Source organism: Actinokineospora sp. PR83 (assembly GCF_021056305.1).
Classification (GTDB): Bacteria; Actinomycetota; Actinomycetes; order Mycobacteriales; family Pseudonocardiaceae; genus Actinokineospora; species Actinokineospora spheciospongiae.
Genome location: NZ_JAJCXD010000028.1, coordinates 1 through 57,671 on the forward strand (window position 1 = coordinate 1; position 57,671 = coordinate 57,671).

Annotated in this window: 39 protein-coding genes (1 of these 39 running past the window's edge); 14 read left to right on the forward strand and 25 right to left on the reverse strand. The window is 72.9% G+C overall.

The features are described 5' to 3' along the window. Positions 1 to 1,406 (forward strand): helix-turn-helix transcriptional regulator (locus L6E12_RS10155; RefSeq protein ID WP_236227652.1); only part of this gene is annotated, 1,406 nt, incomplete at its 5' end. Positions 1,407 to 1,553: 147 nt separating this feature from the next. Here the strand turns inward: L6E12_RS10155 and L6E12_RS10160 are convergent. The 6 genes from L6E12_RS10160 to L6E12_RS10185 form a co-directional block, all read right to left on the reverse strand. Next, positions 1,554 to 1,991, reverse strand: coding sequence for a hypothetical protein (locus L6E12_RS10160; protein ID WP_236227653.1), 438 nt, complete (start codon positions 1,989 to 1,991; stop codon positions 1,554 to 1,556). Positions 1,992 to 2,268: 277 nt separating this feature from the next. Continuing rightward, positions 2,269 to 3,435, reverse strand: coding sequence for an acyl-CoA dehydrogenase family protein (locus L6E12_RS10165; RefSeq protein WP_236227654.1), 1,167 nt, complete (start codon positions 3,433 to 3,435; stop codon positions 2,269 to 2,271). After that, a complete protein-coding gene (locus tag L6E12_RS10170; RefSeq protein ID WP_236227655.1) occupies positions 3,435 to 4,256 on the reverse strand; it encodes a MaoC/PaaZ C-terminal domain-containing protein in 822 nt (273 codons plus the stop codon). The genes L6E12_RS10165 and L6E12_RS10170 overlap by 1 nt, the downstream gene beginning before the upstream one ends. A gap of 62 nt (positions 4,257 to 4,318) precedes the next feature. After that, the gene (locus L6E12_RS10175) at positions 4,319 to 5,011 is read right to left on the reverse strand and encodes a histidine phosphatase family protein (protein ID WP_236227656.1); all 693 of its coding nucleotides are present in this window, start codon (positions 5,009 to 5,011) and stop codon (positions 4,319 to 4,321) included. 41 nt (positions 5,012 to 5,052) lie between these two features. Next, positions 5,053 to 6,471 carry a hypothetical protein gene (locus L6E12_RS10180; RefSeq protein ID WP_236227657.1) on the reverse strand — a complete coding sequence of 473 codons (1,419 nt, stop codon included), beginning with the start codon at positions 6,469 to 6,471 and terminating at the stop codon, positions 5,053 to 5,055. Between the two features lie 69 nt (positions 6,472 to 6,540). Further along, entirely contained in the window at positions 6,541 to 7,065 is a 525-nt protein-coding gene (locus L6E12_RS10185) for a GNAT family N-acetyltransferase (RefSeq protein WP_236227658.1), read from the reverse strand. Between the two features lie 40 nt (positions 7,066 to 7,105). Between L6E12_RS10185 and L6E12_RS10190 the strand changes: the two genes are divergently transcribed. Then, the gene (locus L6E12_RS10190; protein WP_236227659.1) at positions 7,106 to 8,116 is read left to right on the forward strand and encodes a hypothetical protein; all 1,011 of its coding nucleotides are present in this window, start codon (positions 7,106 to 7,108) and stop codon (positions 8,114 to 8,116) included. A gap of 55 nt (positions 8,117 to 8,171) precedes the next feature. After that, on the forward strand, positions 8,172 to 8,876 hold the full coding sequence (locus tag L6E12_RS10195; RefSeq protein WP_236227660.1) for a cytidylate kinase family protein: 705 nt from the start codon (positions 8,172 to 8,174) through the stop codon (positions 8,874 to 8,876). Between the two features lie 39 nt (positions 8,877 to 8,915). On the opposite strand, the gene L6E12_RS10200 is transcribed toward L6E12_RS10195, so the two are convergent. Both L6E12_RS10200 and L6E12_RS10205 read right to left on the reverse strand, forming a co-directional pair. Next, positions 8,916 to 10,124, reverse strand: a complete 1,209-nt coding sequence (locus L6E12_RS10200) for an MBL fold metallo-hydrolase (protein ID WP_236227661.1) — start codon at positions 10,122 to 10,124, stop codon at positions 8,916 to 8,918. 67 nt (positions 10,125 to 10,191) lie between these two features. Beyond that, entirely contained in the window at positions 10,192 to 10,386 is a 195-nt protein-coding gene (locus tag L6E12_RS10205) for a hypothetical protein (RefSeq protein ID WP_035278232.1), read from the reverse strand. Between the two features lie 555 nt (positions 10,387 to 10,941). Here L6E12_RS10205 and L6E12_RS10210 point away from each other — a divergent pair. After that, positions 10,942 to 11,583, forward strand: a complete 642-nt coding sequence (locus L6E12_RS10210; protein WP_236227662.1) for an LPXTG cell wall anchor domain-containing protein — start codon at positions 10,942 to 10,944, stop codon at positions 11,581 to 11,583. Positions 11,584 to 11,639: 56 nt separating this feature from the next. Here L6E12_RS10210 and L6E12_RS10215 read toward each other — a convergent pair whose 3' ends face one another. Beyond that, on the reverse strand, positions 11,640 to 12,113 hold the full coding sequence (locus L6E12_RS10215) for an Lrp/AsnC family transcriptional regulator (RefSeq protein WP_236227663.1): 474 nt from the start codon (positions 12,111 to 12,113) through the stop codon (positions 11,640 to 11,642). Between the two features lie 338 nt (positions 12,114 to 12,451). Beyond that, a complete protein-coding gene (locus L6E12_RS10220) occupies positions 12,452 to 13,075 on the reverse strand; it encodes a TetR/AcrR family transcriptional regulator (protein WP_236227664.1) in 624 nt (207 codons plus the stop codon). Between the two features lie 31 nt (positions 13,076 to 13,106). On the opposite strand from L6E12_RS10220, the gene L6E12_RS10225 reads away from it, so the two are divergent. Both L6E12_RS10225 and L6E12_RS10230 read left to right on the forward strand, forming a co-directional pair. Beyond that, positions 13,107 to 13,556: an HIT family protein gene (locus tag L6E12_RS10225; protein ID WP_236227665.1), complete on the forward strand. Its 450-nt coding sequence runs from the start codon at positions 13,107 to 13,109 to the stop codon at positions 13,554 to 13,556. A 794-nt stretch (positions 13,557 to 14,350) separates the two neighbouring features. Next, the gene (locus L6E12_RS10230) at positions 14,351 to 15,334 is read left to right on the forward strand and encodes a hypothetical protein (RefSeq protein ID WP_236227666.1); all 984 of its coding nucleotides are present in this window, start codon (positions 14,351 to 14,353) and stop codon (positions 15,332 to 15,334) included. Between the two features lie 766 nt (positions 15,335 to 16,100). Here L6E12_RS10230 and L6E12_RS10235 read toward each other — a convergent pair. Next, a complete protein-coding gene (locus L6E12_RS10235; protein ID WP_236227667.1) occupies positions 16,101 to 16,697 on the reverse strand; it encodes a TetR/AcrR family transcriptional regulator in 597 nt (198 codons plus the stop codon). 82 nt (positions 16,698 to 16,779) lie between these two features. On the opposite strand from L6E12_RS10235, the gene L6E12_RS10240 reads away from it, so the two are divergent. Beyond that, positions 16,780 to 17,703 (forward strand): sterol desaturase family protein, encoded by a 924-nt coding sequence (locus L6E12_RS10240; protein ID WP_236227668.1) that lies wholly within the window; start codon positions 16,780 to 16,782, stop codon positions 17,701 to 17,703. A gap of 400 nt (positions 17,704 to 18,103) precedes the next feature. Here L6E12_RS10240 and L6E12_RS10245 read toward each other — a convergent pair whose 3' ends face one another. Then, the gene (locus L6E12_RS10245; RefSeq protein ID WP_236227669.1) at positions 18,104 to 18,787 is read right to left on the reverse strand and encodes a Crp/Fnr family transcriptional regulator; all 684 of its coding nucleotides are present in this window, start codon (positions 18,785 to 18,787) and stop codon (positions 18,104 to 18,106) included. A gap of 278 nt (positions 18,788 to 19,065) precedes the next feature. Then, positions 19,066 to 19,260: a hypothetical protein gene (locus L6E12_RS10250; RefSeq protein WP_236227670.1), complete on the reverse strand. Its 195-nt coding sequence runs from the start codon at positions 19,258 to 19,260 to the stop codon at positions 19,066 to 19,068. A 47-nt stretch (positions 19,261 to 19,307) separates the two neighbouring features. On the opposite strand from L6E12_RS10250, the gene L6E12_RS10255 reads away from it, so the two are divergent. Beyond that, on the forward strand, positions 19,308 to 20,624 hold the full coding sequence (locus tag L6E12_RS10255; RefSeq protein WP_255683126.1) for a helix-turn-helix domain-containing protein: 1,317 nt from the start codon (positions 19,308 to 19,310) through the stop codon (positions 20,622 to 20,624). Positions 20,625 to 20,707: 83 nt separating this feature from the next. Here L6E12_RS10255 and L6E12_RS10260 read toward each other — a convergent pair whose 3' ends face one another. Both L6E12_RS10260 and L6E12_RS10265 read right to left on the reverse strand, forming a co-directional pair. After that, entirely contained in the window at positions 20,708 to 21,106 is a 399-nt protein-coding gene (locus tag L6E12_RS10260; RefSeq protein WP_035279049.1) for a DUF3224 domain-containing protein, read from the reverse strand. Continuing rightward, positions 21,103 to 22,566: an MFS transporter gene (locus L6E12_RS10265; RefSeq protein ID WP_236227672.1), complete on the reverse strand. Its 1,464-nt coding sequence runs from the start codon at positions 22,564 to 22,566 to the stop codon at positions 21,103 to 21,105. The genes L6E12_RS10260 and L6E12_RS10265 overlap by 4 nt, the downstream gene beginning before the upstream one ends. 255 nt (positions 22,567 to 22,821) lie before the next feature. Between L6E12_RS10265 and L6E12_RS10270 the strand changes: the two genes are divergently transcribed. From L6E12_RS10270 to L6E12_RS10295, 6 genes are all read left to right on the forward strand, one after another. Beyond that, positions 22,822 to 24,345, forward strand: a complete 1,524-nt coding sequence (locus tag L6E12_RS10270; RefSeq protein WP_236227673.1) for an ABC transporter substrate-binding protein — start codon at positions 22,822 to 22,824, stop codon at positions 24,343 to 24,345. A 10-nt stretch (positions 24,346 to 24,355) separates the two neighbouring features. Then, a complete protein-coding gene (locus L6E12_RS10275; protein ID WP_236227674.1) occupies positions 24,356 to 25,306 on the forward strand; it encodes an ABC transporter permease in 951 nt (316 codons plus the stop codon). Beyond that, positions 25,303 to 26,145, forward strand: a complete 843-nt coding sequence (locus L6E12_RS10280) for an ABC transporter permease (RefSeq protein WP_236227675.1) — start codon at positions 25,303 to 25,305, stop codon at positions 26,143 to 26,145. The genes L6E12_RS10275 and L6E12_RS10280 overlap by 4 nt, the downstream gene beginning before the upstream one ends. After that, entirely contained in the window at positions 26,142 to 27,719 is a 1,578-nt protein-coding gene (locus L6E12_RS10285) for an ABC transporter ATP-binding protein (RefSeq protein WP_236227676.1), read from the forward strand. Before L6E12_RS10280 ends, L6E12_RS10285 begins: the two co-directional genes overlap by 4 nt. Further along, entirely contained in the window at positions 27,716 to 28,810 is a 1,095-nt protein-coding gene (locus tag L6E12_RS10290) for an acyltransferase (RefSeq protein ID WP_236227677.1), read from the forward strand. The genes L6E12_RS10285 and L6E12_RS10290 overlap by 4 nt, the downstream gene beginning before the upstream one ends. A 96-nt stretch (positions 28,811 to 28,906) precedes the next feature. Further along, entirely contained in the window at positions 28,907 to 30,601 is a 1,695-nt protein-coding gene (locus L6E12_RS10295; protein ID WP_236227678.1) for a lipase family protein, read from the forward strand. Between the two features lie 60 nt (positions 30,602 to 30,661). Here the strand turns inward: L6E12_RS10295 and L6E12_RS10300 are convergent, their stop codons facing one another. The 10 genes from L6E12_RS10300 to L6E12_RS35060 all read right to left on the reverse strand — a co-directional run. Next, positions 30,662 to 31,030 (reverse strand): nuclear transport factor 2 family protein, encoded by a 369-nt coding sequence (locus L6E12_RS10300; RefSeq protein WP_255683127.1) that lies wholly within the window; start codon positions 31,028 to 31,030, stop codon positions 30,662 to 30,664. Positions 31,031 to 31,064: 34 nt separating this feature from the next. Continuing rightward, entirely contained in the window at positions 31,065 to 32,186 is a 1,122-nt protein-coding gene (locus L6E12_RS10305; protein ID WP_236227679.1) for a nucleotide disphospho-sugar-binding domain-containing protein, read from the reverse strand. A 15-nt stretch (positions 32,187 to 32,201) separates the two neighbouring features. Further along, positions 32,202 to 33,776 carry an AMP-binding protein gene (locus tag L6E12_RS10310; protein WP_236227680.1) on the reverse strand — a complete coding sequence of 525 codons (1,575 nt, stop codon included), beginning with the start codon at positions 33,774 to 33,776 and terminating at the stop codon, positions 32,202 to 32,204. Between the two features lie 3 nt (positions 33,777 to 33,779). Further along, the gene (locus tag L6E12_RS10315; protein WP_219994354.1) at positions 33,780 to 34,049 is read right to left on the reverse strand and encodes an acyl carrier protein; all 270 of its coding nucleotides are present in this window, start codon (positions 34,047 to 34,049) and stop codon (positions 33,780 to 33,782) included. A gap of 28 nt (positions 34,050 to 34,077) precedes the next feature. Further along, positions 34,078 to 35,205 carry a nucleotide disphospho-sugar-binding domain-containing protein gene (locus L6E12_RS10320; RefSeq protein WP_236227681.1) on the reverse strand — a complete coding sequence of 376 codons (1,128 nt, stop codon included), beginning with the start codon at positions 35,203 to 35,205 and terminating at the stop codon, positions 34,078 to 34,080. 70 nt (positions 35,206 to 35,275) lie between these two features. Beyond that, positions 35,276 to 36,043 (reverse strand): thioesterase II family protein, encoded by a 768-nt coding sequence (locus L6E12_RS10325; protein ID WP_236227682.1) that lies wholly within the window; start codon positions 36,041 to 36,043, stop codon positions 35,276 to 35,278. Then, positions 36,034 to 37,263: a hydroxymethylglutaryl-CoA synthase gene (locus L6E12_RS10330; protein WP_236227683.1), complete on the reverse strand. Its 1,230-nt coding sequence runs from the start codon at positions 37,261 to 37,263 to the stop codon at positions 36,034 to 36,036. Before L6E12_RS10330 ends, L6E12_RS10325 begins: the two co-directional genes overlap by 10 nt. Next, on the reverse strand, positions 37,260 to 37,529 hold the full coding sequence (locus tag L6E12_RS34355) for an acyl carrier protein (RefSeq protein WP_236227684.1): 270 nt from the start codon (positions 37,527 to 37,529) through the stop codon (positions 37,260 to 37,262). Before L6E12_RS34355 ends, L6E12_RS10330 begins: the two co-directional genes overlap by 4 nt. Next, positions 37,526 to 38,551: an LnmK family bifunctional acyltransferase/decarboxylase gene (locus tag L6E12_RS10340; protein ID WP_236227685.1), complete on the reverse strand. Its 1,026-nt coding sequence runs from the start codon at positions 38,549 to 38,551 to the stop codon at positions 37,526 to 37,528. The genes L6E12_RS34355 and L6E12_RS10340 overlap by 4 nt, the downstream gene beginning before the upstream one ends. Further along, positions 38,548 to 57,671 carry the 3' portion of an SDR family NAD(P)-dependent oxidoreductase gene (locus tag L6E12_RS35060; RefSeq protein WP_304523867.1) on the reverse strand. Its footprint extends 2,296 nt past the window's final position, so 19,124 of the gene's 21,420 nt are visible here — the last part of the coding sequence; its start codon lies off the right edge, out of view; the stop codon is at positions 38,548 to 38,550. The genes L6E12_RS10340 and L6E12_RS35060 overlap by 4 nt, the downstream gene beginning before the upstream one ends.

Below are 57,671 nucleotides of genomic sequence, written 5' to 3' on the forward strand. Positions count from 1 at the left end.
CCCTGTCCGGGGCCCTGGACAGCGCACTGCGCCGCGCCGACGCGCTGCTGGCGACGGCGGGCGGCGAACGCCGGGCCGCCGCCGCGGGGGTCGCCGCCGCCGCGCTGGCCCACCGCGGCCAACTGGCCCGCAGCGCCGAGCTGTACCAGTGGTCCGGCCAGGGGGCGTTCGCTGCGATCGGCCTGGTCGGCGTCGGCAGGCTCACCGACGCCCGCGCGGCCCTCGACCGCGCCGCGACCGACGGCCCACCCACCCTGCTCGCGGGCGCGGTCAGCTCCGCGGCGCGCGGCATCCTGGCCTCGGTGGACGGCTCCGGCCCCGCCGCACTGTCCACAGTGGTCCGGGCGGCGGAGATGCTGGAACCGGTCGGCCACGACGTGCTGCTGCCGGACAGCCCCGCCGCGCTGGGCGCCCTGCTGGCCCTGCACACCGGGGCGGGCGCACTCGCCGAACCACTGCTGGAACGCGCAACCGCGGCCCGCGTCGGCGGCGCCCTGCTGACCACCCGCCACCGCCTCCTGGGCGCCTGGTCAGCCATGGTCCGCGGCGACGGCACCGAGGCCACGGCAGCACTGGCACAGGCAGGCACCCCCCTGTCCCCGCGCGACTGGCTGTTCGCCGTGGGGCTGGCCGTCGGCACCGCCCGCCGCGGCAGCGACCTGGCGGCACTGCGCCGCACCTGGGAGCAGGCGTACGAGGCGGTGGTCCGCCACCCGGTCGACCTGTTCACCCTGCTGCCCCTGGGCGAGTTCGCCGTCGCCGCGGCCAGGGTCGGCGACCGGGAGCGGTTCGCCCCGCACCTGGACCAGGCCTGGGACCTGCTGCACCAACTGGGCGACCCACCAGCGTGGACCACCATGCTGCACTGGTCCTGCCTGCACGCGGAGATCATCGCCGAACACCCCGCCGCCGCCGACAAGCACGCCGAGGCCCTGACCGCCAACGCCACAGCGGGCCCCTTCCACGCCGCGGTGGCATCGGCGGCGACCTGCTGGCGCCACGTCCTCGACGGCGAGGTCGACCCGGTCACCGTCGAGGCGGCGGCCCGCGGCCTGCACGCGGTCGGCCTGTGCTGGGACGCGGCAAGGCTGGCGGGCCAAGCCGCCATCCGCACCTCCGACCGCAAGGCCATGCTGTCCCTCCTGGACTGCGCCCGGATGCTCCAGGGCCAGGGCACCGCGGGCCAACCCCAGGAGGAAACCGACCGCGTCGGCGCGCGCCTCAGCGAACGAGAACTCCAGGTCGCCACCCTGGTCGTGGAAGGACTGACCTACAAGCAGATCGGCGACCGCCTGTTCATCTCCGCGAAGACGGTCGAGCACCACATGGCCCGCATGCGCGCCCGCCTGGGCGCCACCAGCCGCTCGGACCTGCTGTCCCGGCTGCGCACCGCCCTGGACCGCTGACCCCTGCCCGCCATCCCGGACCACAAGGCAGGCCACCAGTCCCACCGGCGCAGCCGCCCTGCGAATCGGCGGCCCGGCCACGGGGATGTGCCCGGGGGGTGGACGTGCTCGGTCGGGGGTGGCGATCGTGTTGCCGAGGCGTGGTCGTCAGCAGATGTAGACCCAGCCGGTGTTGTGGTCGACCCCGTTGACCACCACCCGGCCCCACACCCAGGCGCAGCGGGTGTTCATGCCCGAGACGTAGATCCCCCCGGCGTAGGTCGTGTAGTCGCCGGAGTCGTACCAGGGGGTGTCCCAGTCCTCGTGGCGCAGGATCACCTCCGTGTGGTGGGAGCCCGCGAGGTTGTCGAAGGTCATCGCGCAGAACGTGCCGCTGCCCGCGGACGAGTACCAGACGTTGACATACCCGGTGGTCCCCGCCAGGGGGATGTGGTGGAGGAGTTGGCCCGAGCAGGAGGAAAAAGGACCGGCGTAACCCGCAGGCGCCTTGCTCGGATCGGTCGCGGAGGCAGTGGGCGCTGCGCCGACCGCGGTGATCACCGCGATCACCCCCGCTGCGGCAGCGGATGCGATCCTGTTCCGCATTCTTCCCATGGCAACCTCCCGGTTTTCCGCACGAGAGGATCGACGAACCCGGACCGCGAAAAGGTGGAGCCACAGATGACGCGCACCCATCACCCGGCCGAGAACCCCGATCCCGTGACTCCTTTCCACCACCCTAACGGGTATTTCACCCCCCGATACTCCGCCAAAAGCATGACGGGCGACGGGCATCGACACGCCTCTCCCGCGATGCGGTTCGCACAGTCGCGCAGGCACGCGCTGGTGCCAGGTCCAGAGCGGATGCCTGCAGTTCCCGGAGTCACAGCCCGAGCTGGTCCAAGCCACCCCGCTCCACCAGCCGCCGAACGATGACATCCCGCTGGATCTCGTTCGTCCCCTCCCCCACGATCATCAACGGCGCGTCCCGGAAGTACCGCTCCACATCGAACTCCGTCGAATACCCATACCCCCCGTGCACCCGGATCGCGTCGATGGTGATCTGCATGGCCGCCTCGGAGGCGAACAACTTCGCCATCCCAGCCTCCAGATCAGCCCGAACCCCCCGATCGATCAGCGCCGCCGCGTGCAGGACGAGCCGCCGCGCAGCCGTCAACCTGGTCGCCATGTCGGCGAGGAGGTTGCCCACAGACTGGTGCTGCCAGATCGGTTTGCCGAAGCTCTCCCGTTCCTGCGCGTACCGCAAGGCATCGTCAAACGCCGCCCGCCCCACACCGGTGGCCCGAGCAGCCACTTGAACCCGCCCGATCTCCAACCCGGCCATCATCTGCCCGAACCCCTTGCCCTCCACCCCACCGAGCACGGCGCCAACCGGAACCCGAGCGTCGTCGAAGGACAGTTCGCAGCTCTCCACCCCCTTGTACCCCAGCTTCGGCAGGTCCCGGGAGACGGTGAACCCGGGGACCTTCTCCACCAGCAGCACGCTCACCCCCCGGTGCGCGGGCTCGGCCCGGGGGTCCGTCTTGCACAGCAACGCCACCAGCCCCGCCCGCCGCGCGTTCGTGATCCAGGTCTTGGAGCCGTTGACCACGTACTCGTCCCCGTCCCGGCGGGCGGTGGTGCGGATCGCCTGGAGGTCGGAGCCGCCGCCGGGTTCGGTCAGCGCCATCGTGGCCCGCAGTTCCCCGGTCGCCAGCCGGGGCAGGTAGCGCTCCTTCTGCTCGTCGGTGCCGAAGCGGCGCAGGAGGTCGCAGACGACGGTGTGCCCGCCCATGGCGCCCGCCAGGCTCATCCACCCGCGGGCCAGTTCCTCGGTGACCAGGGCGTAGCACGGGGTGGACACCCGGACCTGCCCGTAGGGCTCGGGCACGGCGAGCCCGAACACCCCCATCCGCTTCATCCGCTCGATCAGTTCTCCCGGGTACGCGTCGGCGTGCTCCAGCTCCCGGGCGACCGGGCGGACGTCCTTGTCCACGAACGCCCGCACGGCGGCGACGATGTCGCGCTCCACCGGGTCCAGGTCGCCCATCACAGCCCGAACCGCGCTTCCGCCTCGGCGTGGATACCCGCCCCGACGACCGCGAACCCGCCGTCCGGTCCACCGGTGACCAGCACCTCGTCCCCGGCGAACACGGGCTTCTTGAAGCGGTAGCGCAGGGACGCCAGCTTCTCCCCCGCGCGCCGGGGCAGCTCGGCCATGAGCAACGCCAGCAGCGGCCCGTGCACCACGACGCCCGGGTAGCCCTCGACGTCGCGCGCGTAGGACTCGTCGTAGTGGATGCGGTGGGAGTTGGCCGTCAGGGCGCTCATCCGGAAGAGCAGCACGGAGTCGGCGTGCAACCGGAGCTGCCAGGGCGAATCGGATTCCACCCTGCGGTCCGGGCGCTCGAACGCCCGGTGCCGGGCGTCCCCGCTGCGGTAGACCACGTCGTGCTCCTCGACCAGGCACAGCACACCGCCCTGCACCACCTCGTGCCGCACGGTCACGAACACCATCTCCCCGGTGCGCCCCCGCTTGACCTCGACCCCTTGCAAGGCCGACACCCGGGTGGCCCGCCGCCCGAGCTGCAACGGCGCGCGCCAACTGACCCGGCCCCCGGCGATCATCCGCCGCCGGTCGGGGACGGGTGGGAGGAAGTGCCCGGCCAGCGGGTGCCCGTCGGCCCCCAGGGCCCCGCCCGGCGGCCACTCCAGGAAGTGGAACCAGTGCCACAACGGCGGCAGCGCCCCGCCCCTCACCTCGGGTTGGTCCAGCGCGGCGGCGAAGGCGGCCGAGGGAGCCCCGCTGAGCCCGTCCTCGACCTGCACCACCCCCGGCCGCCACCCGTCCAGGTACTGATCAAGACCCATGCCCCAGACCCAACCACCAGCCCACCCCGAGCGCACCCCAACCCGCGACAGGTGAACGCAGCTCAGGTTTGCGCCTCGCCCGCGACGGACAGATCACCCGCCAGGTGCGCCGTGTCGTTGAACCGCCGAACCCGCCACGAGTCCCCGTCGACGACCACGTGCGACAGGGAACCGTTGTCCGCGCCCAGGAACGCGAACGGCTCGGCGCCGGTGGCCACGGCGAGCACCTGGGCGATCACCCCGCCGTGGGTGAACACCGCGACCCGCCGCCCCGGCTGCGCCGCGTGGATCCGCCGCACCGCCGCGCCGATCCGCTCCCGCAGCGCGTCGAGCCCCTCGGCCCCCGGGATCACGTCCCACCGCTGCTCCGCCCGCATCCGCGCCACCAGCGGGTCGCCCTCGGCGACCTTCCACCGCAGCGCCCCGCCCTCCCACTCCCCCAGGTGGACCTCCCGCAGGTCCCGCTCGACGACCGCCGCGAGCCCGGTGGCCTCGACCAGCGGCGCCGCGGTCTGCGCGGTCCGGCGCAGGTTCGTCACGTAGATCGCATCGACCCCGGCGCCTGCCAGCCGCGCACCCACCCGCCGCGCCTGCACCACCCCGTCCGGCGCCAGCTCGGGGTCACCCTGGCCGTCAACCAGCGGGAACAGCCGGTCCGGCCGGGCGGCCGCGGATTCGCCGTGGCGCACCAGGAGCAGTTCGGTGGCACCGGGCGGCGGGACGAAGCGGCTCTGGCGGTACTCGGTGGTCGACACGGTCACAGCAGACCCGCCGGACCGGGGGTTCGTCAACACGGTCAGCCGGTGAGGAGCTGGGCCATGCTCTCCCGCAGCGCGGGGTCCGGTTCGGCGGCGATCGCCCGGCGCAGGGCGGACTGGATGGCCTCCGCCCACGCCGCGGGCCCCCAGCCCACCAGCGTCCGCACGGCCATCGCCCGGTTGCGCCCGACCGGGGACGCCAGCGACGCCAGCACCAGGTCGACGCCGTGGCCCGGGTGCGCCCGCAGCGCGGTGACCACCGTGTCCAGGTCCGCGGGCGCCAGCCGGGTCGCCGCGGCGAGGGCGAGGACAGCGGGCAACCGGTCCGCGGTCGTCTCGGCCATCAGCAGCGGCCAGTCGCCCGCCCCCGCCCGGACGTGGTCGAGCAGGGCCGGGAAGGTGTCGACGTCCAGCGCGCGGGCGGCCTGGCGGGCGTCGTGGAAGGTGATGGGGCGGGTGAGGCCGCCCGCGACCAGGGCGGGCCAGTGCGGGCGGGCCAGCAGGTCGCGGACCCGGCGGACCAGGGCCTCGTGCCGGGCGATGGTCCACTGCCGCCGGTAGCGGGCGGGCCAGCCGCCGTCGGCCAGGTAGTCGTCCAGGCGGGCCAGGGCCACCAGGTGCCGCAGCTCACCGGGGTGGGCCTCCAGGTGGGTGAGCAGCGCGGCGAGGGCGCGCGGCGCGTCGGCGTAGTCGTCGAGGGTGGCCGCGGGGCCGCCGTCGAGGAGGGCGCAGACGATGTCGCAGGCGGCGGTCAGCAGCTCGCCGTCGACGGTGGGCACCGACAGGGCGGCGGCCAGGTCGCCCACGGTGGCGGCGCGGTGGGCCAGGTAGGCGTCGAGCACGGCGTTGCGGAAACCACCGCGCAGCAACCAGTCCCGCACCCCCGGCCCCGCGCCGGGGCCGAACCGCTCGACGACGCCGATGCGCCCCCACCCGGTCACCGCGTCGGCCAGCCGCAGCAGCGCGGGCTCGGCGTCGGCGTGGGTGGCCTCGATGGTCGCCGCGGCGGCGCCGGTGAACTCCTCGTGCCTGCCGATGAGCAGCAGCAGCTCGGTGTCGTCGGCGCCGAGCAGGCCCAGGCCGAAGCGGACCGGTTCGCGGTGCCGCGCCCCGGTGACCAGCCGCACCCCCAGGTCGTGCAGCGGGCCCGAGGGCAGGTGCGCGACCCCGGCGGGTTCGGCCGCGCCCGCGGTCAGCGCCTCGTACAGCGCGGCGTACCCGGGGGCGCCGGGGTCGTCGGGATCGCCGCCCAGCGCGTCGGCCACCAGCCCGGCCAGCTCGCCCGCGTCCGGGCCCGCCCCGAACCGGCCGAGCACCGGCCGGGCGTCGCGGGCGCCGGAGGCCCAGCGGATCCCGCCGGTCGGCTCGTCCGGCAGCTCGGCGCCACCGGGGAGCAGGCCGTGGCCGCTGGGGTCGAGGTGGGCGCGGATGTGGTCGTGGATCGTGGGTCCGGACACCACCGCATTGTCGCGCGCGCACGGGGCGCGGCGGCGCCCGGGGCCGCCGACCCCGCCCGCACTGTCTGATCAGGACGGAAGCGGCTTGACCAGCGTCTCGAAGGCGAGGTCGGTGCGGCGGGGCACGCCGAAACGCACGTCGCCGTAGGGGAAGGGGGAGAGTTCCCCGGTCCGGGCGTAACCGCGGCGGACGTACCAGGCGATCAGTTCCTCGCGGGCGGTGAGGACCTTCATCCGCATCTCCGACACCCCCCACTCCCGCGCCGCGACCCGCTCCGCCTCGGCCAGCGCGAGCCTGCCGACGCCCCCTGCCTGGTGCTCCGGCGACACGGCGAACAACCCGAAGTAGCCCGCGCCGTCGACCACCGCCACCTGGCAGCACACCACGACCTGCCCGCCCCGCTCCCCGACCAGCACCGCACCATCCGGGTCGGTGATCGCCTCCAGGACCCCGCCGGGGTCGGTGCGCTGCCCGTCGAGCAGGTCCGCCTCGGTGGTCCAGCCCGCCCGGCTGGCGTCGCCGCGGTAGGCGGATTCCACCAGGGGAACCAGGAACCGTACGTCATCGGGGGTGGCGCGGCGGAACGTGAGCACGACCCGAGCCTAACCCGCGCGGGTGGATACCCTCGGGGGCATGGGACTGTTCGGCCGCAAGAAGGCGCGGGAAGCGGTGTCGGCGATCGCCGACACCCTGGTGCTCGACCGCTGCTGGGACGACATGGCCCTGGACGCGGGCGTGGACGCCGTGCGCGACGGGCACCGCAAGGCGGGGCAGGCGCTGCTGCGCGAGTGCCGCGACTACCACGAACTGCGCACCCAGCGGGTGCGCGCCCTCGCCGAGGCCGCCATCGGCCAGTCCACCGAGATCCGCGCCATGATCGCCGAGGGCCTGCCCCCCGGCGAGGCCGCCGACGCCCTCCTCTGGCTGGGCGCCACCCTCATCACCGAAGCCTGGGAAATCCGCGGCGACGGCTGGGCCCACACCATCCGCGACGACCGCCTCCGCCTGTTCACCGCCCGCCTCCGCGAAGCCCGCGACCCCCTGATGGCCGCGGCGAAGCTCGCCCCCGCCGACGCCACCCCCTGGGTCGAACTCCAGCGCTACGCCCGCGGGATGCAACTCGACCCCGCCCAGCGCGACCTGGTCTGGCTCGAGGCCACCAAGCGCTGCCCCACCTCCTACCCCGCCCACTGCGCCCGGCTCCAGACCCTCACCCTCAAGTGGGGCGGCTCCCACGAGGAGATGTTCGAGTTCGCCAGGGACACCGTCGCCAAGGCCCCACCCGGCAGCCCGCTGGCCGCCATGCTCCCCCTCGCCCACGCCGAGTACCTGCTCAAGGAGGGCGACCGCTTCATCGAGGAGGGCAGCACCTGGGCCTACGTCCGCCTGCACGCCCGCCACTTCCGCGGCCCGTTCCGCGACGAGGTCCTGGCCGCGGAGAGCAAGTGGGGCCAGTCCAACCGGGTCCGCGCCTACGACAAGGAAGCCCACAACCTGTTCGGCTGGGCGATGCTGGAGGCGGGCGAGCACGAACGCGCCCGCAAGCACCTGGCCTTCGTCGGCAACCGGCCGTCGGCGCTGCCGTGGAGCTACGGCGGGGAGAACGCCTTCGCCCGGGCGCTGGTGCGGTTGGGGCTGGACTGACCCCCTCACAGGACGACACCCCCCAGGCCGTGTATGGACACCGTGAGAGGCAGCAATGGACCAAGGCACTCGCGGCGAGCTGATCAGCAGGCTGGCCGAGGCGATCAGCTCTGCCACGACCGCGCATCCGCTGCGGGTCGCCATCGACGGGCCGCCTGCCGCAGGCAAGACCACGCTGGCCGACGAGCTCGCCGACGTCCTGCGCGTGCAGGACCGCGACGTCATCCGCGCGACCGTCGACGACTTCCTTTTCCCCCGTGCGCAGCGCTACCGACGCGGCCGGTACTCGGCCGAGGGCTGCTATTTCGACGCCCACGACCACGCCGCGCTGCGCCGGGTCCTGCTCGACCCGCTCGGCCCGGGCGGAGACCGGAGGTTCCGACACGCGGTCTACGACAAGGACGCCGACGCCCCGTCGTCCCCGCCCACCACGACCGCCTCCGCAGACGCCGTACTGCTCTTCGACGGCGTCTTCCTCCTGCGCCCGGAACTCGTCGACCGTTGGGACCTGCGCATCTTCGTGTCCACCCCATTCGAGCAGACGGTGGATCGCGCCCGGGACCGAGGCACAGCGCCTACCGGATCCACTGCCGACACCGCTGAGATCGAACGGTCTTGGCGCAACCGCTACATCCCCGCCCAACAGCTCTACTTCGCCACAGCCCGCCCAACCGACTACGCCGACGTCATCGTGCACAACAACCAGCTCCAACGGCCGACCTGGGAATTCCGACCACACCCATCGGCGCACAGGGCTTGACGAGCGCTCTCCCCGGGGATTGGCGCCCTTGCGGCCATTCTAGCTCGGGCTGCGGGTCGGAGAGGAGGTGTTGATCTTGGCTGTGGACAACTCGGGGGTTGGCGTGTCGCTCGATCGGGTGGGAGTTTCGGACGGGGCGCCCAGGCGTTGCCACCACGGGTCGACCGGGGCGGGGTCGTGGACGTCGACGCGTTCGCCGGGGCGGGGGATGGCCACGGGGACGCCGTGGGCGCGGGCTGCGCGCCAGAGGCGGTCGGCGGGGTCGGTCCAGGGGTGGGTGGCGAGGTTGAAGGTGGCCCAGTGGACCGGGACCAGCAGGCCGCCGTCGACGTCGAGGTGGGTGGCGAGGCCCTCCTCGGGGGTCATGTGGATGTCGGCCCAGTTGTTGTTGTAGGCGCCGATCTGGACCAGGGTGGCGTCGAACGGGCCGTGCTCGGCGCCGATCTCGGCGTAGCCGGGGAAGTAGCCGGAATCGCCGGTGTAGAACACGCGGTGGACCGGGCCCGCGGCGACCCAGGAGGTCCACAGGGTGCGGTCGCGGGCGAAGAGGCGGCCGGAGAAGTGCTGGGCGGGGGTGGCGGTGAGGGTGATGCCCGCGACCTCCGCGCTCTCCGACCAGTCGAGTTCGACGATGCGGTCGGCGGGGACCTTCCAGCGCTCCAGGTGGGCGCCGATGCCCAGGGGGACGACGATCGGCGCGGTCTGGGTGCGCAGGAGGGTGCGGATGGTGGGCAGGTCGAGGTGGTCGTAGTGGTCGTGGGAGATGACCACGGCGTCGACGGCCGGGAGTTCCGACAGCGGTTGCGGCGGGCGGTGGAGCCTGCGGGGGCCCGCGAGCCTCGACGGGGAGACGCGGTCGCTCCAGACCGGGTCGAAGAGGATGCGGGCGCCGTCGATCTCCACCAGGACCGTGGCGTGGCCGTACCAGGTCAGGTGCAGGCCCTGGGCGCGTTCGGCGGGGATGGTGGGGGTGACCAGGGGGATGTCACCGAGGGGCGTGCGCTGTTCCTTGCCCAGGGCCATCTCGCGCAGGGTGCTGCCGAGGGTGGCGGGGGCCATGGTGGCACTCGGGGTGCGGTCGGCGGTCGGGGTGGGCCGGTTGCGGAACCGGCCGTCGCGGAACTGCGGGGAGCGGGCGACCCGGGTGGCGCGGTCGCCGCGGGCGCGACCGCCCACGGCGACCGGGATGTCGCGCAGCGCCCACGCCGCGGCGCCGAGCAGACCGAGGGCGACCAGGGAACGTCTCATGCACAGATGATCCCACCGACAGCACTGAGGGCACTCTCAGCGACTGAAAAGACTCTCAGGAACACCCTCAGCGACGGCGCGCGCGCAGGGTCTCCACCAGCAGCCACACCCCCGCCAGCACGAGGACCAGGCCGATCGCCAGCCACACCGGCGAGCCGGTCATGAAGCTGCCGCCGATCACGCCGAGGCCCTGGAAGGTCCACACGCCGCCGACGAGGAAGCAGACCACCACGAGCACGAACTTCCACCAAGGAGTCTTCATCCCGACAGCCTATTGATCGCGGGCAACCTCCACCCGACACAGACGTCCCCGCGCAAAACCGCGGCTCGGGCCGCCCCCACCCGAGGTCGCGAACCCGGTTGTTGAACCGCCGTGAGCAATTCGCCACCAATGGATCGCCGCCCGTTCAGGAACCCATTGATCGACTCCGCCGCTTTCGCATCCGGGGAATGGGGACGTCGCCGGAAAACCGACCCGGCGGGAGCGGAACTCACCGGAACGGCGCAGCGACACCACCCGTTCGGCCGCACCGGATCCGCGCGGGTGCCGACCCCGGTAACGGGAGGTACCCGACGCGGTACCGCACTGCCACCTGGATGCCGACCCCTTGCGTGACGCTCAGCCAGCATCAATAGCCCATATCACTCGTACGAGCGATAGGTGCGACCCCCTGTTCTTGATAACGAATACACCATCAGTGCCTACCCGGCTGCCGCGTCACCCATGTAGGTGGCTAGTCTCCCCGCCATAACGTCGCGCGGCTTACGGGAGTCGGGGCTGCGGCGACTTTTCCAGCACGAACCGAGGAGAGTTTCCGTGAGCACGTCCCGTTCCCGTGTCCTGGCCCGCACCGCGGTCATCGGCATCTTCGCTTCCACCGCCGTCTTCGGCATGACCGGCGTCGCCTCCGCCCACGCGGGCAAGGTCACCGCGTCGTGCGCCGACGAGAAGTCCACCGTGACGGTCACCCTGCACGACTACACCCAGGGTTCGACCAACACCTGGACCCTCACCGACAACGGCGAGGAATTGGGCAAGGGCAGCTTCGGCAAGGGCCACCAGCAGACCTGGGACAAGCAGGACGCCACGATCGAGCACGACTACGTGCTGACCGTGAAGACCAGCGACGACCCCACCGGCGAGAAGAAGTGGAGCTTCACCGACAAGGTCCACGCGGACGCCTGCAAGAAGGCGGCCCCCACGACCACCCCGCCCGCGGAGACCACCACCACGCCGCCCGCGTCGACGACCACCCCGCCCGCGGAGACCACCGCCCCGCCGGTGACCACGACCACCGCGTCCGTGGCGCCGACCACCACCGCCGCCCCGGTCCCGGCCGACGACGACCTCGCCGACACCGGCGCCAGCATCGCCCTGCCGCTGGCCATCGGTGGCGTCCTGGTCCTGGGTGGCGCAGGCGCGCTCATCGCCGTGCGCCGCCGCGCGAGCAACAACTGACCTGAGCCGAGGAAGGCCCGGATCCCCGCTGCGGGGTCCGGGCCTTTCCGCGTCCGCTAGGCGATCGGCGCCTGCACGACCCGGTCGACGGCCTCGAAGACCAGCACCGTGCTCACCGACATGACCTCGGGCCGGGTCTCCAGCCGCTCCACCAGCAGCTTGCGCAGGTGGTCGGTGTCGGGCACCGCGACCTGCACCAAGTAGTCGTCCGGGCCCGCGACGTGCATCATCGACACCGTCTCCGGCTGCCCGAGCACGTACTCGGTGAACGCCTCGGCCACCTGGGTCCGGTGCGGGCGGACCCGCACCGACAGCAGCGCGCTGATCGGCCTGCCGAGCGCGGACAGGCTGACCGTGGCGTGGAACCCGGTCAGCACGCCGCGCCTGCGCAGCGAGCGCACGCGCTCCAGCGCGGTCGACGGGGCAACCCCCACGATCGCGGCCAACTCCTTGTTCTGCAACCGCGCGTCGCGTTGCAGCTCGCGCAGGATGGCCACATCTATCGGGTCGAGTTCAGCTGTGTGCGCCATCGGCGTCGCACCCCTCTCCGGCGGTGGGAGGTCCCGTCGGGGCCTGTCCCCGGCGGGAGGCCGCCGTGCGCACCGAACACAGCGGGTCCCACCAGTGATTCGGGGCGGCGGCGCGCTCGGTTTGGTGGAACCGCGATCCGGGCGAATCCGGTTCAACGGTGACCGGGCGGATCACACAATGCGCTGAACGGCGGTATGCCGGGCGGGTTCGGATCGCCACCCTGAGGGGGCAGGGTTTGTTGCCCAGCCATACAAACCTCCCCGGGCCGGTCACCCCGGGGGATCGGACCGCGGCGCGGCGGTGCAAGTCCCAGCACCGCCGCGCCGCACCCACACCGTCAGGGCGCGTAGGGCGCCAACAGGTCCACGATGATGCGCTTGGTCTGCGCCAGGGTCTCCGGGTGTCCACCCGGGACGAGCCGGAACGCCAACCTGGTCAGCACGTCGCCGATGGTCACCGCCTGGAGCATGGTGGTGCGCAGCTCCGGCGAGGCCGGGAAGTCGAAGCGCGCGGTCAGCATCTGGGCGAACGCGGGCGAGAGCGGGTCCTCCACCCCCGCCGCGGTCGACTCCAGCTCGCCGGAGGCGATCCCGGCCCCGCTGAGCGCGCGGAAGCCGTCGTCGCCGCGGCACATGTCCACGTAGATGTCGTAGGCGTGCTCCACCGCCTCCCGCCACCGGTGCGACGGCATGGCGGTGGTCTCCTCGTCCACCCGGCGCTGGTACCGCGCCGAGTTCCGCTCCACCACCGCCTTCATCACGGCGACCTTGTCCGGGAAGTAGCGGTAGACCGAGCCGATGGACACCTTGGCCGACTTGGCGATGTCGGCGGTGGTGGTACCCGCGAAACCCTTCTCGGTGACCACACGCGAGGCGGCGTCCAGGATCCGTTCGATCTGTCGGCTCGCCCGGTACTGCGTCGGAGCTCTGCGCACTTGGTACGGCGTGTCTGGAACGGTCACCGCACCATTGTGCCCAGAGTGTGATGAACCCGTGGGCAGCCTGGAGGACCTGATGTCGCAAACGTGCTCGTTCTGTCGGATACTCGCTGGTGAGCTCCCCGCCGACGTGGTCCACGAGGACGACCGGACCCTCGCCTTCCTGGACCACCGCCCCCTCTTCCGCGGCCACGTCCTGCTGATCCCCAAGACCCACCACACCATCCTGAGCGACCTGCCCGCCACCGAGGTCCCCACCTTCTTCACCCTCGCCCAGCGGCTGGAGCGCGCCGTGGAGGACGGCCTCGGCGCGGACGGCTCGCTGGTGATGGTGAACAACGTCGTCAGCCAGTCCGTGCCGCACCTGCACCTGCACGTGATCCCCCGGCACAAGAAGGACGGCCTCCGCTTCTGGCTCGGCCCCCGCCACCCGTACGACGAGGAGAACCCGGCGGCGGCGTACGCGGAGAAGATCCGCGCCGCGCTGGCGGCGCAGGACCGGTAGCCGCGCAACGGGGAGTTGCAGACGGCAAGTCGACCCGGGGTGTCCCGGTTGGACACAGCGGCGGGTGGCCGGTGGCGCCGAGGGGATCGCGGGTGGGTCCTGCACGCGTTCCGGCTGGGCGTCGACCGCGACGGGCGCGGCGGATCCGGGCGGACATCGAGGGGCCGCGGCGCGGTGGGCGGTGGTAGCCGACGTGCGGGGTGCGCGTCGGTGCCTGGCCGCGCGGGCGGATGGTGGCCACAGGTCGAGGTGCGGAGGCGCGCGCCGATGTGCGCGGGTGGGGGGCGAACGCGGTCGCAGGTCGACCTGCGCGGGTGCGCGCCCATGTCGGCGGGTGGCTGCACGAGCGGCAGGCGAGTGTGGTTGTGGGTCGGCGTGCGGGGGTGCGCGTCGATGTCGGCAAGCGGTTGCGGGGCGGACGCGGTCGGAGGTCGACGCGCGGGAGATGTGTGCCGCGGCGCGAGGGCCAGGGTGGCGGCGGGTTCCTGCCGATCACGTGCGGTGACGGGGTTTTGCCTCGGCCACCGGTGTCGTCGGGGGTGCGGGTGGCGGGGGTGTCCGATGGGATTGCCCGGCGGTGCGGGGCGGATTGAGCGGATGTGAGTGTGCGGTGTTGTCACCGGGCGCCAACGGCTCTGCGTGATCACCCGGTGCCGGAGCGTGGAACCGGCGGTCTGTCCATCCCCCGTCCGGCCCAGCCTGCCGACCGGGAACGGGACCGGCGTTCGTATGTTCGAGCGAATGTCGGAGGTTGTGTCTACTCCTCGGGGGCCGCACCGGGTACCCACCTAGGTGTGGATTTCACCTCGCGCTGGCGCGCGCCCGCACTGGTGGTGGTCGTGGGGCTGGCCCTGCCGTGGGCCCTGGGGCTCGCACTGGGCTGGGGTCGATGGCTGATCATGCTGGCGCTGCTGGTGTCGCTGGGGCTCAGCGGGCTGGTCGTCAAGCAGATCCTCTTCCAGCGCGACCAGCGCGCGCTGCGCGACGAGGCCGCCCGGCGCCGCGCCGCCGCCGCGAAGCCGCCGACGCCGCCGCACTCCGAGCACCACGTGCCGTCGATCCCGGTGGACAGCGCGGAGCCGTACTACCGGTTCCTGCTCTCGTGCACGGTGTGCTGGGTCCCGCAGGAGCAGGGCCAGCAACAGCACGGCAACCTGCGCGGCCTGGCGGTGCACGCGATCCTGGAGCGCGCCAGGGTCGTCACGATCACCGGCGCCCCCACCGACGTCGACACGGTGCAGACCCGCCTGGCCGCCGAACTGGGCGCGATGCTCCCGGACCGCTCCGGCCAGGTCATCTCCTGGGCCGAGTCCATCGGCCTCACCGTCCCCGACGACGACGCCCGCAGGCTGGCGCGGCTCACCGAGCTGCGCAAGGAGAAGCAGGTCCGCCACCAGGAACGCGAACTGGAACAGCACGCCCGCGCCTACCTCGCCGAAGAGGTCCTCACCGACCCCGGCACGGCCGTCGTCTGGTGGCTGTCCCGGCACCCGGAACAGGTCCGCGAGGCAGCGGAACTCCTCCCCACCTTCGCCCAGCTCACGGCGGCGGTCACCAAGACCGACCCCGACCCCCACTACCAGGCCGAGCGCCTCGACACCCCGGCCCCCGACCGCCCCGCCCTGAGCGCCGTCGCCAACCCCGGCTGGCCCCGCATCACCGCCCACCAGGAAGAAGAACGCCGCCACCTCCGCCGCACCGACGACGACACCCCCGCCTGGCCCCGCGCCAAGGACCACGACGACCGGCCGGACGAGGACACCTCCTCCGCCCGCTGAACCCCACGCACCCCCGAGGCCCGCCGCCCACGGACGGCGGGCCTCGTCGTCTGTCGCGTTCGGACAGGACGATCAAAGTCCTACTGCGACACCCGGCCTGCGACCCGGCCGACCACGGCGTGACCAGTTGGAACAGCCGAGTCGAACTTGCCAAGACTCAAGTGGACAGTGCCCGACACGACAAGGCGCAGCTCGACAAGGCGTGACGCAGAGCGGCAAGGTGCCGCAAGGCGCACGGCGAGGCGCCGCCCCAGCACAGCACAGCGCGGTGCGAGGCAGGGCGGCGCAGCGGGGAGGCTTGGCTCGACTCGGCAAAACGCAGCGCGGCGCCGCAAGGTGCGGTGCGGGACAGGAGGGGCATCCGACCACGCCGAACCTCCACCAGACGCAGCGACAACCAGTCACCCCACAGACCGCAGGTCCAGCTATGGCCATGCCCGGGTGGGTGGATGTGCTCGACGGGCGACCACCCTCGCAACCGGCGGCCCGGCTATGCCCCTGCCCGGGTGGGTGGATGTGTTTGGCCGGGGGTGGCGATCATGTGCAAGCCTGCCCCGGCGGTGGGGCATCCCTTCAGCCCCACCCTGTCACGCTGGGCCACATGATCGCCGTAGGGGCCCCGGCCAAGCACATCCACCCAGCCGGGCACCCACGACAAAACCCCGGCTCGCAGAGCACGGCCCGGCAAGGCGTCGCGGCACAAGGCAGCGGGGCCGGTGCAGAGGCGGGTGGCGGTAGGAGCAAAGCGCCAGCGGATCGGGCGGGGTCAGGCGGCGAACAAGGCAGCGATGAGGCGTTCGCAGCGGTCGGTCATGTCCTGGGCGGATTCGGTGGGGTGGTCCTGCCACCAGCGGACCAGGGCCGTGACCGTGCTGAGCCAGACCGCGACCAGGGCCGAGGCGTCGGTGGGGTCGGTGTTGCCGCGTTCGGCCAGGAGGGAGCGGACGCCGTCGACGGCCATCTCGCTGAGGGTGTGGCGGTAGGCCCGGGCCGCCGCCGCTGCCGCGCTGTCCACCGGTGGGGTGAGGTCGTGGATGAGGGTCCAGTCGTGGGGGCGGGGGCCGAGGGCGGTGAAGACGGCGCGGAGGGTTTCGGCGGGCAGGCGCATGCCGGTGTGGGACCTGGCGGCTTCGATGGAGGTGATGACGTTGTCGGCGCCTCGGCGGAGGCAGGCGATGAACAGGTCCTCCTTGGAGCCGAAGTAGCTGTACACCAGGGGTTTGGAGATGCCCGCGACGGTGGCGACGGTGGCGACCGAGGCGTTGGCGTAGCCGTGGCGGCCGAATTCCGCCACGGCGGCGTCCAGGATCTGGGGTTCCCGTTCCGCCCGGGGGACGCCCTTGGTGCCGGTGTGCGCGGTCATGCGACCGATCCTATCCAGCGGCCTGGGCAGGGAAGTGACTTCGCGGTAATTTACCCGGAGGTCAATTGCCTGGAGGTGGGACGTGCTCGACGCGCTGCGGCACCAGTTCGGCGATCCGATCGGCTACGCGCTGCCGGTGTTCCTCCTGTTCATCGGGGTTGAGCTGGTGGCCCTGCGGTTCCTCGACGACGAGCAGGCGAAGGGGTACCACGGGCGGGACACCGCGGCGAGCCTGTCGATGGGGGCGGTGAGCGTCGGGGTGGGGCTGGTGTTCCGGGCGGGGGCGTTGCTGCTCTACGTCGTGCTGTGGGAGCACGTGGCGCCGTGGCACGTGCCCACCACGTGGTGGTCGTGGGTGGCGCTGCTCGTCGGCGTGGACTTCCTCTTCTACTGGTACCACCGGTTCGCGCACCGGGTTCGGCTGGCCTGGGCCGCCCACCAGGCGCACCACTCCAGTGAGTACTTCAACCTCGGCACCGCGCTGCGGCAGAAGTGGAACCAGTGGTTCGAGGTGCTGGCCTGGGTGCCGCTGCCGCTACTGGGCTTCTCCCCCTGGACCGTCTACACGGCGTTCTCCGCCAACCTGATCTACCAGTTCTTCGTGCACACCGAGAAGGTCGACCGGCTGCCGCGGTGGGTCGAGGCCGTGTTCAACACCCCCTCGCACCACCGGGTGCACCACGGCAGCGACCCCGAGTACCTCGACCGCAACTACGCAGGCGTGCTCATCGTCTGGGACCGCCTCTTCGGGACCTTCCGCGCCGAGCGGCACCGGCCCACCTACGGCCTGACCACCCCGGTCGGGACCTACAACGTCATCAGCCTCCAGTTCCACGAGTACGGGGCGATCCTGCGCGACGTCCGGGCGGCGGGCCGCTGGCGGGACCGGCTCGGGTACGTGCTGGGTCCGCCCGGGTGGCGTCCTGAGCACAGTAGGGAGGACGGCGGGATCCCGCATCCGGTTGTCCACAGGCCCCGGGGCGACGGGGTGGACGGGCCCGCGTGAGGTGGGGCGAACGGCAAGGGCCCCGGCAGCTCGCGCCGCCGGGGCCCCGCGGCCCTCATCGCACGAGGGCGCGACGCCCGGTGTCCCGGCCGGTTGTCGCATGGCGATGAGGGCGTGGCGGCGGCCCCCGGGAATCGACCCTGCACGACACCGGGAGCACCGACCGGTGTCCATGGTCCTCGCCCCGGACCCCGGGCGGCAAACCCGGTCCCCTTTTCGGTGAAGACGACCGCTCGATCGGGTGATGACAATTGTTGACATGGTTGTCGACGACACCGTGGGAATTCGCCGTTTCCTCACCCGTGTGAGCGAGGAAAAACCGGAAGGGTGACGCGGTTTCCCGAATTCCCCGGGCGATCGGCCGGGGGGTGCTTCACCGGATCGGAGCAGCGGGGCCGACCTACATGCGGTTGTCGAGGTAGGCGACCAGGCGCTCCTCGTCGATGCGCAGGAAGCAGCCCTGGCGGACCTCGACGATGCCCGCCTCGCGGAAGCGCTTGAGGAAGTGGCCGACCCGGGAGCGGGTGGTGCCGACCATCCCGGCCAGCTCCTCCTGGGTGATCTTCTCGTCGATGCGCAGCGTGCGGGCCTCGCGCTTGCCCAGCTTGCGGCCCAGGCTGAGCAGGGTGGAGCCGAGCCGCTGCTCGCTGTCGACGGTGACCAGGTCGCTGATGACCTGCTGCTGCTCGGCCAGGCGGGTGGCCATGTGGCGGACGAAGTCCTCCAGCAGGCCCTCGCGGCGCATGGCGACGAGGAAGGCGTCCATCGCCATGTACTGCAGCACGGTGGGGACCATGGCGATGGCGGTCTCCGCGCGGGGGCCGCCGAGCACGCACAGCTCGCCGAACAGGTCGCCCGCCGGGTGGATGGACAGCAGGCACTCCTTGCCGCCCTTGGAGTACATGACGGTCTTGATGCGGCCGGAGCGGACCAGGTACACCTGGTCGCAGCGGTAGCCGCAGTTGTAGACGTTGGCGTTCTTGTCGACCCGGACCGACGGGGCGCTGAGCGTCTCCCGGGTGATCATCGATTCGAGCCGCTCGGCGAAGGACGTGCTGGACAGTGGCGCCAAGGTCATCGACATGGCGAACCCCCTCGAAGCGCGGTCGGCCGGTGGTGCGGCGGTCGACCGGTCTGTGAGCATGGTGTGGGTGGTGACGCCCCTGGCGCGTATTCGCGGATCGGGACCGTGAACTGCTGAAACCTGGCGACTGCGGTGACGACAACTGTCACAACCCGGAGGTCGGGCCGCAGCGGGGCAGGGGGGTCGATCCATCCCATCGACCGGGGGTGCCGCTGGTGGACCGGGGTGGTGTGAACCCCTACTTACACCAGTCAAGCCGGCGTACTATGTACTGGAAGTCAGATCCAGGGCCAGTCAAGGGTTCGCGCCTGCGCACCGGATGCTGGAACGCCCGCCTTGACAGAGGTCAGTTCGACCTGGGTTGCGGTAGAGTCGACACCTAAGTGTCCAGCGTCGGAGGGGGCGACATGAGCCAGACCGAGGCCCACGAGGGCCAGCGAGGCGGTCAACACGGCGGTGGCGATGGTCTTCATGACTTCCTCCGGAGCTTGTTGACTTGAGTCAGTGACTAGAGGAAATCATGAGTCAGCAACGGAGTCAACAATTGTCAGCACCATTGCGTGCGGGTAAGGTCTCCCAGCCTGAGTTCGGTCAACGGCTCAAGGAGCTGCGGCTGCAGCGCGGGATGTCGCAGCGCGATCTCGTCGCCGACGGCGGCACGGTCAGCGCCAGCTACGTCTCGCTGCTGGAGGCGGGCAACCGGGTGCCGACCCTGGAAGTGGTGCACCAGCTGGCGCGCACGCTCGGGGTGCGCCCGCGCGACCTCGCGGGCGATAGCTGGCCCGACGACGGCGCCTCGACGACCGCCCGGACCAGCGAACATGACTCGGGTCAACTGATGACCCGCATCCTCACCCAGTCCGCGTTCGCCTCCGGTGACCTGGTCGACGCCCGCCGCCACGCCGAGGACGCCTTCGACCGGGCCCGCCAGCACGGCGAGTCCACTTCGATCATCGAGAGCGGGATGTCGCTGCAGCGCATCCTGGGCATGACCAACGAGCACCGGCAGCGGCTGGCCGTCCTCGACGAGCTGGCCAAGGTGGCCGACACCGCGGGCCTGGAGACCATCCAGCTCTCCATCAGCATCGACCTGGCCACCGCGTGCCGCGCGGTCGGCGAGCTGAACCGGGCGCGGGCGCTGCTGAGCGAGACCCAGCACGCCCTGGTGGTCAGCCCGCTCGCGGGCACGGCCGAGGAGGTCCGGCTCTACGCGGTGCAGATCTCGGTCCTGTGCGACCTCGACGAGTCACCGCTGGCGCTGGACCTGATCGACCCGATGCTGGCCGCGGCGACCACTCTGGACTCCCCGGCCACCTCGGGGCGGGCGTACTGGACCGCGGCGGTGGCGCTGGGCCGCGCCGGGATGCGCGCGGACGCGCTGAGCCACCTGGAGAAGGCGCGCGACTCGCTCAACGGGTCGATGCCGGTGCAGGACTGGCTGCGGTTCTGCCGGGCGGCGGCGTCGATCCAGCTCGACTGCGGCGGCGACCTGGAGGAGGTGCGCAAGCTGATCGCGGACGCGCGCAGCGCCCAGCGCACGCTGAGCATGTCGACCGACCGCGACGAGGTGGACAGCCTCCAGGCGCGGTTCGAACTGGCCTCGGGCGCCCCGCGCGAGGCCATGCGGATCTCGCAGGAGGTGCTCGACCGGGCCGAGGTCGCCGGTTACGAGCTGCTGCGGCTGCGCCGGACGCTGGCGCTGGCCGCGCAGGAGGCGGGCGAGACCGAGGTGGCGATCGCGTCGCTGCGGACGCTGGCGGCGGACGCGGAGGACGAGGGCGCGCTGTCGATCGCGGTGTGGGCCTGGAAGCGGCTGGAGTCGTTGCGGGACAGGTGAGACCACGGCGGTGGGGGGGGACCGCCGAGAGCCACCCCAGGGGACGTCCGCCGTCCGCCCGGGGTGGCTTTCTCGTCGTCGGACTAGGCCGTGAAGTCGTAGTCCAGCGTGTACTCGGCGGTGGTGGCGTCGACCGCGGTCACGGTCCCCTTGCCGCGCAGGCCGACCAGCTCGCCGGTGCCCGAGCCGGGCACGACGAACCAGGTGGAGGTGGGCGGGCCGCCGTCGACAACGCCCTCGGTCTGCAGGACGAACTGGCCCGCCTTGCCGTCGAGGGTGCCGGTGATCCGCTGCAGACCCACGAAACTGGCGTAGTTCTCCGGGTAGACCAGCAGGTAGGTCAGCGTGCCCTCCCCGACGATGGTGCCCTCGAAGGTGTTCTTCACGTCGGCCTTGGCCAGCGCGGGGACGCCGTCGCCGGTGTCGTAGGGGGCCTCGTCCCACACCGAGGTGATGAACTTGCCGGTGGCGGTGGTGCTCATGCGGTTTCCTTCTCTTCTCCGGGAACGGCTGCCGGTGCGTGCGGCACGCGCAGCACGGCCGCGCAGACCAGCAGCGCGAGGACCGCCAGGCCCGCACCGGTGAGGAACACGCCCTGGAAGCCGCCGATGGCCTCCGGGGTGGGGGTGGACAGCGGCAGCATCGGGATCTCGCCGGTGAGGCCCGAGGCGATGGTCAGCACGGCGATGCCGATGGACCCGCCGATGAGGACGGCCACGTTGAACAGGCCCGACACCGCGCCCGCGTCGCGCGGGTCGACGCCGGAGGTGGCCGAGATGGACAGCGGCACGAACGTCAGGCCGATGCCCAGGCCCGCCAGCACCGTCGGGCCGAGGACGTCGCCGACCCAGGACCCGTCGACCGGCACCTGCGACAGCCAGGCCAGGCCCGCGATGATCAGCACGAGTCCGGGCACCAGGGCGGCCTTCACGCCTCGGGCAGCGATGATCTTGTTGGCCAGGGTGGTGGTGACGGCCAGCGCGGCGATGAGCGGCAGGTAGGACAGACCGGTCTGGATGGCGCTGAAGCCCAGGACGTTCTGCAGGTACAGGGTGACGAAGAAGAAGTACCCCATCTGCGTGGTGCCGAAGAGCGCGGTGGCGCCGAGGGAGCCCGCGGTGTTGCGGTTGGCGAACAGGCTCATCGGGATCAGCGGCTCGTGGTGGCGCTTCTCCACCGCCACGAACACCGCCAGCAGCAGCGCGCCGAGCACGAGCAGCCCGACCGAACCCAGGTCCAGGCCCGCACCGCCGTGCGCGCCGAGCAGGGCGTAGGTGATGACGAGCAGCGCGGCGGTGATGGTGATCGCGCCACCGGCGTCGAGGGAGGGCCTGCTGGCGGCCTTGCTCTCCTTGAGCACGAACGGGGCGAGCGCCACGATGGCCAGGCCGACCGGCACGTTGATGTAGAAGATCCACCGCCAGTCCACGGTGGAGGTGAGCACGCCGCCGATGAGCAGGCCGAACAGCGACCCGCCCGCGCTGGCCCCGCCCCAGGCGGCGAGCGCGCCGTTGCGCTCGGCGCCCTCGCGGAACGAGGTGATGATCAGCGACAGCACGGCGGGGGCCGCCGCGGCGGCGCCGATGCCCTGCACCGCGCGGGCCAGCACCAGGACCACCGGGTCGCCCGCGAGGCCGCAGAGCACCGAGGCGGCGGTGAAGACGGACACGCCGGTCATGAGCACGAGCCTGCGCCCGTACACGTCGGCGAGGCGCCCGCCCAGCAGCAGGAGACCGCCGTAGCAGAGCATGTAGCCGTTGACGACCCAGGCGAGGCTGGTGCCGGTGAAGCCGAGGTCTTGCTGGATGCTGGGCAGCGACACGTTCACGATGGTCGCGTCGATCTGGATCATGAACTCGGCCAGCAGCAGGGTCAGCAGGACGATCTTCCCCGCCGTCGCCACCGGTGACGGCGGAGCCGCCCGCTCGAAGGTGTCGGTCATACGGTCTCCCCTGGAGTGGTCACGCGCGGTCGCGCAAGAGGGACCGAGCGTATGGGCGTACCCGGTACGGGCAATGCTCAGAAGTGAGCACCCGGAGGTGTGATCACCGCCGAATGGCCCAGCCCTGCCCGTCCGGGTGGCCCGGGTACGCCGAACGTGTCCGGCCTGCGCAGATTTGCGCAGACCGTGACAACCGTGCGCACCCACCATCGGGGGCCAGTCCACCCCGGTCGTCCGTGCGAGGAGCCACAGCACATGTCTGCCACCAACATCGACCGCCGCCGATTCCTGCAGTTCTCCGCGCTGGCCGCTGGTGTCCTGGGCACCGGGGCGCTGACCGGCTGCGCCTCCCGGGCCTCCAGCACCACCGCGGGCACCGGCACCGACCGCCTGCGCATCGGCATCGCCGACGCCACCAAGAGCACCGCGTTAGACCCGCGGGCCATCGGCTACGGCGCCAGTCTCATGGTGCTGCACCACGTCTACGACTCGCTGATGTTCATCGACGGCGGCAAGTACGCCTACGGCCTGGCCGAGTCGGTCACCCCGAACGCCGACGCCACCAAGTGGACGATCAAGATCCGCCCCGACGCGAAGTTCCACAGCGGCAGGCCGGTGACCGCCGCCGACGTGGCGTTCAGCCTCCAGACCATCGGAGCGCCGAAGTCCACCCGCAGCTCGGTCTACGCCGACGTCGACGGCGCGAACATCAAGGCGCTGGACAAGACCACGCTGGAGGTGCCGCTCAAGCGCCCGCGCGGCGACTTCCGCGAGGCCATCCTGGTGATCTTCTCCGTGGTGTTCCCCGAGGGCACCACCGACTTCACCAAGGTCGACGGCTCCGGCCCGTACACGCTCGACACCAACGACGGCAAGAACGTGGTGCTGCTGGCCAACAAGGGCTACTGGGGCGCCAAGCCGCCGCTGACCCGGCTCGACATCGCCAGGATGGCCGACGCGCCCGCCCGGCTCAACGCGCTCAAGGCAGGCGAGATCGACTACGCGGTGGGCATCTCCGCCACCGGGGCCCAGGCCGAGCGGGCCAACCAGGGCATCGAGCTCAAGCGCGGCGGCGCGGCCAACTCCAACGGCCTGTCGTTCAGCATGAACGTCAACCTCAAGCCGTTCGACGACCCGCGGGTGCGCCGGGCCGTCCGGCTCGCCGTGGACCGCAAGGCGCTGGTGGACAACTCCCTGCTCGGCCTGGCCACCCCGGGCAACGACGTGATCGGCCTCGGCCTGCCCGGCTACGCCGACCTGCCCGAGCGCACCCAGGACCTCGACGGGGCGCGGGAGCTGTTCCAGCAGGCCGGGGTGAGCGAGCTGACGCTGCGCATCGCCGAGCTGGTGCCCGGTCTGGTCGGCGCGGCGCAGCTCTTCGGCCAGCAGCTCGGGCAGGCGGGGGTGAAGCTGAACCTGGAGCAGGTCCCGGCCGACACCTACTACGCCGACCTGTCCTCGCTGGCGAAGACGCCGTTCCAGGGCTTCTACTACCTCAACCGCCCGGCCGCCGTGCACCTGGCCGCGGTGACCAACGCCAAGGCCCCGTTCAACGTGACCGGCCAGGGCGCCGACCACCAGAAGCGGCTCACCGAGGCGCAGAGCACCGTCGACGACACCGCGCGCGCGGCCAGGTTCGCCGACATCCAGCGCCGGTTCCACGACGAGGGCGGCGACGTGCTCTGGGGCTTCCAGGAGCAGGTCGACGCGGCCCGCCCCGGCGTGCGCGACGTGCAGGTGCGCGACTCGCTGCCGCTGTTCATGAAGGCGTCCGCCTGAGGAGGCAACCGTGAGAGCACTGTTGTTCCTGGCAAGAAGACTGCTCGCCGCGGCGGGCACCCTGCTGGCGGTGTCGATCGTGCTGTTCGCGGGCTCGGAGGTGCTGCCGGGGGACGCGGCGGCGGCCTCGCTGGGCACCAACGCCACCGCGGAGCAGACCGCCGCCGTCCGCGCCGAACTCGGCCTCGACCGGCCGCTGGCGGTGCGGTACGCGGAGTGGGTCGGCAACGCCGTGCGGGGTGACCTCGGGGACAGCATCGTCGAGCGCGCCCCGGTCACCGAGATCGTGGCGATCCCGCTGGCGGACACCGCGCTGCTGACGATCCTCGCCGCGCTGGCGACCATCGTGCTGGCCACCGCGATCGGCCTGGCGGCTGGGCTGCGGCCGGGCAGCAGGCTCGACCGGGTGCTCTCCAGCGGCGCGCTGGTGGCGGTGTCGGTACCGCAGTTCGTCATCGCCGGGCTGCTGGTGCTGCTGTTCTCCACCGTGCTCGGCTGGTTCCCGGCGGTGTCGCTGATCCCGGCGGGCGGGGCGCCGCTGGACCGCCCGGAGATCCTGGTGCTGCCGGTGGCGGCGCTGACGATCTTCGCCGCGGCCTGGGCGTCCCGGCTGATCCGGGCCATCGTCATCGACGCCGACACCGCGCCGAACGTGGAGGCCGCCCGGCTGGCCGGGCTGCCGGAGTCGGTGGTCATCCGCAGGCACCTGCTGCCCGCCACCGTCGGCCCGGCCGCGCAGGCGTTCGCCTGGCTGGCCAGCGCGCTGTTCGGCGGCACGGCGGTGGTGGAGCAGATCTTCAACTACCCGGGCCTGTCCGAGACGCTGGTCAGCGCCGTGCGCCACCACGACACCCCGGTGCTGGAGGGGGTGGGGCTGCTGCTGGCGGCGATCATCATCGGTTCGCTGGTGGTCGCCGACCTCGTCGGGCTCCTGGCCAACCCGAAGCTGAGGACGGCATGACACCCACAGCGCAAACACTGACCCGGGCGGTGGCACCCGCCCCGCCGCGGAACCGGCGCAAGCTGCTCGGCCTGCTGTTCCTGGTGCCGGGCATCCTGGTGGCGGGCCTGGCGATCATCGGCCCGTGGCTCACCGGCGCGGACCCGCAGCTCATCGTCGCACCGCCGTACACCGAGGCCGGGCCGGGGCTGCCGCTGGGCACCGACGCCACCGGCCGGGACGTGTGGGTGCGGGTGCTCACCGGCGGTCGGCCGCTGATCGTGATCCCGGTGCTGGCCACCATCGCCACGGCCGTGCTCGGCACCGCGCTGGGCGCCGCCGCGGGCTACCTCGGCGGCTGGTTCGACGCGGTGGTGTCCCGGTTCGACGCGCTGTTCCTGGCGTTCCCGCCGATCCTGGCCATGCTGATCCTGCTCAACGGCTGGGGCTACTCGCCGGTGACGCTGATCGCCGCGGTCGTCGTGACCGGGGTGCCGTTCGTGTCCAGGGTGGCCAGGGCGGCCACCGCGCAGATCGTCCACAGCGGATTCGTCGACGCCGCCGCCGCGCTCGGCGACGGGTCGGCGGCGATCCTGGTCCGCGAGGTCCTGCCGAACATCGCCCGGCCGATCCTGGCCGACGCGGGCACCCGGCTGGCCATCGCCATCACCCTCACCGCCTCGGCGGGCTTCCTCGGCTTCGGCCCGGACGCGCCCAACTGGGGCGCGATGATCAGCGAGAACATGGAGGGCATCACCCTCACCCCGTGGGGCGTCGTCGCCCCGGCGCTCGGGCTCGCGGTCCTCGCCGTCTCCACCAACCTGGCCATCGACCGACTCGCGGGAAAGATCGGCACATGATCGAGATCACCGACCTGACCGTCGCCGACACCTCCGGCCGCGCCGTGCTCGACCGGGTCTCGCTGCACGTCTCTCCCGGTGACCGGGTGGGCATCGTGGGCGAGTCCGGCTCCGGCAAGACCACCCTGGCCACCGCCCTGCTCGGCGCGATCCGCCCCGGCCTGCGCGCGGTCGGCGGCACCGTCACCTTCTCCGGCACCGACGTCCTCGCCCTCGACCGGCGCAGGCTGCGGGCGCTGCGCCGCAAGTCGATCGCCTACCTCGGGCAGGACCCGGCCACCGCGCTCACCCCGACCCTGCGGGTGGGCGGGCAGGTGGCCGAGCTGGCCACCGACCCGTCCCCGGAGTCGGTCGCCCGGCACCTGGCCGGTGTCGGCCTGCCCGGCGACCGGGCGTTCCAGCGGCGCTTCCCGCACCAGCTCTCCGGCGGGCAGCAGCAGCGGCTGGCGCTGGCCCGGGTCCTGGCGGGCGACCCGGAGCTGCTGATCCTCGACGAGCCCACCACCGGCCTCGACGCGATCACCCAGGACCTGGTGCTGCGCCAGATCGAGGAACTGGCCGCGGCGCGCGGCATCACGCTGCTGTTCATCACCCACGACCTCGTCGCCGCCGCGCGCCTGTCCGACCGGCTGGTGGTGCTGCGGCACGGCCGGGTGGTGGAGGAGGGCCCGCTGGCCGCGACGCTGTCGGCACCCCGGCACCCGTACACGCGGGAGCTGGTGGCGGCGGTGCCGGACGTGGCCGAGGCGTTCGAGAAGTACGGGCACTCGGTGTTCGAGACGTCGCGGGCCCCGCTGCTGGAGGTCCGCGCCCTGGGCGCCGGGCACGGCCGGGGCCGCAAGCGGGTCACCACCGCGCGCGAGGTGTCGTTCACCGTCGAGCGCGGCGAGTGCGTGGCGCTGCTCGGCGAGTCCGGCTCCGGCAAGACCACCATCGCCCGGTGCGTCAGCGGCCACCACCGCCCCGACTCCGGTGAGGTCGTCGTGGACGGGGAGGTCCTGCCCGACGTGCGGTCGCGGACCCTGGCGCAGCGGCGCAAGGTGCAGCTCGTGCCGCAGGACTCGGCGGGCTCGCTCAACCCCCGCCGCACGGTCGGCGCGGCCATCAGCCGGGTGCTGAAGGTGTTGCAGGGCCTCACCGGGGCCGCGGCGGAGGCGGAGACCGCGCGGCTGCTCGCCCTCGTCGGCCTGCCCGCGGAGATGGCCGGGCGGCTGCCCCGGCAGCTCTCCGGCGGGCAGCGGCAGCGGGTCACGATCGCCCGCGCGCTGGCGGCCAAACCGGACCTGCTGGTGTGCGACGAGATCACCTCCAGCCTGGACGTGCGGGTGCAGGCCGGGGTGCTGGACCTGGTGGCGTCGCTGAGCGAGTCCGAGGGCCTGGGCGTCGTGCTGATCACCCACGACCTGGGGGTGATCGCGCGGATGGCCGACCGGGTGCTGGCGCTGCGCGGCGGCGAGGTGTGCGAGCAGGGCACGGTGCACGAGGTGCTCGGCGAACCGCGGCACGAGTGGACCGCGGCGCTGGTGGCCGCGGTGCCGTCGCTGCGCGCCGAACTGGACGCCCGCGTCGCATGAGCGGCACCCGGCTGCCGTCGCTCACCGGGCTGCGGTTCGCCGCCGCCTTCGCCGTCTTCGCCTTCCACGCCGCCATCGAGGGCGTGTTCGCCGACCCCGGCCTGGGTGCCGGGCTGGGGTCGGCGGTGAGCCGGGCCGGGTTCTTCGGGGTGGAGTTCTTCTTCGTCCTCAGCGGTTTTGTGCTCACCTGGAACCACCGGCCCGGCCGGGCGCGGGCGTTCTGGTGGCGCCGGGCGCGCAAGGTGTACCCGAACCACGTGGTGACGTGGGTGGCGGCGGTCGTGCTGATGCTGGTGGCCGGGCAGGCGGTGGTGGGCTGGCAGGTGCTGCCGAACCTGCTGCTGGTACACGCCTGGGTGCCGGTGCCGCAGGTGCTGTCGAGCGCGAACATCGTGGCCTGGTCGCTGGCCTGCGAAGTGCTGTTCTACCTGCTGTTCCCGCTGCTGCACCGGGTCGTGGCCGGGGTGCGGCGGCTGTGGTGGTGGGTCGGCGGGGCGGTGGCGCTGATCTTCCTGCTGCCGGTCGTGGCGCTGGTGTTCCTGCCCGGTGACCCGATGGTGGCGACGCCGGGCGGGCCGGTGCCGTTCCACGCCGTCTGGTTCGTCTACCTGTTCCCGCTCGCCAGGGTGCCGGAGTTCGTGCTCGGGATGCTCGTCGCCCGCCTGGTGCGCGACGGGCGGTGGACCCCGCCGTCGCTGGGCGTCTCGGCGCTGCTGGCGGGGCTGGCGTACCTGGCGGCGTTCAGCGTGCCGTACCTGTGGTCGAAGGTGGCGGTCGGCGCGGTGCCGCTGGCGCTGGTGATCGCCTCGGCCGCGGTCGCCGACCTGCGCGGCTCCCCGTCACCGCTGCGGTCGCGGGCGTTCGTGTGGCTCGGGGAGGTGTCGTTCGCCTTCTACCTGGTGCACCGGCTGGTCCTGGTCACCGGGCACTCGCTGCTGGGCGGCGGGGCGTGGGGCGCGGTCGGCGGGGTGGCGTTCCTGCTCGGCGCGCTCGGGGTGTCGCTGCTGCTGTCGTGGGCCCTGTACACCGGTGTGGAGCGCCCACTGACCCGGCGAGTTGTCACCGGGGACGAAAAAGCCAGGCTGGGGTGACAAGTTCTCCCCGGTGTTGACGCCACCCTTGACCTGCGGTAACGGGCGTCAATAGCGTCCGTGGGACGGTTCGGTCAGGGGAATGGGGTTTCAGTGGTGGGTGTCCGAAGGCGTGCACTCGGGGTTCTGCTCGCGGCGGCCGCCGTCGTGGGCGGGGCCGTGGCGTTCGTCCAACCGTCCGCGGTCGCCGCGGGCGGACCGGGAACGCTGGTCAGCTCGACCCCGCTCGCGGCCGGGCAGGTCCCCGCCGGGGCCGGGAGCGGCTACAAGATCCTCTACTCCTCCACCGGTGTCGGCGGCGGCGCCACCGACGTCAGCGGCCTGGTCTACCTGCCGCAGGGCGCCCCACCCCCGGGTGGCTGGCGGGTGCTGTCGTGGGCGCACGGCACCACCGGCCTCGGCGACCAGTGCGCGCCGTCGGCGCTCGGACCCGACGGCTACCTCTCCGGCTGGCTCAACGCCGGGTACGCGGTCGTGGCGACCGACTACGCCGGGCTCGGCACCCCGGGCAGCCACCCCTACCTCGACGGCAAGGTCGCCGCGCACGGGGTGATCGACGCCGTGCGGGCCGGGCGCGAGCTCAACCCGGGGCTGTCGGCGCACTGGTTCGTCGCCGGGCAGTCCCAGGGCGGGCACGCGGCGATGTTCACCGGGCACGAGGCCGCCGCCTACGCCCCCGAGCTGGACTTCCGCGGCACCATCGGGCACGGCGTGCCGTCGAACCTGAGCTACTTCGTCTCGCTGATCGGCCCCACGTTCCCGCCGTCGCTGATCGGCACCGGGACCAAGACGCTGATCGCGTTCATCCTCGCCGGGATGCGCACCGCCGTGCCGAGCTTCGACCTCGACTCGTACCTGACCCCGCTGGGCCGCGAGGTCGTGGGCAAGGCCGACACGCTGTGCAACGGGGCGCTCGGCGCGCTGATGGCGCAGACGAACCTGGCCGACATGTTCACCAAGGACCTCGGCCCGGCGTTCCAGCAGGCCTGGGGGGCGGTGTTCGACGTCCCGGTCACCGGCTACGACAAGCCGGTCTTCATCGCCCAGGGCTCGCAGGACGACGTCGTGGCACCGTCGCTGACCGCCCAGCTCGTCACGGCGTTGCAGCAGAACAACCAGCCGCTGACGTTCACCTCCTACCCGAGCGGCCACGGCGGCACGCCGGGCGCGGCGCTGCCGGACGCGCTCGCGTTCGCCGACCGGCTGTTCGCGGGCATCACCGACCCGACCACCCCGCCCACCACGCCGCCGACGACCCCGCCGACCACCCCGCCCGCGCCGGGTCCGGCGGACGTGAAGGCCACCGCGGACCGGGCCCCCGACGCGGGCGGCTGGTACCGCGCGCCGTTCACCGCGAAGTGGTCCGCCACCGCCGCGGCGGGCATCGCCTCCTGCACCACGACGGCCTACCCCGGCCCGGACACCGCCACCGGGTCGCTGACCGGCACCTGCACCGACAACAACGGCAAGAGCGCGGACGCGGCGTTCGCCTTCAAGTACGACGCCACGGCGCCGACGGCGGCGATGACGAGCGGCGGCTACGTCCGCTCCGGCGCCACCGTCGCGGGCACCGCCACCGACGCCACCTCCGGTGTGCGCGAAGCGACGGTCACCTTCGCCGACCTGATGGGCAAGCGCGCCACCCGCCCGGCCACCTGCGCGGCCGACTGCACCACGTGGACGGCACCGACCACCGGCCTGCGCGGCATCTACCTGGTGTCCGCCTCCGCCGTGGACGCGGCGGGCAACACCGGCGCGGCGAGCGCGGCCAAGCTGGTGCTGGTCCTCTAGACCGGACAACGCGAGCGGCCCGCCCGGATCACCCGGGCGGGCCGCACTCGTTTCACGGGCTCACCAGAAGGAGACGGCGCCGCCCTCGACCGCGCCGAAGATGCGCCACAGCATCCCGTCCTTCACCACGTAGGCGCCGAACGCCACCTCCGTCGTCCCCTTGATGCTCATGGTGCTGCGGGTCATGATCGTGTCGCCGCTGTGGATGTACTCGTCCATCGAGACGAACTCGACGCCCAGGGCCCAGTACCGCTCCAGCACCTCCCGGATCTCCGCGCGCCCGCGCAGGACGCCCTGGAAGCGGGCCCACTCGGCGTCGGGGTGGTACAGCTCGACGAGGGCTTCGAAGTCGCCCCGGGCGGTGGCCTCGGCCATGGCGGCGAAGACGGGGTGGACGTCGGGGGTGGTGGCCGTGCTCGTGGCGGTCATCCGGTCTTGACTCCTCAGGGGTGGGGGGCGGAACTCAGGCGACCAGGGTTTCCAGCTTCCTGGCCAGGTGGGCGGGGGTGGGCATGTGCGCCATCTCCAGGCGGATGTCCCTGGCCGACTTGATCAGCGCCTCGTCCTCCAGCAACCGGGTCAGCTCGGCGGCGGTGACGTCCTGCAACGAACCCTCGATGGCCCCGCCGCGCTCCACCGCCGCCTTGGTGTTGGCGAACTGGTCGGCGAAGGCGGGCATGAGCATCTGCGGGATGCCCGCGTGCAGGGCGGTGAACGTGGTGCCGGAACCGGCGTGGTGCACGACCGCGTCGGAGGTCTGCAACAGCGCCGTCAGCGGCACCCAGCCGCCCAGCTTGACGTTGGCGGGCAGCGGGCCCAGCGCGTCGTAGTCGACCTTGCCCAGGGCGAGGATGAACTCGGCGTCGACCGAGGCCGCCTCCGACACCAGGCGGCGCACCGGTTCCACGCCCACGCGCTTGAGCAGCATCGTCCCGAAGGTCACGGTGATCCGCTTGCGCTCGGGCTTGTCCAGCAGCCAGCGCGGGATCTCCCCGCCGCCGTTGTGCGGCATGTACCGCACGTTCCAGCCGTCGGACTCGGCCATGGACTCCGGGGAGACGTCCACGTTGAGCCGCACCGACGGCAGGCCGCCGATGCCGTGCCGCTCGCGCAGGTCGGCCATGTCGGCGAACTGCTGGTCCTCCAGGTCCCTGGTGCGCATGAACCCGATGCCGTGGCTGACCGCGGGCACGCCCAGCTTCGCCGCGGCCACCAGCCCGGTGGGCCAGAGCTGCGAGTACACCACCAGGTCCGGCTGCCACGCGGTGGCGATGTCGATCAGGCCGTCGCCGATGGGGCCCGCACCCATCCGGGCCCACAGGAACGACGGGCCCTCCATCTCGGTGAACGGTTTCGCCGCCAGCTCCCGCACCAGGTCGGCGTGGTCGCGCTCCAGGTCCCGGCGGGCCTGGTTCATGTCGAACCCGGGGGCGATGTCGGCCACGTGCAGGCCGGTGGGCTGGACCAGGATGTCGCGGGTGGTGGCCAGCAGGACCTCGTGCCCGGCGGCGCGCAGGCCCCAGGCCAGCGGCACCAGGGGCGCCATGTGCGACGGGTGTGGATTGGGTGCGAACAGGACGCGCATGGGACCCCTCGTTCGTTAGTCGCGTAAGCGGCGTTCGGCCTCGGCGCGCAGCGCGAGCCGGTCGACCTTGCCGTTGGGAGTGAGCACGGGCTCGACCGGCCACAGGTGCCGGGGCAGCATGTAGCCGGGCAGGGCGGCGGCCAGCCGGGTGGCCAGGTCCGTCGTGTCAGAGCCGGGGTCGGTGTCGGTGTCGGGACCAGCGCCGGTCACGAACACCACCAGCACGCCGTCGACGGCGAAGGCGGTGCCGTCGAGCCCGGGTCCGGCCGCGCGCACGGCGGCCTCGACGTCGCCCAGCTCGATCCGGTAGCCCTGCACCTTGACCTGGTTGTCGTTGCGCCCCAGGTGGACCAGGCCGACGTCGGTCAGCTCGGCGCGGTCGCCGGTGCGGTACCAGGTCTGCCCGTCCAGCTCGACGAACTTGCCCGCGTCGTTGGCCGGGTCGAGGTAGCCGCCGAACATCTGCGGCCCGGTGAACACCAGCTCACCGGCGCTCGGGTGCACGGTGTCGCCGTCGAGCAGCGCGTACCGCATCCCCGGGAACACCTCGCCGATCGGCACCGTCCCGGTCGCGGCGGCGGTGGCCGCGTCGAACCGGTACCCGGTGCACGCCACGGCCAGCTCGGTCGGGCCGTAGAGGTTGTCGACCACCGCGTTCGGCGCGGCGGCCTGCCAGAAGGCGGCGCTCTGCACCGGCAGCGGCTCGCCGCAGAACATGGTGACGCGCAACCCGGGCAGGCTCCCCGGTCCGAGCGTGCCGCGCCCGCGCAGCGCCCCGGCCAGGCTCGGCGTGGACGTCCACACCGTGATGCCGTGGTCGCGGACGTACCGCAGCGGGTTGAGCGCCTGGAGGCGGTTGAGCACCGTCAGCGCCGCCCCGGAGGCCCAGGCCACCCACACCTCGAACATCGACAGGTCGAACGTCAGCTCGTAGACCTGGCTGAACACGTCGGTCGGGCCGACGTCGTAGCGCTCCAGGCACGCCTGCACGAAAGCGCCGATGTTGCGGTGCCGGATCGGCACGCCCTTGGGCTGACCGGTCGACCCGGAGGTGAACAGGATGTAGGCCAACCCGTCGGCAGGCCCCTCGGCGGGGGCGCCGAGCAGCGCGTCGCGCGCCTCCGGCACGACCACCGGCACCGACACCGGGCCGGGCCACTCCGCGAACCGGGGGGCCAGCACCACCGGCAGCTCCCCGAGGCCGTCGAGCTGCGCGGCACCGGCCGGGTCGACGATGAGCGCGTCGACGTCGGCGGACTCCAGCACGGCCCGGTTGCGCTCCACCGGGAACTCCGGGTTCAGCGGCACGAACACCGCCCCGGCGTACAGCGCCGCGAGGAACCCCACGTGCGACTCCACCGACTTGCTCGCCAGCACCCCGACCCGCCGCGGCGCGGCGCGGCGCAGCAGCGCCCCGGCCCACCGCCGGGCCAGCGCGTCGACCTCGGCGTAGGACCAGGTGGCCGAGTTGATCCGCAGCGCCACCCCGGCCGGGTTCGCCGCCACCCCGTCGAGGAACCAGGAGTGCAGCGGCCGGTCCGCCGTGCGCGCCGGGGTTCGCGGCAGCGCGCGTGCCGCCTCGCCGGGCACGGGCTAACCGGCCAGGCGGTCCGCGGCGATCAGCGAGGTGACCGTCGCCCAGGCCGCCCGGGGGGTGGCGAAGTTGGCGGGCACCAGCGCCTCGTCCGGGAACACCACGCCGTACATCTGCTCCAGCGAGGCGATCAGGCCCACCATGCCGATGGAGTCCAGGCCGAACGCGGACAGCACCAGGTCCGGGTCGAGCGGGGCGTCCATGTCGAGGCTGGGCAGGTAGCAGCGGATGACGCACTCGAACTCGGTGTCCCAGGTCATCGAGGCCATCGTCTTCTCCTTGTTCGTGCGGCCCGGATCAGGCAGCGTGCACCACAGTGGACAGTTTGTGCGCGAGGTGCGCGGGGGTCGGCATCGCGGCCATCTCCAGCCGGATGTCGCGGGCGCTCTTGACGAGCGAGTCGTCGGACAGCAACCGCTCAAGCTGGGCGGCGGTGATCTCCTCCAGCGTCCCGGAGATCGCCGCGCCGCGGGCGGCGACGGTCTCGGCGTTGACGAACTGGTCGCCGAACACCGGCAGCATGAGCTGCGGGATGCCCGCGTGCAGGGCGGTGAACGTGGTGCCGGAACCGGCGTGGTGCACGACCGCGTGGGAGGTCTGCAACAGCGCGGTCAGCGGCACCCACCCACCGGAGCGGACGTTGGCGGGCAGCGGGCCCAGCTCGGCGTAGTCGACCTTGCCCAGGGCGAGGACGAACTCGGCGTCGACCTCGGCGGCCTCGTCGATGAGCCTGCGCACCGGCCGCAGGCCGACCCGCTTGAGCAGCACCGTGCCCAGGGTGACGGTGATCCGCTTGCGCGCGGGCTCGTCCAGCAGCCAGCGCGGGATCTCCCCGCCGCCGTTGTGCGGCATGTACCGGACGTTGAACCCGTCGGACTCGGCCATCGACTCCGGTGACACGTCCACGGTCAACCGCACCGGCGGCAGCTCCGCAACCCCGTGCCGCTCGCGGATGTCGGCCATGTCGGCGAACTGCCGGTCCTCCAGGTCCCTGGTCCGCATGAACCCGACGCCGTGGCTCACCGCGGGCACCCCCAGCTTCGCCGCCGCGAGCAGGCCCGCGGGCCACAACTGCGAGTACACCACCAGGTCCGGCCGCCACGCGGTGGCGATGTCGACCAGGCCGTCGCCGATGGGACCGGCCGCCATCCGGGCCCACAGGAACGCCGACCCGTCCATGTCCATGAACGGCTTGGACTGCATCTCCTGCACCACGTCCGGGTGGTCGCGCTCCAGGTCGAGCCGGGCCTGGCCCAGGTCGAAGCCGGGGGCGATGTCGGCCACGTGCAGGCCGGTCGGCTTGGTGAGGATGTCGGAGGTGGTGGCGAGCAGGATCTCGTGGCCCGCCGCCCGCAGCCCCCAGGCGAGCGGGACCATCGGGAACATGTGCGACGGGTGGGGGTTGGAGGCGAACAGAACGCGCATGGCGGGCACGCTCCTCTGTGGTCTCGTGGGCCGGGTACCAGTCTGGAGTGCCCGCGGCCGGTGGCACTGCCTACTTCTGAGCAAGCAGGCGGCGGGCGCGGCGCAGGTCGGCCCGGACCGCGGCCAGCACCCCGGTGCTGTCCCGCAGGTAGAAGTGGTCACCGCGGAACACCCGCAGCCCGAACGGCCCGGTCGTCACCCGCGCCCAGGCCGCCACCTCGTCCGGGTCGGCCAGCGGGTCGGCGTCCCCGGTGAAACCGAACACCGGGCAGTCCAGCGGCGCCGCCGGGGCGGGCCGGTAGGTCTCGTTCAGCTCGAAGTCCGCGCGCAACACCGGGAGGAAGAACTCCAGCAGCTCCGGCTGGCGCACCAGCTCCGGCGGCGTGCCGCCCAGGCCGAGCATCTCCGCGACGAAGTCGCCGCTGGGCAGGGCGTGCACGTCGCGGCGGCGGTTGGGCAGTTGCGGGGCCCGCCTGCCGGAGGCGATCAGGCAGCCCGGCCCGGCGTGGCCGGTCTCGCGCAGGCGCTTGGCCAGCTCGAACGCCACGATCGAACCCAGGCTGTGCCCGAAGAACGCGAACGGCCGGTCCAGGTGCGGGCCGAGCCCGTCCACCAGGGCGTCGACGAGCGGCCCGATCCGGGTGAACGGCGCCTCCCGGACCCGGCCCTCGCGGCCGGGCAGCACCACCGGGCACACCGCGGTGTCCTCGCCCAGCGCGCCGCGCCAGGGGCGGAAGAACCCGCCGCCACCGCCCGCGTGCGCGAAGCAGAACAACCTGGTGGGCGCGTCGTCGGCGAGCGCGTCGCCGCTGATCCAGCCTGCCACGGTCAGCCCCACGCGTACTGTCGGTGGTACTCGCGGACCCCGGTGAACAGCAACTGCTCCTTGCGGTCGGGGACGCGGTCGAGGACCGGCGCGTAGCTCGCCGGGTCGATGTCGCGGTCGGGCACCGGCACCAGGCACCGCTTGTTGATCGCGAGGGCGGCCAGGTACTGGTCGAAGTCGATCTCGACCCGCCCGGCCAACCGCTCGCCGATGCCCATGGTGGCCAGCTCGCGCTTGGCGTCCGGGCCGGTGATCCCGCTGAAGAACTCGCTGGAACAGCCGGAACCGTAGGAGAACAGGCCGACGCGCACGGGGTCGGTGAGCGGCGCGGAGTCGATCAGGCTGGCCAGCGCCAGGTACACCGACCCGGAGCAGAGGTTGCCCACGACACTCGGGTACACCAGCGACGGCGCCACCCGTCGCTCGAAGTCCGCCGCCACCTCGTCCGGCCTGCGCACCCCGTGCTCGCGCAGCAGCTTGCGGTGCCCCGCCTTGACCAGCCCGGCGAACGGGGTGTGCATGACCAGGTGGTCGAAGGTGGTCATGAAGTCCGCGCCGTCGACCTTCGCCCGGTAGTCGGCCACGCTGTTGCTGAAGCAGTCCAGGTAGGCGAACAGGCTGCGGTCCACGTCGGCGATGTCGAAGGTCGGCTCCGGGCGCGCGGAGTCGAGCGTCTCGTAGCTGTAGGTGCCGAACGCGCCCAGGTCGAACTCCAGGATCGTGCCCTCGTCGCCGATCAGCACTGCCGCGGCGCCGTGGCCCGCGGCGGGCTCGGAGTACTCGGCGTGCTCGTCCACCACGGCCACGTCGGTGGCGATCACCAGCGCCTTCGCCCCCGGGGAGATCCCCGAGGCCAGGTAGCCCGCGGCGAGCTGGATCGCGCCGGTCGCGCCGTAGCAGGCCTGCTTGACCTCGAAGAACCGGCAGTTGCGGGACAGCCCCAGGTACTCGTGCACGTAGGAGGCCACGGACTTGCTCAGGTCCACCCCGGACTCGGTGGAGGTCACCAGCACCTCGATGCTCGCCCGCTCCTCGTCGCTGAGCGCCGCCACGATCGGCAGCGCCGCGTTGACCGCGTTCGTCACCGGGTCCTCGCACGGCAACCCGATGGACCGGCGGGTCATCATCAGGTTCTCGATGCGACCCGGGTCCAGGCCGCGACCGCGGAACAGCTCCGGCACGGTGGCGTAGGCGTACCCGCAGTGGACGTTCAGCGCCTCGATCCCGGTCACCGCGTGCTCCGCTCGGCGAGGAAGGCCACCAGGCGGTCCACGTCCGGGACGGCGGAGAAGTCCGACATCGGCGCCCGGACCCCGAAGTGGTCCATCAGCGCCAGGATGATCTCCACCCGGTCCACCGAGTCGGCGCCGAGGTCCTTCAGGTGCTTGTGCCCGGGGATGTCGGTGACCTCCGGGAGGATGTCCCCGACGACCTGGCGGACCACCGCGAAGACATCGCTGTGGGAAGGTCGGCTGGGGGCTGGTTGCGTGCTGGTCACCGGGACACCTCCGGGGTGGTCAGGTGGATCGTGGCGACGGCGATCGCGCGGCCGGTCGTGCGGTCGGTGGCCACCACGGTGAACACCTCGTGCCGCGGGTCGTCGACGGAGCGGTAGGCCTGCACGGACACGCGCAGGACGGAGTCGGCGTCGGCGTTGCCGAGGTAGCAGAGCTTGTGGTCGGTCACCACCCTGCTCAGGAAGGAGGCGTCCGAGCGGCCGAGCCTGCGCCACAGCTTGAGCAGCGCCCGGTCGACGATGGAGAAGTAGGAGGCGAAGTAGATCAACCCGACGCCGTTGATGTCGCGGGTGATGTCGATCTGGTAGTCGAAGCTGGCCGTCCCGACCTGGTGGAACCCGGGGTCGGCGACGTCGTGGAACGTGTGGGCGGTGCGCGCCTGCTTGTAGGCCAGGCGGGGCGAGTACCGGGCGGGCAGCTTCGGCAGGTGCTCGTGGCGGAAGTCCGGGGGCGAGCTCTTGACCAGCCCGACGTTGCTGCCCTCGGCGCTGCGGGTCACCCAGCGGTTGAAGTTCTGCACGTAGAGGCAGTCCGGCCGGGGGTCCTCGAAGAACTCCACCGGGTCCACGGCGGTCCTGGCCGGAGCGCCGCCGCTGCGGCTGACCCGGTGCAGGGTCAGCACGGACTCGCTGCCGTAGTCGAACGAGCTGGAAGCCACCTCGATGCGGTCGCCGAAGGTCAGGCCACCGTGGTGGAACTCCGGGCTGCCCTGGATGTGGTAGTAGTAGAACGCCAGGTAGGTGGGGTTGCCGTCGGCGTCCCTGGCGGCGAAGACGTTGGTGTCGCACAACGCGGTCACCGTCTCCCACGTCCAGTCCCCGACCTGCCCGACGAACAGCGAGTTGTGCCCGCACATCCCCGGCCGGACGGTCAGCCGCCGCCACACGGAGTGCCCGTCCAGCACCGCGAACTCCGGCTGCTCGCCCCGGCTCGGCGCCGGGGTCCCCAGAGCTGTGTTCTCCGGCGCGGTGTCCTCCACCGGTGCTGCCACTGTCGCGGTCATGCCCTCACTCCGTTCAGCGCGTCGCGCTCGGCCAGGAAGTCAGCGATGAGCCGGTTGGTCTCCTCCGGGCTGGTCAGGTTCGGCCAGTGCCCGGCGTCGGCCACCTCGTGGTACCGACTGTCCTCGATCGACCCGTGCAGGAGATGCGCCGTTTTGAGCGGAATCACCGTGTCGTGCCGCCCCTGCACGATCAGGGTGGGCACGGAGATGTCCGGCAGCCGGGTCAGCAGGTTCGGCTGGGCGGCGAACACGTCCAGGTAGCGCAGCCCGGTGCGCGGGTCCATGCTCTCGCTGCGCAGCAGCAGCTCCTCCAACCGGGCGCGGTCGGCCCGCAACCGCTCGGAACCGGTCTTGGCGATGACGTTGTCCAGGTCCTCCCTGGCCACCACCGACAGCCGGTTGACCTCCCCGGACCGGTTGCCCAGCTTGTAGGAGCTGCACAGCAGCGTCAGCGAGGCGGTGAACTCCGGGTACCGCAGCGCGAACACCTGGGCCGTGATCCCCCCGAAGGAGGCCCCGGCCACGTGCACCGGCCCCGTCTCCCCGAGCGCCGCCAGCGCCCGCCGGGTCAGGTCGGCGATCCCGTCGTAGGTCAGGTCCCGCGCGGCGGTCGTCGCCCCCACGCCGGAGTGGTGCACCACGGTCACCCGGTAGCTCTGCGCCAGTGCGGCGAACTGCGGCCCGAACAACCCGGCCCCGATGTTGAACGGCAGCATCAGCAGCAGCGTCCGCCCGGACCCGGCGGTGAACACCTCCACGTCCCCGTCCTCCAGGGCCAGGACCTGCCGCCGGACGTCGGGGTTGTACTCGCGCAGGACCTCCAGGTTCTCGCTGCGGGCCTGGTGCCCCTCGGCCATCGCCTCCCGGATGTCCTCGGGCACCCGGTCGGCCGGGTGGTAGGCCGCGAGCGGCCCGGCCTCCCCGGTGGCGGGCACCAGGTCCGGGATCGGGGTCGGGTCCGCCAGGAACGCCAAGAGCCGGGTGGCGATCGTCCCGATGTCGGTCAACCCCAGCGGCACGGCGAGCCGCACCAGGTTCTCCCCCGCCAGGTGCCCACCCGCCCGGATGCCGGTGGCGCGGTAGAGCGCGGTCAGGAAAGCCTGCACCGGGTGGGCGTGGGTGGCGGAGAGGTAAGAGACGTCGAGCAACACGCAGTGCGCGTCACCCCCACCGCGCACAGCCGCCCCACCCTGCTCCAACGCCGTCCGCAACGTCGTCACCTGCGCGACCCGCCTGGCCGTCGCCTGCTCGCTCCACGCCCGGTCGGCCAACGCCTTGGCCAGCGTGGTCCGCGCGTGCACCCCGACCTCGTGCCCGCGCGAAGCCACCCGCTCGTTCAGGTGGTGCGCCACCTCGGGGTCACTGGTCGCCACCACCCCACCGAAGTCCACCCCGAAGTCCTTGGAGAGGCTGAGCGTCACCGCGTCGGCCAACCCCAGGACGTCGGTCACCACGTCCCACACCGGCCGCTGCTGCCCCGGCTCCAACCGGGTGATCGCCAGGGCGTTCTCCAACACCCTGGTCGCGTCGAGGACGAGCGGAACCCCGTGCAACCGGGCGGTGTCCCGAACCCGCCGCAGGTTCCCCAACGACATCGGCGCCCCACCCCGCGAGTTCGCCCCCACCTCCACGCAGACGAAGGCGGTCCCCCGCTGCAGCGCGGCGTCCAACGCCTCGATGTCGAGGTCCCCGCCGAACGGGCAGTCCAGGTCGACGGTGGGCACCTCCCGGGGCTCCAACCCGTTGTCGACGAGGTTGAAGTACCAGGAGGGGAACACCCCGTTGTGCAGCACGACCCCGCGCCGCGGCCACGCCCGGCAGAGAGCGGCCTCGGCGTTCTTCCCGGAGGCGGTGGGGATGATCGTGTCGAAGGGCAACGTCCCCGCGATCCCCCGCTCAGCCGCCCCTTCCAACTCCCGCCGCCGCTGCCCCACCGCGGCGTGCCCCAACTCCGCCCACGAGTCGGTCAGCAGGTCGAACTCGACGGCGGCGGACGGCACCAGCAACGGGTTGTGCCCGTGATCGGCCAACACCCGGTCCCGATCCCCCAGCGCGACGTCAGCGGTGACCCGAGCCACCCCGGCGACACCCGCCGCCACCGCAGCGGCACCGGTCGCACCGGCAGCCCCCGCCGCACCCGCAGCTCCAGCCAAGATCATCCGGCCCTGGGGACCCCCGATTTCCACATTACCGTCCACACCCGACAACCCGGAACCCACGCCGACCGCCCTGTGGACAACCCCGGCCACACCTGGCACACCCGCATCCCCACCAGCGGGTTCCAAGATCGACTTTCCCAGGGGACCCCCGTTTTCAACGTTACCCGGGGGGACCGGCAGTCCGGAACCTCCGGCGGTGGTCCTGTGGACAACCGGGGGCGCGGACTGGCGGGCGGCGCGGTTGGCCGGGTTGGCGATCATCAGGATGATGTCGGCGACGTCGGCGTTGGGGACGCCCGCGGGCCTGCACAGGTAGACCGGCAGGTTCGTGGTGCGGAACTTGTTCTTGAAGCGGAAGTTCCCGTCGCCGGTGAAGATGCCCTGGGAGCGGAGCTCCTCCAGGCCCGCCTCCAGGTCGGGGTCGGCGTTGGGGGAGTTGGCGACCTTCGCGCCGAAGCTGCCGCCGAAGCTGAAGACGGTGGCGCCCTCGGCCACGGTCCGCTCGATGATCTTCACCACCGTCCACTCAAGACCGCCGAGCGGCATGTCGTGTCGGTAGAACTCCAGGTCGAGCAGGTAACCCGCCTGCGACGGGATCTTGGTGACGATGACGGCGCTGACGACCCGGTCGGCGACGCTGGTCAGGAACATGCGGTGCCGGGGGGCCAGCACGCCGTGGCCGATCTCCTCCCGCACCGTGTGCACGTACGGGTTGACCATGGGCTTCCCGTCGGCCCACTCGTCGATGATCTCGGTGATCTCGCGGTCGACCGCCGGGTCGGAGCCGACCTCGTACTCGGTCAGCGCGCAGCGGCCCGCGCGCTCGAACTTGTTCAGCACGTACCGCAGCCGCTGCATCTTGCTGCCCTGCACGGTGAACGTGCTCAGGTCGTCGAGCCGCTGCAACGCGCCGAACGGGGTGGCGGTGAACGGGATGCCGTCGGCGTCCTCCAGGCGGTCGAGGCCGAGCAGGTTCGGCTGGAGACCGTTGGCCGCCGCGTACTCGGTGTACTCGCGCGCCAGCCGGGGGAAGTAGGCGTCCGGCCCGACGTAGCTCCAGGAGAAGATCACCCGGTCGCGGCGGGAGAAGTTGAAGTACCCCTTCCGCTCCGCGCCGAGGAAGATCAGCGGCGCGATGTCGCGGCCCGGCAGCCCGCCCTCGCGGCCGTGGTCGCGCTCCAGCTCGGCGACGACGGCCGCGAACTCGGGCCGCTCGTCCAGCCGGTCCTTCTCCAGCACGGTCCAGTCGCCACCGCCGATGACCATCGTCGGGACGAACGCGCTGTCCACGGTGGCCAGCTTCGCGGCGATGTCACCACCCAGCTGGGCGGTCAGCTCCGCCACGGTCGGGTGGTCGAAGAGCAGCGTCTTCCGCAGCGCCCCGAACCGCTTCTCCAGCGCCCCGACGACCCGCAGCATGTCGAACGAGCTGAACCCGTTGTCGGTGAACGACACCGCCGGGTCCACGTCCCGCCCCAGCTCCTCGGCGATGAACCGCCGCACCAGCTCCACCGGCTCCCCCACCGGCACGGCGGGCGCCGCGGCCACCGGGGCCACCACAGCCGGGGTTTCCACCACCGGTGCCGGAGCGACCGCAGGCACCACCGGTGCGGCAGCAACCGGCGGCACCGCGACCACCGATGGCGCGGCGGTCACCACCGGCCTGGCAGCAACCGGCGGCGCGGTGGCGACCAGCGGCTCGACGGCGACCGGCGGCGCGGTGGCAACCGGCGCCACCGCGGCGGGTGCGGGCGCCACAGCCGCGGGCCGGGCGGGCGCGGTGATCCCCAGCCCCGCCACGAAGGCGTCCAGCTCGTCGATGGTGTCGTACTCGTACAGCTCGGCGGCGGTCAGCTCGGTGCCGAGTTCGGCGTTGAACAGGCGGGCGAAGTCCATCCGGAAGATGGAGTCGAGCCCCAGCTCGGTGAACGAGGAGTCGTCGGCGATCTCGTCGGTGGGGATGCCGAGGATCTCCGAGAGCTTCTCCCGCACCGACTCCCGCAGACCCGCGGTGCCCACGGGCTGCACGACCACCGGAACCGGAGCGGCGACCACCGGGGCAGGCGGGGTGAGCGGCGGGGCCGGGGGCGCGGATCGGGTCGGGGTGCTCAGGACGAGCTTGGGTCCTCGTGGGCGGGGGCTGGACATCGCTCGTCCTCCGGTGTCTGTGCTCGAACTGGTGGGTCGGGTGGGTGAACCGGTTCGGGGGGTGGGAACGGTGGCCTCGACTGCTGCCCGCGGCGACTCCACGACCTGGTGAGCCGCTGCCACGTCGGGCCCGGTCTCCCCTGCGGGAACCACCGCGGCGGGCTCCCGGCTGGGCGCCGCGGGCTTGTCGACCGGGGTGAACCAGTGCCGGGTGGTGGCGAAGGGCACCGGCGGCAGCGGCACCCGGCTCGGCCTGCGGTGGCCCCACCACTGCTGCCACGGGACCTCAGCGCCCGCGACCCACAGCCGGGCCAACTCCTCCGCGGGCTCGTCGCCGGTGGCCGGGGCCGCGTTCTTCACCGCCGTGCCGCGCACCCCGTCGAGGGTGCGGAGCCGGGCGATGAGGTCGGCGCGGTTGCTGGTCGCGATCACGAGCCGGGCGGCCCGCGGTGCCCGACCGGTCTGCAGCGTGTGGGCGACGGTGGCGAGGTGGGCCTCCGGCGCGGCCTCCAGGTGGTCGGCCAGCGCGGTGGCGTAGCGGGCCAGCGACTCCTCGTCCGGCGCCGACAGCGGGACCAGGTACCGCCTGCCGTCCACGGTGGTGCACCGCGGCCGCGCCGGGCCGTTCTCCAGCACCAGGTGCGCGTTGGTGCCGCCGAACCCGAACGAGCTGATGCCCGCCCGCAGCACCGGCACGCCCGCGTCCGACACCGGTTCCCACACCCGCGCGGCGGACAGCACCTCGAACGGCGTCCCGGCCAACCGCAGGTACGGGTTCGGCGAGGAGTAGTGCAGGGAGGCGGGGAGCACGCCGTGCCGCATCGCCAGGACCACCTTGAGCACGCCCGCGATCCCGGCCGCGGCCTCCAGGTGGCCGATGTTCGTCTTCACCGTGCCCAGGGCGATGTGGCCGGAGGCGGGCAGCCCGCGGGACCCGTACAGCTCGGTGAACGCCTTCTTCAACCCCTCCGCCTCGATCGGGTCGCCGAGCCGGGTGCCGGTGCCGTGCGCCTCGACGTAGGTGACGGTGTCCGGGTCGACCCCGGCGTCGCGGTGCGCGCGGACGAGGACGCGGGCCTGGGCGAGCGGGTTGGGCGCGGTGAGGGAGGTGCTGCGGCCGCCGTGGTTGACGGCGCTGCCCTTGATCACCGCGTACACGTGGTCGCCGTCGTCGAGGGCGCGGCGGAGCGGCTTGAGCAGCACCGCGCCCGCCCCCTCTCCGCGCACGTACCCGTCGGCGGCGGCGTCGAAGGTCTTGCACTTGCCGTCCGGGGAGAGCATCCCGGACTTGGTGAACGCGATCAGCAGCCCCGGGCTGAGGATGACGTTGACCCCACCCGCGATGGCCTGGGCGCACTCCCCCGCCTGGATCGACCGCACCGCCCGGTGGATGGCCACCAGCGAGCTGGAGCAGGCGGTGTCCGCCGTCTCGCTCGGCCCGCGCAGGTCGAGCAGGTAGGAGACCCGGTTGGCCAGCACGGAGTGCGCGATCCCGGTGGCGGTGTGCGCCTCGACGGCGACACCGTGCTCCTTGAGCAGCTCGTCGTAGTCGGTGGTGGCGACCCCGGCGAACACCCCGGTCTCGGTGCCCGCGAGCGCGCTCGGCCGGTACCCGGCGTCCTCCACCGCCCGCCAGGCCTGCTGGAGGAACAACCGCTGCTGCGGGTCCATCACCGCGGCCTCGCGCGGGGAGATCCCGAACAGCTTGGCGTCGAAGGCGTCGATGTCGTCGAGGAACCCGCCGCGCGCGTCCCGGCTGTCCGGGTTGGCCCGCAGGTCGGCCCGGTCTTCCGGCACGGTCCGCACCAGGTCGGCCCCGGCGGCCAGGTTCGCCCAGAACTCGCCCACGTCGGCGGACCCGGGCAGCACCCCGGCGATTCCCACGATCGCCACCGGCTCCACGGCCGAGCCACCGCCCGCGGCCACCCCGACGGGCGGCTCCGCGTTCCCCGGCCCAGCCTGGCTCGAACCGGCCTCCGCGTCCCCGCCGTGTGCCCCGGCGCTCCCGCTCGGCTCGGCGGTCCCGCTCACCTCGGCACCCGCGGACGACTCGGCGGCCTCGCCCGATCCGACACTCGTACGTGCCTCTCCCGGTTCGGAGCTCACAGGTGGCTCAGCGGCCTTGCTCGATCCGGCGCTCTCGCTCGGCTCAGCAGCCCCGCGCAGACCGACGCCATCACTCAACCGAGAATCTCCGCCGAACCCGAATTCACCGCCCAGCCCAGCGCTCCCGCTCCCCCCTGCGCCGCCATCCGCGCCTGCTCCACCACCGAGCCCAGTGGATCCACTCCGCGTCCCGGCGGTCAACCCCGACAGCTCCCTTGTGGACACCTCGTCGAGTTGCCCACAGGCAAGATCCACACCGGCCGTTCCGTCGCCCACCGGCGGTAGACTGGCCTCGGGGTCAGCCCCCTGGGTGCGGTGGGGCATGTGGGGTGCGCGCGCGAGGGGGGTCGGGGGTTCGGGGGTCAGGGCGGTGGGGTGTTGGGCGCGGAGGTGGGCGGCGAAGGCCAGCAGGTCGGGGCACTCGAAGAGGACTGTGGGCAGCAGTTCCAGGCCGAAGCGGTCGTTCACCCGGTTCACCAGCTCGGTCAGCGTGATCGAGTCGAAACCCAGTTCCAGCAGCTCCGCGTTCATGTCCACATCGGACTCGTCGACCAGGAGGAATCCGGCGGCCAGGAGGCGCAGTTCGCGTTCGAGGTCCAGTTCCGCCGCGGCGGGCGCCACGGCGAAGCCGTGGTTGTCGCACAGGTGATCGGCGAAGGTCGTCAGGTCGGGGCACTCGAAGAGGACCGTGGGCAGCAGTTCCAGGCCGAAGCGGTCGTTCACCCGGTTCACCAGCTCGGTCAGCGTGATCGAGTCGAAGCCCAGCTCCAGCAGCTCCGCGTGCACGTCCACGTCCGACTCGTCCACCAGCAGGAACCCTGCGGCGAGGCCGCGCAGGACCTGTTCGACCTCCTCGCGGTCGACGTCCGGCCCGGTCGGGGACTGGGCGGCGGGGGCCTCGACGGGGGCGCGAACCGGGCCTTCGACGACCACCAGGGACGGTTCGGCGCTCGCCAGGCCGCGGATGAAGGCCTCGAAGCCCGCCCGGGTGCTGAGCGGGACCATGTCCCAGACCCGGGCGAACAGGGTCACTGTGGCCTCGTCGACGGTCATGCCGCCTTCGGCCCAGAGGGGCCAGCCGAGGGCGAGGGTGCGGCCGGGGCCGGTGCGGTGGGCGGCGTAGCCGTTGAGGAAAGCGTTTGCGTAGGCGTAGTCGGCCTGGCCGGGGTTGCCCGCCTCACCGGAGACGGAGGAGAAGAGGACGAAGAAGTCCAGGGGTGCGCCTGCCGTGGCGGCGTCCAGGTTGCGGGTGCCGTCGACCTTGGGCGCCAAGACCTCGGCCACCTGGGCCTCGGTCTTGACGACGGCGCGCGCGTCCCGGGTGACCCCGGCCGCGTGGATGACGCCGCGCAGCGGGGTGTCGGCGGGCAGGGACGCGACCAGGGCGGTGACCTGGGCGGCGTCGGCCAGGTCGGTGCGGTGGTAGTGGGCGCCGAGGGCGGCGACCTTGGCGGCGGTGGGGGCGTCGAGGTCGGAGCGGCCGAGGAGGACGACGGAACCGGCGCCGCGTTCGGCGAGGAAGGCGGCGAAGTGCAGGCCGAGGGCGCCCGCGCCACCGGTCACCAGGTAGGTGCCGTCCGGGCGGACGGTCAGCGCGGTCGCAGCGGGCGGGTCGAAGCGCTCCAGGGTCTTGAGCTGGCGGGTGCCGTGGGCGTACCGGATCTCCGCGGCCCCGGTGTGCAGGGCGCGCAGTTCGTCGACCACCCGGTCGGCCACGCCCGCGTCGACCTGGACGCGGGCACCGGCGAAGCGGCTGTGCTCCAGGGCCAGGGTGCGCAGCGTCCCGGCGACGGCGGTGTGCTCGGGGGCGTCGGAGGTGGAGACGGCGAGGACGCGCAGCGCGGCCGACCGGTCGCGCTCCAGCACGGCGGTGCTCAGCCAGAGGACCGGCTCGAACGCGGCCCCGGCGGCGACGATCGCGTCCGGCACCCGGCCCCGGGCCACCAGGGCGGCGACCTGCTCGCGGTAGTGCGCGCGGTCGCCCGCGGTGATCGTGATGACCTCGGCGTCGGGGTGGCGGTCGGCCAGTTCGGCGCGCAGGCCGGGGTCGCCCGCGACGAGCAGCGTGCGCGGGGGTGCGGCGCCCTCGTCGACCGCGGGCGCGTCCGTCCACACCGGGCGCAGGTAGCGGGTCTCGGTCAGTTCGGTGCGGCGGGGGGCGATCTCCAGGCCGGTGACGGCCTGCCGGACCACACCGTCGATACCCGCGAGCCGCAGGTCGAACCGCCGGTGCCCGTTGACCCGCCCGGGTGGGGTGGTCTCCCGGACGTGCACCAGGGCCCGGCCGTCGAGCGGTCCGCCGACGGTCAGCGCGCCGATCCCGACGGGCAGGTAGCCGGTGGTGCCGGAGCACAGCGCGGACACGGTTTGCAGGGCGCCGTCGAGCAGGCCCGGGTCGAGCAGGTGGCCGCCCACGGACTCCAGTTCCGACACGGCCTCCCCGCGCCCGACCCGCAGCGCCCGGACGACGCGCAGCGCGGGCCCGTACTCCAGCCCGGTCCGGCTGAACGCCGAGTAGAACGACTCGACGTCGACCTCGCGCGGGCACTCACCTTCGGTGTCCGCCTGCGGGAGGGCCGCGCCCGCGGTGATGGTGCCGCGCGCGAACGTGGTGCCGGAACCGTTGACGGTGAACGCGGACCCGTCGAGGTCGACCGTGATGGGCCCGGGTGCGGTGTCGAGGTTGACCGGCGCCACCCAGCGCACGTCGGACACCGTGACCGGTGCGCCGAGCCCGGTCGCCAGCCGCGCGACCTCCAGCAGGGCGACACCGGGCACCCACCGCTGACCGGCGAGCACGTGGTCCCCCGCGACGGCCAGCAGCGGGTGGTCGGCGGCGAACTCCCGCACCGGACCGGCGTCGGTGGTCGCGGTCGCGGGGGCGAGGGCCAGGTGGTGCGGGTCGTCGGTGATCCAGTGGCGGCGGCGGTCGAAGACCGTGGTGGGGAAGTGGACGCGGCGCGCGGGGGTGGCCCAGCGGGCGGCCCAGTCCACGCGCTTGCCCGTGACCCACTCCGGTTCGGCGCCGGTGGGGTCGCCGGTGCGGGCGAACTCGGCGAGGGCAGTGGCCAGTTCCGCCTTGTCCGCGACGGTGAACGCGGCGCGGCGCGGTTGGGCGCGGCGGCCGACCTGGCTGGTGAAGGCGAGGTCGCGCAGCGGCGCGGTGCTGGTGGGCAGGAAGTCGGCGACCGCGGCGGCCAGCGCACGCAGGGCCGTGTCGGTGCGGGCGGAGAGGACGAACGTCTGCGACTCCCCCGGCACGTCGGGGGTGGAGGGGGCGCCGACGTACTCCTCCAGGACGACGTGGGCGTTCGCGCCGCCTGCCCCGAAGGAGCTCATGCCCGCCCGCCGCGGCCCGGTGGACTCCCACGGCTGCGCCGCGAGCTGCGGGCGGAAGCGGGACTCCGACAGGTCGATCTTCGGGTTGAGCGCGGTGAGGTTGGCCGTCGGGGCCAGGGCCCGGTGGCGGAACTGGAGCAGCAGCTTGGTCAGGCCCGCCACGCCCGCGGCGCCTTCGAGGTGGCCGATGTTGGACTTCACCGAGCCGATGGCGATGGGGGACCCGGTGCCGTAGGCGCGCGACAGGGCGGTCAGCTCGATCGGGTCGCCGAGGGCGGTGCCGGTGCCGTGGGCCTCGACGTAGGAGATCCCGGCGGGGTCGACGCCGGAGCGGGTGAGGGCGTCGGCGATCAGGGCGGCCTGGGCGTTGGGGTTGGGGACGGTGTAGCCGGAGGTCTTGCCGCCCGCGTTGAGGGCGCTGCCCTTGAGGACCGCCCACACCGTGTCCCCGTCGGCCACCGCGGCCGACAGCGGCTTGAGCAGCACAGCGCCCACGCCCTCGCCGGGGACGAAACCGTCCGCGGCCTCGTCGAACACGCGGCAGCCGTCGCCGGAGGCGAGCATGTTGCGGGCGCAGAGGGCGGCGAAGTGCGCCGGGTGGGTGATCAGGTTGACCCCGCCCGCGATGGCCATCCGGCAGTCGCCGCGGCGCAGCGACTCCGCCGCCAGGTGCAGGGCGGTGAGCGAGGACGAGCAGGCCGAGTCGACGGCGAAGCTGGGGCCGGTGAAGTCGAACACGTAGGACACCCGGTTCGCCACCGACCAGTACGCCGAGTGGCCGGTGGCGAACCGGCCCTCGGGCCAGTCCTGGGCGGCGGCCAGCAGCCCGTAGCCGCCGTACATCAGGCCCGCGAACACGCCGGTGGCCTGTTCCTTGGATGCCTCACCCAAGTACCCGGCCGATTCCAACAGCTCCCAGCAGGTCTCCAGGAACAGCCGCTCCTGCGGGTCGATGTCGGCGGCGTCGCGCGGCAGGATGCCGAACAGGCCCGCGTCGAACTGCTCGATGCCGTCGAGGAAGCCGCCCCAGCGGTTGTAGGTGGTGTTGGGGGCGCGGCCGGTGTCGAAGTGCTCGCGCCAGTCCCACCGGGTGGCGGGGACCTCGGTGATGCCGCTGTACCCGGCGGACAGGTTGCGCCAGAACGTGTCCAGGTCCGGTGAACCCGGGTAGCGGCCCGCCACGCCGATGATCGCGACGTCGTCGGTGGAGACGGGTTCGGACACCGCGGGCGCGGCGGGGGCCGCGACCGGCTCCGGGGCCGCCGGGACGCCCAGCAGCGCGGTCAGCTCGGCGCGGTGCGTGGTGAGCAGGTGGGTGGCGAGCTGGTCGATGGTCAGGTGCTCGAACAACAACGTCGAGGGCAAGTCACCCAGGTCCTGCTCGAACCGGGAAATGATGTTCAAGCTGACCAGCGAGTCCACCCCGAAGTTCTCGAACGTCGCATACTCGTCCAACGACGCGGCGTCGGACTTCAACACCTCCCCGAACACCGACCGCAGGTAGGCGCGCACCAGGTCGTCGGTCACCTCGCCCGGCAGGCTGCCCGCGTCGGTGTCCGGCGCGGAGTCCTCGACCGGCAGCTTCTGCGCGACCAGCAGGCACTGCTCCAGGTCGTCGGCGGGGGTGCCCGGGTAGCCGTCGACGCGGACCACGCGGAAGCCCGCGGCGGCCAGTACTTCCCGCCACTTGGTGGGGCTGAGCAGCGGGGCGTGCTCGATGCGGGTGTCGTCGGTGTAGCGCCACCAGCCGCCGGTCTGGCCGAAGGTGAGGGTGAGGAAGTCCGAGCGCCGGGTGACCTCGTTGACCAGCACGACCCCGCCGGGGCGCAGCATCTTGGCGATGTTGGTCATGGTCCGGGTGATGTCCTGGGTGGCGTGCAGGACGTGCGTGCCGAAGGCGACGTCGTAGCCGCCCGCCTCGAAACCGTGCGTCGCCGGGTCGTCCTCCACGTTGAGCAACCGGAACTTCGCGAACGGGTTGTCCGCGCCGTAGGTCCGCTCGCCGAGGCGCAGGAACGACGCGGAGATGTCGGTGTAGTGGTACTCGACGTCGGCCCCGGAGTTCCGCAGCGCGGGCAGGACGAACACCGAGCTGGCCCCGGTGCCCGCGCCGATCTCCACGACCCGGGCGGTGCGGTCGCCGATGCCGCGCACGGCCTCGGTGACACCGGTGGCGAGCAGGCCGTTGTAGTAGTCGGACACGGCCTGGCCCTTGTAGATGGCCTCCACCAGCTCGGCGGAACCCTTGGGGAACAGCACGTCCATGGCGCTGCGGCGCCCGTCGAGGACCTCGGCGAGGGCGTCCACGCAGGTGCGCAGCAGCCGGATGTGCCCGGCCAGCTCGGGGAACTCGGCGGCGAAGGCGGTCGGGTCCGCGGAGCCGGGGGTGCCGTCGAGCAGGGTGAACACGTCGCCGGTCTGCGTGGCGTGGCCGTCCTGCACGAGCATGGCCAGCACGGCGCGGAACAGCCGCTCGTACTCGGCGCGCACGCCCAGGGAGCGGATCAGCTCGGGGACGGCGACCGGCGAGCCGACCTCGGGCCGCCCGGTCCACTGCGCGAACGCCTGCCGGAACAGCGCCCGGGACAGCGCTTCCAGCCGGGTGTAGCCGGTGCGGGAGTGGGAGAGCCCGGTGTCGGGTGTCGCCACGGCCCGCACCACCCCCGCGGGGGCAGCCTGGGCGGGGGTGCCGACGACCTTCGCCAGTGCGTCGGCGCGGGTTTCCAGCAGGTGGGTGGCGAGTTGGTCGATGGTCAGGTGCTCGAACAACAACGTCGAGGGCAAGTCACCCAGGTCCCGCTCGAACCGGGAAATGATGTTCAAGCTGACCAGCGAGTCCACCCCGAAGTTCTCGAACGTCGCATACTCGTCCAGCGACCCGGCGTCGGACTTCAACACCTCCGCGAACACGCGCCGCAGGTAGGCGCGGACGGCATCCGCCTCGGCAGGTCCCTCCACCACCGCCTGCTCGACCAACGGCGCCGGGGCCAGCCCGGAGACCTGGATGCCCATCTCCGGCAGCCGCGCCCGGTCGCCCTTCATGACCAGCACCTGCGGCAGCCCGGCGTTGATCACCCGGCGCAGCGCGGCCATACCGTCGGCGGGCTCGATCGACTCCACGCCCAGCCCGGCGAAGACCGCCCGCATCTTGTCCGTGGCAACCGCCCCCACGCTGCCCCAGAACCCCCAGTTGACAACGGAAACGGGGTGGCTGCGGCGCAGGTTGAGCCAGTGGGCGAAGGTGTCCTCGAAGGTGCTGGCCGCCGCGTAGTTGGCCTGCCCGCCCGCCTCCACGAACGACACCGCGGAGGAGAAGATCAGCAGGAAGTCCAGCGGTTCCCCGGCCAGCACGTCGGCGAGCGCGGTGCAGCCCGCCACCTTGGGCGCCAGACCTGCCTCGAAGGTGTCGACGTCCATGTTGGCGATCGTGCGGTCGCGCAGGTCGAGCGCGGCGTGCACGGCGCCCCGGATGGGGCCGAAGGCGGCGCGGGCCTCGGCGACGGCGGCGCGCAGCGCGGTCGCGTCGGCGACGTCGGCGGACAGGTAGAGCGCCCGGCCGCCCAGCGCGGCGATCTCGTCCACCTTGCGCCGGTGGTCGGGGCCGAACGGGCTGCGGCCGATCCACACCAGGTTCGCCCCGGCGATCCGGGCGAGCAGCCTGCTCAGCGCGAAGCCGATGCCGCCCGCGCCGCCGACCAGCAGGTACGTGCCGCCCTCGACGAACGGGGTAGTGCCGACCGGTGGGGTCAGCCTGCGCGGTTCGAACTCGCGCACCAGCCTGCGGTTCCCGCGCAGCAGCACCACGTCCTGCGTACCGGGTTCGGCGACGACCCGCTCCGCGGGCACCCCGGCGAGGCCGACGTCCACGCACCCGACGGTCCAGCGCGGGCACTCGGCGGCGACGGCCCTGGCCAGGCCGAGCAGCCCGGCCGCGTGCGGGCGGACCTGCTCGTCCGGCGCCGCCCCGAGCGCCCCGCCGAGCACGATCTTGACCGTGATCCGGTCCTTGCCGCGACCGGCGTCGAGCAGGCGCTTGACCAGTCGGAACAGGCCCAGCGTGCTGCGGTCGGCCTCCGGCGCCACCCCGGGTTCGGCGACGCGGGCGACGTAGTACAGCGTGTCGAAGGGGGCGTCGAGCGCGGACAGGTCGGGGTCGCCGGTGTCCGGGACGACCACGGTGACCGCGCCGCGCAGCCCCGCGGCGAAGGCGGCCGCGTCGGCGGTGTGCACGACGGCGACGCGGCCGGGGTCGACGGCCGGGGCCGCGGGGGCGTCCCGCCAGACCGGCACGTAGAGGGTGTCCTCGATCGGGTTGCGCTGAGCGCGCAGGGCGAACCCCGTGTAGCGGACCAACACCCGACCGGTGCTGTCGATCAGCCGGACCGTGTAGGTGTGCTCGCCGCCCGCGCGCACCACGTGTGAGTACGCGGGGACGACGTGCGGGTGGAACACCTCCACGGAGTCGATGGCGAACGGGATCAGCGGCGCGTCGCTGCGCGCCTCCAGCGCGGCGACGGTCTGCTGGGCACCGTCGAGCAGGTTGGGGTGCAGGGCGAAGCCGAGGTCGGTGCCCGCCGGGAGGGCCAGCGCGCCCAGTGCCTCGTCGGCGCCGAACGCCACCTCGGTCAACACCTGGAACGCGTGGCCGTAGTCGATGCCCGCGGCGGTGAAGTCCTCGTAGTGCCGGTGCGCGGGGACGCGCCCGGCGCAGCGGGCGCGGATCGCGGCGACGTCGACCGTCTCGGTGGTACCGGTGAACGGTGCGACGGTGCCGCGGGCGCTCGGGGCGGCGGGATCGTCGGTGTAGAGGGAGAAAGCGGTGCCGTCGACGCGCAGGCGCAGGGTGCGGGTGGTGTCGGCCTCGATCAGGCGCAGCCACCGGACGTCGGACAGCCGCACCTGCTCGGCGCCCGCCCGCAGCGCGGCGGACACGGCGAGGTCGATGCCCGCGGCGCCGGGAAGCACGTTGTGGCCGCCGATCCGGTGCTCGCCGACCACCCAGTCGGTGGGGCTGAGGGTCAGGGTGAACACGCCGTCGACCGGCTCGCCGAGGTAGGGGTGCGCGGACTTCGGCGCGTCGAGGACCCAGTGGCGGTCGCGGGCGAACGGGTAGGTGGGCAGCGGGATGCGGCGGCCGGTGGCGGGCCACACCGGGTCCCGCCCGGCCACGTAGTCCTGGGCCAGTGCGCTGGTGCGGACCGGGCCTGTGGACAACTGTTCGCGCAATTCGGCGACGCTGCCTACGGTGAATGCCGTCCGGACCGCGAAGTGCGTGCGTCCGGTTTGGAGGGTGAACGCGAGATCGGCCAACGACAGGTCGTCGGTCAGGGCTGCGCGCAGCCGGTCGAGCGTTTCGGCCAACGCCCGCTCGGTGCGGGCGGAAAGGGGGATGACGTGATCGCCTTGGGACGGGGTCTTCGCCGCGGTCGGTGGTTCGGCGACGACCAGGTGGGCGTTGGTGCCGCTGAAGCCGAAGCTGGACACGGTGGCGACCCGCCTGCCGTCGACCGCCCACGGGCGGCGGTTCGACACCACCTCGAACGGGCTGCTGTCCAGGTCCGCCTTGGGGTTCGGCTTGTCGAAGCTCGGTGCGGGCGGCAGCTCGCCGTGCCGCAGCGCGAGCAGGACCTTGAGCAGACCGGCGATCCCGGCCGCCATGGTGGTGTGGCCGATGTTGGCCTTCACCGAGCCGATCGCGCAGTAGCCGACGTCGGCGGAGGACCGGCGGTGCACCTCGGTGAGCGCCTTGACCTCGATCGGGTCGCCCAGCGCGGTGCCGGTGCCGTGCGCCTCGACCAGGCTGATCTCGCGCGGGTCGAGCCCGGCGCGGCGGTAGGTGTCGGCGAGCAGCGCGGCCTGGGAGGCGGCGCTGGGGGCGGTGATGCCGTTGGTCTTGCCGTCGCCGTTGATGCCGGAGGCCAGCAGCACCCCGTGCACGGTGTCGCCGTCGGCGACGGCCCGGTCGAGCCGCTTGAGCACGACCACGCCGACGCCCTCGCCGAGCACGGTCCCGTCGGCGGCGGCGTCGAACGGGACGCAGGTCTGGCTGGGCGAGAGCATCCCGACCCGGCTGCCCCGCACGTGCAACTGCGGGGTGACCATCAGCGCCACCCCGCCCGCGACGGCCATGGCGCACTCGCCGCGGCGGATCGCGTCGGCGGCCAGGTGCACCGCGACCAGCGACGACGAGCACGCGGTGTCCACTGCCATGGTCGGGCCGTCGAGGTTGAGGAAGTAGCCGATGCGGGCGGGCAGGATCGAGCTGGTGGTGCCGAGGAACGCGTGGCCGCTGTCGGCCCGGCCCGCCTCGGCCAGCAGCAGGTCGTAGTCGCCGGGCGCGCAGCCCACGAACACGCCGCAGCTGGTCTTCTCCGCCTTGCCCACCGCGTAGCCCGCGTCCTCCAGACCGGCCCACGCCTGCTGCAGGAACAGCCGCTGCTGCGGGTCCATCGCCTCCGCCTCCAGCGGCGAGAGGTTGAAGAACGCCGCGTCGAAGCGGTCCACATCGGACAGCATGGCGCCGACCCTGCTGTAGGTGCGGCCCTCGGCGAGCCGGTCGGTGCTGTGCACCGCGTCGACGTCCCAGCGGTCCTTGGGCACCGGGCGGAAGCTGTGCCTGCCCGCGACCAGGTTCGCCCAGAACTCGTCCAGGTCCTCCGCGTCGGGGAAGCGACCGGACATGCCGATCACCGCGATGGGCGCGTCGGCGGCCGCGGGCCCGGTCGGCACCGGGGCCGGGCGGGGGGCGGGTCCGAGACCGAGCACGTGGGTGGCCAACGCATCCATCGTCGGGTGGTCGTAGACGGCGACCGGGTCGACCTCGACGCCGAACCGCTCCCCGACCTCCCGCACGACCTCCACGGCACCGACGGACTCCAGGCCCATCTCGCTGAAGCTCTGCCGCGCGTCCACCTCGTCGCGGCGCAGGTACAGCCGCGCGCACACGGCGTCCTCGATGGCGGTCAGCACCTCGGCGCGCGTGGCGCCCGCCACCGACGGCGGGGCCTCGGATCGCGGCTCTGCCACGGGTTCCGGCTTGGGTTCCGACTCGGGTTCGGCGGCGATCTCCGGCTTGGCGGCGGCCTTCCACCCGCCGAGCCAGTAGCGCTCCTCCTGGAACGGGTACGTCGGCAGCGGCAGCCTGCGGACCCGCCTGCCCGCGTGGCAGCGCGACCACGGCACGTCGGCCCCGCCGACCCAGCGCTCGGCCAGCTCGGCCAGCTCCCCGGCGGCGAACAGGTCCACCAGCTCGTCGGCGGTGGAGGCGTCGTCGCCCGCGCGGGCGGTCCACAGGCCGGGGGCGCGCTCACCCGCCAGGTAGTTCTCCAGCTTGCCGCGCAGCTCGCGGGCGGTGGTGGCCACGACCGCCACCCGCTCGGCCAGCATCGGGCGGCCGGTCTGCACCGTGTAGGTGATGTCGGCCAGGCTGACCGAGGGCGTGGTGGCGCCCGCGTGCGCGGTCAGCGCGGCGCAGGTGCTCGACGGGCCCAGTTCGGCGGCGGTCCCCGGTGCCCGCTCGGCCAGCAGCGCCCGGACCCGGTCCAGCCCGAGGGCGTCGACCCCCAGGTCGGCCAGGGACTCGTCGGCGGCGACGGCGTCCTCCGGCACGCCCAGGATGTCCGCGACCAGCGTCGTCAGGGCCGCGACCAGCGCCGGGTCGCCCACGGCGTCGCGCTGCTCGATGGCGGCGAACAGGTCGACGAACTGCCCGGCGTAGGTGTGCAGCACGTCGCGGTCGCGGGCGCTGAGCACGAACAGGTGCGGCCCCGGGGTGTGCTCCGGCGGCGCGGGCGGCGGCGCGCTCTCCAGCACGACGTGGGCGTTGGCGCCCCCGGCCCCGAACGCGCTGACCCCCGCGCGCAGCACCGACTCCCCCGCCACCGGGTGCCAGGGGGCGCGCTCGCGCTGCACGGCGAACGGGGACGCGGCGAAGTCGATGTGCGGGTTGAGGGTGTCCGCGTGCAGGGACGGCACCAGCTCGCGGTGCAGCATCTGCATGACCACCTTGCTGATGCCCGCGATCCCGGCGGCGCTCTCCAGGTGGCCGATGTTGGACTTGACGCTGCCGATCGCCCGGCTGCCCGGCTCCAGGTCGCCGAACGCCCGCCGGACGCCCTCGATCTCGATGGGGTCGCCGAGGGACGTGCCGGTGCCGTGGGCCTCCAGGTAGCCGATGGTGTGCGCGGGGACACCGGAGTCCTCGACGGCCCGGCGGATGACCCCGGCCTGCGCGGTGGGGCTGGGCACGGTGTAGCCGCTGCCCTTGCCGGTGTGGTTGAGCCGGGTGCCCTTGATGACCCCGAAGACGAAGTCGCCGTCGGCCCTGGCCTGGGCGAGGGGCTTGAGCAGCACCGCGCCGACGCCCTCACCGGGAACGTACCCGCTGCCCCCGTCCCCGAAGCTGCGGCACCGGCCGTCGGCGGAGAGGAACTGGCCCGCGCTGAGCTGGACGTACTTCTGCGGGTGGACCGACACGTTGACCCCGCCTGCGATGGCCATGGTGGCCTGCCCGGCGCGCAGCGCCTCCACCGCCAGGTGCACGGCGGTGAGGCTGGAGGAGCAGGCGGTGTCGACGGCCATGCTCGGGCCGCTGAGGTCCAGGCAGTAGGAGACGCGGTTGGCGACGGTGCAGTGCATCGCGGTCGGGTGCACGCCGTCGGCCTCGAGAAGCTGGTAGTGGTTCCACATCACGCCGACGTAGACCCCGACGGTGTGCCCGGCGATGGCGTCCGGCCGGTACCCGGCGTTCTCGACGGCGCGCCACGCGGTCTTGAGGAACAACCGCTCCTGCGGGTCCATCCGCTCCGCCTCCCGGCGGGAGATGCCGAAAAAGGGGGCGTCGAACCGGTCGACCCCGTCGAGGAACGCGCCCCAGCGGCTGTAGCTGCGCCCGTCGGTGCCCTTGTCCGGGTGGAAGAAGTCGGCGTGCGCCCACCGGTCGGCCGGGATCTCGGTGACGCTGTCGACGCCGTCGGCGAGGTTGTGCCAGAAGGTGGTGAGGTCCGGCGCCTGCGGGTACTCGCCGGCGATCCCGATGATGGCTATGTCCTTGTCCTGCCCGTCCCGGGAGTCCGCGCCGAACCGGTTCCCGGGCGCCTGCCCGGCCTCCGGGCCCGGCTCGGTGCCGCTGCTCTGCCGGTCGCCCTGTTCCTGCCGGGCTTCCGGCTGCGGGAACAGCGCCAGGACCCGGTCCGCCTCACCGTAGGAGACGACGAGGCGGCCGGTGCCGCCGAGCGCGGACCAGAGCAGGTCGAGGCCGACGTCGGTGGGCAGCGGCCAGGTGCCGGTGGCCTTCCCCGCCCGGAGCAGGGTCTCGTCGTCGACGCGCATCCCGCCGTCGGCCCAGAACGGCCAGCCGATCGCCAGAC

Coding starts and splice junctions, on each gene's coding strand:
- L6E12_RS10315 (WP_219994354.1), bottom strand. CDS start 34,049: ATGGCCTCGATGACCTGGGACACCGAGTTCGAGTGCGTCATCCGCTGC.
- L6E12_RS10195 (WP_236227660.1), top strand. CDS start 8,172: ATGGACCAAGGCACTCGCGGCGAGCTGATCAGCAGGCTGGCCGAGGCG.
- L6E12_RS10320 (WP_236227681.1), bottom strand. CDS start 35,205: ATGCGCGTTCTGTTCGCCTCCAACCCCCACCCGTCGCACATGTTCCCG.
- L6E12_RS10170 (WP_236227655.1), bottom strand. CDS start 4,256: ATGGGTCTTGATCAGTACCTGGACGGGTGGCGGCCGGGGGTGGTGCAG.
- L6E12_RS10270 (WP_236227673.1), top strand. CDS start 22,822: ATGTCTGCCACCAACATCGACCGCCGCCGATTCCTGCAGTTCTCCGCG.
- L6E12_RS10200 (WP_236227661.1), bottom strand. CDS start 10,124: ATGAGACGTTCCCTGGTCGCCCTCGGTCTGCTCGGCGCCGCGGCGTGG.
- L6E12_RS10215 (WP_236227663.1), bottom strand. CDS start 12,113: ATGGCGCACACAGCTGAACTCGACCCGATAGATGTGGCCATCCTGCGC.
- L6E12_RS10245 (WP_236227669.1), bottom strand. CDS start 18,787: ATGTCGATGACCTTGGCGCCACTGTCCAGCACGTCCTTCGCCGAGCGG.
- L6E12_RS10255 (WP_255683126.1), top strand. CDS start 19,308: ATGAGTCAGCAACGGAGTCAACAATTGTCAGCACCATTGCGTGCGGGT.
- L6E12_RS10265 (WP_236227672.1), bottom strand. CDS start 22,566: ATGACCGACACCTTCGAGCGGGCGGCTCCGCCGTCACCGGTGGCGACG.
- L6E12_RS10165 (WP_236227654.1), bottom strand. CDS start 3,435: ATGGGCGACCTGGACCCGGTGGAGCGCGACATCGTCGCCGCCGTGCGG.
- L6E12_RS10280 (WP_236227675.1), top strand. CDS start 25,303: ATGACACCCACAGCGCAAACACTGACCCGGGCGGTGGCACCCGCCCCG.
- L6E12_RS10190 (WP_236227659.1), top strand. CDS start 7,106: ATGGGACTGTTCGGCCGCAAGAAGGCGCGGGAAGCGGTGTCGGCGATC.
- L6E12_RS10300 (WP_255683127.1), bottom strand. CDS start 31,030: ATGACCGCCACGAGCACGGCCACCACCCCCGACGTCCACCCCGTCTTC.
- L6E12_RS10205 (WP_035278232.1), bottom strand. CDS start 10,386: ATGAAGACTCCTTGGTGGAAGTTCGTGCTCGTGGTGGTCTGCTTCCTC.
- L6E12_RS10290 (WP_236227677.1), top strand. CDS start 27,716: ATGAGCGGCACCCGGCTGCCGTCGCTCACCGGGCTGCGGTTCGCCGCC.
- L6E12_RS10160 (WP_236227653.1), bottom strand. CDS start 1,991: ATGCGGAACAGGATCGCATCCGCTGCCGCAGCGGGGGTGATCGCGGTG.
- L6E12_RS10260 (WP_035279049.1), bottom strand. CDS start 21,106: ATGAGCACCACCGCCACCGGCAAGTTCATCACCTCGGTGTGGGACGAG.
- L6E12_RS10340 (WP_236227685.1), bottom strand. CDS start 38,551: ATGACCGCGACAGTGGCAGCACCGGTGGAGGACACCGCGCCGGAGAAC.
- L6E12_RS10250 (WP_236227670.1), bottom strand. CDS start 19,260: ATGAAGACCATCGCCACCGCCGTGTTGACCGCCTCGCTGGCCCTCGTG.
- L6E12_RS10305 (WP_236227679.1), bottom strand. CDS start 32,186: ATGCGCGTCCTGTTCGCACCCAATCCACACCCGTCGCACATGGCGCCC.
- L6E12_RS10285 (WP_236227676.1), top strand. CDS start 26,142: ATGATCGAGATCACCGACCTGACCGTCGCCGACACCTCCGGCCGCGCC.
- L6E12_RS10235 (WP_236227667.1), bottom strand. CDS start 16,697: ATGACCGCGCACACCGGCACCAAGGGCGTCCCCCGGGCGGAACGGGAA.